Annotated in this window: 44 protein-coding genes; 29 read left to right on the top strand and 15 right to left on the bottom strand. The window is 66.7% G+C overall.

Annotation, left to right across the window (positions count from 1 at the left end; translation table 11 throughout):
* Positions 1-366 precede the first annotated feature (366 nt).
* The 5 genes from lpxC (at position 367) to AAC997_RS02580 (ending at position 7,597) form a co-directional block, all read left to right on the top strand.
* On the top strand, positions 367-1,260 hold the full coding sequence (gene lpxC / locus AAC997_RS02600) for a UDP-3-O-acyl-N-acetylglucosamine deacetylase (RefSeq protein ID WP_340644143.1): 894 nt from the start codon (positions 367-369) through the stop codon (positions 1,258-1,260).
* A 159-nt stretch (positions 1,261-1,419) separates the two neighbouring features.
* Complete coding sequence (locus tag AAC997_RS02595; protein WP_340644142.1) at positions 1,420-2,325, top strand: outer membrane protein assembly factor BamD; 906 nt, start codon at positions 1,420-1,422, stop codon at positions 2,323-2,325.
* Between the two features lie 40 nt (positions 2,326-2,365).
* Complete coding sequence (gene recN / locus AAC997_RS02590) at positions 2,366-4,063, top strand: DNA repair protein RecN (RefSeq protein WP_340644141.1); 1,698 nt, start codon at positions 2,366-2,368, stop codon at positions 4,061-4,063.
* A complete protein-coding gene (gene ligA, locus AAC997_RS02585) occupies positions 4,056-6,404 on the top strand; it encodes an NAD-dependent DNA ligase LigA (RefSeq protein ID WP_340644140.1) in 2,349 nt (782 codons plus the stop codon). The genes recN and ligA overlap by 8 nt, the downstream gene beginning before the upstream one ends.
* Positions 6,404-7,597, top strand: coding sequence for a class I SAM-dependent methyltransferase (locus AAC997_RS02580; protein WP_340644139.1), 1,194 nt, complete (start codon positions 6,404-6,406; stop codon positions 7,595-7,597). The genes ligA and AAC997_RS02580 overlap by 1 nt, the downstream gene beginning before the upstream one ends.
* A gap of 39 nt (positions 7,598-7,636) precedes the next feature.
* Here AAC997_RS02580 and AAC997_RS02575 read toward each other — a convergent pair whose 3' ends face one another.
* The 3 genes from AAC997_RS02575 to AAC997_RS02565 form a co-directional block, all read right to left on the bottom strand.
* Positions 7,637-8,356 (bottom strand): hypothetical protein, encoded by a 720-nt coding sequence (locus AAC997_RS02575; RefSeq protein ID WP_340644138.1) that lies wholly within the window; start codon positions 8,354-8,356, stop codon positions 7,637-7,639.
* The gene (locus tag AAC997_RS02570) at positions 8,353-8,658 is read right to left on the bottom strand and encodes a hypothetical protein (protein ID WP_340644137.1); all 306 of its coding nucleotides are present in this window, start codon (positions 8,656-8,658) and stop codon (positions 8,353-8,355) included. The genes AAC997_RS02575 and AAC997_RS02570 overlap by 4 nt, the downstream gene beginning before the upstream one ends.
* 168 nt (positions 8,659-8,826) lie before the next feature.
* Positions 8,827-10,641 carry an aminopeptidase P family protein gene (locus AAC997_RS02565; RefSeq protein WP_340644136.1) on the bottom strand — a complete coding sequence of 605 codons (1,815 nt, stop codon included), beginning with the start codon at positions 10,639-10,641 and terminating at the stop codon, positions 8,827-8,829.
* A 252-nt stretch (positions 10,642-10,893) separates the two neighbouring features.
* On the opposite strand from AAC997_RS02565, the gene AAC997_RS02560 reads away from it, so the two are divergent.
* The 3 genes from AAC997_RS02560 (at position 10,894) to AAC997_RS02550 (ending at position 12,469) form a co-directional block, all read left to right on the top strand.
* Positions 10,894-11,463, top strand: a complete 570-nt coding sequence (locus tag AAC997_RS02560) for a GNAT family N-acetyltransferase (protein WP_340644135.1) — start codon at positions 10,894-10,896, stop codon at positions 11,461-11,463.
* Between the two features lie 55 nt (positions 11,464-11,518).
* On the top strand, positions 11,519-11,860 hold the full coding sequence (locus AAC997_RS02555; protein ID WP_340644134.1) for a GIY-YIG nuclease family protein: 342 nt from the start codon (positions 11,519-11,521) through the stop codon (positions 11,858-11,860).
* Between the two features lie 69 nt (positions 11,861-11,929).
* Entirely contained in the window at positions 11,930-12,469 is a 540-nt protein-coding gene (locus tag AAC997_RS02550; RefSeq protein ID WP_340644133.1) for a carbonic anhydrase, read from the top strand.
* 15 nt (positions 12,470-12,484) lie between these two features.
* Here the strand turns inward: AAC997_RS02550 and AAC997_RS02545 are convergent, their stop codons facing one another.
* The 3 genes from AAC997_RS02545 to AAC997_RS02535 form a co-directional block, all read right to left on the bottom strand.
* On the bottom strand, positions 12,485-12,922 hold the full coding sequence (locus tag AAC997_RS02545; protein ID WP_340644132.1) for a hypothetical protein: 438 nt from the start codon (positions 12,920-12,922) through the stop codon (positions 12,485-12,487).
* A gap of 71 nt (positions 12,923-12,993) precedes the next feature.
* Positions 12,994-13,860, bottom strand: coding sequence for a 50S ribosomal protein L11 methyltransferase (locus AAC997_RS02540; protein WP_340644131.1), 867 nt, complete (start codon positions 13,858-13,860; stop codon positions 12,994-12,996).
* 40 nt (positions 13,861-13,900) lie between these two features.
* Positions 13,901-14,362 (bottom strand): hypothetical protein, encoded by a 462-nt coding sequence (locus AAC997_RS02535; protein WP_340644130.1) that lies wholly within the window; start codon positions 14,360-14,362, stop codon positions 13,901-13,903.
* Between the two features lie 250 nt (positions 14,363-14,612).
* On the opposite strand from AAC997_RS02535, the gene AAC997_RS02530 reads away from it, so the two are divergent.
* Positions 14,613-14,783, top strand: coding sequence for a hypothetical protein (locus AAC997_RS02530; RefSeq protein WP_340644129.1), 171 nt, complete (start codon positions 14,613-14,615; stop codon positions 14,781-14,783).
* Here AAC997_RS02530 and AAC997_RS02525 read toward each other — a convergent pair.
* On the bottom strand, positions 14,780-15,682 hold the full coding sequence (locus AAC997_RS02525; protein ID WP_340644128.1) for an alpha/beta hydrolase: 903 nt from the start codon (positions 15,680-15,682) through the stop codon (positions 14,780-14,782). The genes AAC997_RS02530 and AAC997_RS02525 overlap by 4 nt on opposite strands.
* A gap of 225 nt (positions 15,683-15,907) precedes the next feature.
* On the opposite strand from AAC997_RS02525, the gene AAC997_RS02520 reads away from it, so the two are divergent.
* The 3 genes from AAC997_RS02520 (at position 15,908) to AAC997_RS02510 (ending at position 18,769) form a co-directional block, all read left to right on the top strand.
* Positions 15,908-17,767, top strand: a complete 1,860-nt coding sequence (locus AAC997_RS02520) for a hypothetical protein (RefSeq protein WP_340644127.1) — start codon at positions 15,908-15,910, stop codon at positions 17,765-17,767.
* Between the two features lie 145 nt (positions 17,768-17,912).
* Entirely contained in the window at positions 17,913-18,398 is a 486-nt protein-coding gene (locus AAC997_RS02515; RefSeq protein WP_340644126.1) for a hypothetical protein, read from the top strand.
* A complete protein-coding gene (locus AAC997_RS02510) occupies positions 18,395-18,769 on the top strand; it encodes a hypothetical protein (RefSeq protein WP_340644125.1) in 375 nt (124 codons plus the stop codon). The genes AAC997_RS02515 and AAC997_RS02510 overlap by 4 nt, the downstream gene beginning before the upstream one ends.
* Positions 18,770-18,803: 34 nt before the next feature.
* Here AAC997_RS02510 and AAC997_RS02505 read toward each other — a convergent pair whose 3' ends face one another.
* Complete coding sequence (locus tag AAC997_RS02505; RefSeq protein WP_340644124.1) at positions 18,804-21,146, bottom strand: DUF3553 domain-containing protein; 2,343 nt, start codon at positions 21,144-21,146, stop codon at positions 18,804-18,806.
* Between the two features lie 119 nt (positions 21,147-21,265).
* Here AAC997_RS02505 and AAC997_RS02500 point away from each other — a divergent pair, with 119 nt between their 5' ends.
* Together AAC997_RS02500 and AAC997_RS02495 are read left to right on the top strand one after the other, a co-directional pair.
* Complete coding sequence (locus AAC997_RS02500; RefSeq protein ID WP_340644123.1) at positions 21,266-21,448, top strand: hypothetical protein; 183 nt, start codon at positions 21,266-21,268, stop codon at positions 21,446-21,448.
* A 2-nt stretch (positions 21,449-21,450) separates the two neighbouring features.
* Positions 21,451-21,666 (top strand): hypothetical protein, encoded by a 216-nt coding sequence (locus tag AAC997_RS02495; protein ID WP_340644122.1) that lies wholly within the window; start codon positions 21,451-21,453, stop codon positions 21,664-21,666.
* 60 nt (positions 21,667-21,726) lie between these two features.
* On the opposite strand, the gene AAC997_RS02490 is transcribed toward AAC997_RS02495, so the two are convergent.
* The gene (locus tag AAC997_RS02490; RefSeq protein WP_340644121.1) at positions 21,727-21,936 is read right to left on the bottom strand and encodes a ribbon-helix-helix domain-containing protein; all 210 of its coding nucleotides are present in this window, start codon (positions 21,934-21,936) and stop codon (positions 21,727-21,729) included.
* Positions 21,937-22,071: 135 nt separating this feature from the next.
* On the opposite strand from AAC997_RS02490, the gene AAC997_RS02485 reads away from it, so the two are divergent.
* Positions 22,072-22,842, top strand: a complete 771-nt coding sequence (locus AAC997_RS02485) for a Coq4 family protein (RefSeq protein WP_340644120.1) — start codon at positions 22,072-22,074, stop codon at positions 22,840-22,842.
* Between the two features lie 58 nt (positions 22,843-22,900).
* On the top strand, positions 22,901-23,620 hold the full coding sequence (locus AAC997_RS02480; RefSeq protein WP_340644119.1) for a Coq4 family protein: 720 nt from the start codon (positions 22,901-22,903) through the stop codon (positions 23,618-23,620).
* On the opposite strand, the gene AAC997_RS02475 is transcribed toward AAC997_RS02480, so the two are convergent.
* Positions 23,617-23,793: a DUF4169 family protein gene (locus AAC997_RS02475; RefSeq protein ID WP_340644118.1), complete on the bottom strand. Its 177-nt coding sequence runs from the start codon at positions 23,791-23,793 to the stop codon at positions 23,617-23,619. The two genes, AAC997_RS02480 and AAC997_RS02475, sit on opposite strands and share 4 nt — an antisense overlap.
* Positions 23,790-24,677: a DUF6807 family protein gene (locus AAC997_RS02470; RefSeq protein WP_340644117.1), complete on the bottom strand. Its 888-nt coding sequence runs from the start codon at positions 24,675-24,677 to the stop codon at positions 23,790-23,792. Before AAC997_RS02470 ends, AAC997_RS02475 begins: the two co-directional genes overlap by 4 nt.
* A gap of 129 nt (positions 24,678-24,806) precedes the next feature.
* On the opposite strand from AAC997_RS02470, the gene AAC997_RS02465 reads away from it, so the two are divergent.
* Positions 24,807-25,043, top strand: coding sequence for a DUF2171 domain-containing protein (locus AAC997_RS02465; protein WP_340644116.1), 237 nt, complete (start codon positions 24,807-24,809; stop codon positions 25,041-25,043).
* Here AAC997_RS02465 and pyrE read toward each other — a convergent pair.
* Positions 25,040-25,567, bottom strand: coding sequence for an orotate phosphoribosyltransferase (pyrE, locus tag AAC997_RS02460; RefSeq protein ID WP_340644115.1), 528 nt, complete (start codon positions 25,565-25,567; stop codon positions 25,040-25,042). The two genes, AAC997_RS02465 and pyrE, sit on opposite strands and share 4 nt — an antisense overlap.
* Positions 25,568-25,569: 2 nt before the next feature.
* Positions 25,570-26,772 (bottom strand): pyridoxal phosphate-dependent aminotransferase, encoded by a 1,203-nt coding sequence (locus tag AAC997_RS02455; protein ID WP_340644114.1) that lies wholly within the window; start codon positions 26,770-26,772, stop codon positions 25,570-25,572.
* A gap of 136 nt (positions 26,773-26,908) precedes the next feature.
* On the opposite strand from AAC997_RS02455, the gene AAC997_RS02450 reads away from it, so the two are divergent.
* From AAC997_RS02450 to AAC997_RS02420, 7 genes are all read left to right on the top strand, one after another.
* On the top strand, positions 26,909-27,322 hold the full coding sequence (locus AAC997_RS02450) for a hypothetical protein (protein WP_340644113.1): 414 nt from the start codon (positions 26,909-26,911) through the stop codon (positions 27,320-27,322).
* A 41-nt stretch (positions 27,323-27,363) separates the two neighbouring features.
* Positions 27,364-28,071 (top strand): TVP38/TMEM64 family protein, encoded by a 708-nt coding sequence (locus AAC997_RS02445; RefSeq protein WP_340644112.1) that lies wholly within the window; start codon positions 27,364-27,366, stop codon positions 28,069-28,071.
* Positions 28,068-28,688, top strand: a complete 621-nt coding sequence (locus AAC997_RS02440) for a glutathione S-transferase family protein (RefSeq protein WP_340644111.1) — start codon at positions 28,068-28,070, stop codon at positions 28,686-28,688. The genes AAC997_RS02445 and AAC997_RS02440 overlap by 4 nt, the downstream gene beginning before the upstream one ends.
* Before the next feature lie 215 nt (positions 28,689-28,903).
* On the top strand, positions 28,904-30,502 hold the full coding sequence (locus AAC997_RS02435; protein WP_340644110.1) for a 2-isopropylmalate synthase: 1,599 nt from the start codon (positions 28,904-28,906) through the stop codon (positions 30,500-30,502).
* A gap of 179 nt (positions 30,503-30,681) precedes the next feature.
* Positions 30,682-31,566 (top strand): DMT family transporter, encoded by an 885-nt coding sequence (locus tag AAC997_RS02430; protein ID WP_340644109.1) that lies wholly within the window; start codon positions 30,682-30,684, stop codon positions 31,564-31,566.
* A 49-nt stretch (positions 31,567-31,615) separates the two neighbouring features.
* Positions 31,616-32,434, top strand: a complete 819-nt coding sequence (locus AAC997_RS02425; protein WP_340644108.1) for a phytanoyl-CoA dioxygenase family protein — start codon at positions 31,616-31,618, stop codon at positions 32,432-32,434.
* Between the two features lie 48 nt (positions 32,435-32,482).
* Positions 32,483-33,331 (top strand): hypothetical protein, encoded by an 849-nt coding sequence (locus AAC997_RS02420; RefSeq protein WP_340644107.1) that lies wholly within the window; start codon positions 32,483-32,485, stop codon positions 33,329-33,331.
* Here AAC997_RS02420 and AAC997_RS02415 read toward each other — a convergent pair.
* Positions 33,328-33,963 carry a TetR/AcrR family transcriptional regulator gene (locus AAC997_RS02415; RefSeq protein WP_340644106.1) on the bottom strand — a complete coding sequence of 212 codons (636 nt, stop codon included), beginning with the start codon at positions 33,961-33,963 and terminating at the stop codon, positions 33,328-33,330. The two genes, AAC997_RS02420 and AAC997_RS02415, sit on opposite strands and share 4 nt — an antisense overlap.
* Positions 33,964-34,029: 66 nt before the next feature.
* Here AAC997_RS02415 and AAC997_RS02410 point away from each other — a divergent pair, with 66 nt between their 5' ends.
* Genes AAC997_RS02410 through modA form a run of 3 tightly spaced genes read left to right on the top strand, consistent with a single transcriptional unit; the run spans position 34,030 to position 36,739 of the window.
* Complete coding sequence (locus AAC997_RS02410; protein WP_340644105.1) at positions 34,030-35,052, top strand: hypothetical protein; 1,023 nt, start codon at positions 34,030-34,032, stop codon at positions 35,050-35,052.
* A 60-nt stretch (positions 35,053-35,112) separates the two neighbouring features.
* Positions 35,113-35,913, top strand: a complete 801-nt coding sequence (locus tag AAC997_RS02405) for a TOBE domain-containing protein (protein WP_340644104.1) — start codon at positions 35,113-35,115, stop codon at positions 35,911-35,913.
* A gap of 52 nt (positions 35,914-35,965) precedes the next feature.
* Positions 35,966-36,739: a molybdate ABC transporter substrate-binding protein gene (gene modA / locus AAC997_RS02400; protein ID WP_340644103.1), complete on the top strand. Its 774-nt coding sequence runs from the start codon at positions 35,966-35,968 to the stop codon at positions 36,737-36,739.
* Here modA and AAC997_RS02395 read toward each other — a convergent pair whose 3' ends face one another.
* The gene (locus AAC997_RS02395) at positions 36,740-38,263 is read right to left on the bottom strand and encodes an ABC-F family ATP-binding cassette domain-containing protein (RefSeq protein ID WP_340644102.1); all 1,524 of its coding nucleotides are present in this window, start codon (positions 38,261-38,263) and stop codon (positions 36,740-36,742) included.
* A gap of 376 nt (positions 38,264-38,639) precedes the next feature.
* Here AAC997_RS02395 and AAC997_RS02390 point away from each other — a divergent pair, with 376 nt between their 5' ends.
* Both AAC997_RS02390 and mreC read left to right on the top strand, forming a co-directional pair.
* Complete coding sequence (locus tag AAC997_RS02390; RefSeq protein WP_340644101.1) at positions 38,640-39,683, top strand: rod shape-determining protein; 1,044 nt, start codon at positions 38,640-38,642, stop codon at positions 39,681-39,683.
* Positions 39,684-39,742: 59 nt separating this feature from the next.
* Positions 39,743-40,771: rod shape-determining protein MreC (gene mreC / locus AAC997_RS02385; RefSeq protein WP_340644100.1), on the top strand; the 1,029-nt coding region annotated here is incomplete at its 3' end.

Raw genomic sequence — 40,771 nt, 5'->3', positions numbered from 1 at the left:
CGCCCGCCCTGCCGCCCGTGGCGGCGCGCAGCCCGCGGAGGCTGCGGCCGCACAGGAACAGGTCGAGGGCCAGGAAGATCTGGAGATCCCCTCCTTCCTGCGCCGCCTCGCCAACTAGGCGAGATGTTGGACTGAAATTCGCGCAAGGCCGGGTGTCACGCCCGGCCTTGTTGCATTTCCGGGTGAGGGTTCTCCTGTGAGGCGAGGGGTCCTAAGCCTTGATTCCGCTAACAAATCCTGACGTTCCAAATCGAAACATTTGGAAACAGGACGTGTCTTGCGGCGCCGCAGCATAATCGTAAAAAGGCATCTGAGGCGGATCGTGGCCACTCCCGGCCTGCGCTCCGACTCAAGAGGGCTCTCGTCTTGGCCGCATCCGCGTTTCAACACACCCTGCGGGGCCCGGCGATCTTCGCCGGCGTCGGCGTGCACACCGGCGCCCACACCCGCGTCTCGGTCCGACCCGCGCCGGCCAACACCGGCATCGTCTTCGTCCGCACCGATGTGACCGATCGCGACAACCGTGTGCCTGTCAGCGCCGAGGCGGTCTGCAAGACCCAGTTGGGCACGGTGATCACCAATGCCGCCGACGTCACCGTCGCCACCATCGAGCACCTGATGGCGGCCCTGGTCATGCTGGACATCGACAACGCGGTCGTGGAGCTCGATGGTCCTGAGATGCCGATCATGGACGGTTCCTCGCAGCCCTTCGTCGAAATTCTCGACCGGGCCGGGCGCCGAGGGCAGGACGCCCCGCGCCGCTATATCGAGATCCTGGAGACCGTCGAGGTCGTGGACGGCGATAAGCGCGCCGCCCTGAGCCCGGCCGACGAATTTGAAGTGGCCTTCGAGATCGCCTTTGATTCCAAGGCTATCGGCCGTCAGCGGGTGGACCTGCTGATGCACGAGCGCGCCTTCCGCAGTGAACTGGCGAACTGCCGCACCTTTGGCTTCCTGCATGAGGTCGAGGCTCTTCGCGCCATGGGTCTGGCCCGTGGTGGCTCCATGGAAAACGCGGTGGTCATCGAGGGCGACCGGATCCTCAACCCGGAAGGCCTGCGTCGTCCCGACGAATTCGTGCGCCACAAGGCCCTGGACGCCATCGGTGACCTGTTCGTGCTGGGCGCGCCGATCCTTGGCCGTTTCGAGGGCGTGCTGGCCGGTCACGGCATCAACAACGCCGTGGTTCGCGCCCTGGTCGCCCAGCCCAACGCCTGGCGTTATCGCAGCCTTGTGGATAACCTGGCTCAGGCCGTCTGAACCTTTTCAGGCCCGCCTCTCTTTCGACAATCTAACGCTTTAGCTCGACCTTCGGCGGGCGGTTCCCTGCGTCCTCGCCTCCCTTCCGTTTGCGCCCCGCCGAGCGTGGTGTAGAAGCGAGGACTCGCAGCGCGGGGGCGCGCATTTTGTCTGTTTGAGGTGACGGTGTCCTTGCTTCGCAATTCCTGGAGTCGCCCGGCGCTCGTCGCCTGCATCGTCGCCATCGCCTTGGCCGGCTGCGCCGGCAAACCCAAGCGGCCCAAGCTGGCCTATGAGGAGCGGCCGGTTGAGCTGCTCTACGCCACCGGCGCCGACCGGCTGGACCGTGGTCTCTGGAACCAGGCCGTCGACTACTTCCAGGAGGTGGAGCGTCAGCACCCCTATTCGGAATGGTCACGCCGAGCGATCCTGATGACGGCCTACGCCCACTACCAGGCCAACAACTATTCCGAGGCGATCGGCGACGCCGATCGCTTCATCTCGCTGTATCCCGGCAACCCGGCGGCGACCTATGCTCACTACCTGAAGTCCATCTGCTATTTCGAGCAGATCGTTGATGTGGGGCGCGACCAGGCCGCCACCGGCCAGGCGCTTGCGAACCTGCGCGAGGTGGTCCAGCGCTATCCCAAGAGTGAGTACGCCGCCGATGCGCGTCTGAAGATCGACATGGTCAACGACCAGTTGGCCGGCAAGGAAATGACTATTGGTCGCTGGTATCTGCACCAAGGCGACACCATCGCCGCCCTGGGTCGTTTCCGGACGGTGATCGACCGCTATCAGACCACCAGCCACGCGCCGGAAGCCCTCTACCGTCTGGTGGAGAGCTACTTGACCCTGGGTCTGGTGGAGGAAGCCAAGCGCAATGGCGCGGTCCTGGGCTTCAACTATCCAGGGGACCGCTGGTACGCCGACGCCTACGCGCTGCTGGCCGACAAGGGCCTGCGCCCCTCGGTGGAGCCTGCCGGCAAAAAGGGGGGGATGCTGCGGCATCTGCCGTTCCGCAAGGACAAGACCGCGACCATCAAGCCGCCGTCGACGACGATTGAAGAACCTAAGGCGAACTGATCCCTTCCAGCGCGTCTGATTCCAGGCGATCTTCCCCGCCATGTTGATCGGGCTTTGGATCCGCGACGTCGTGCTTATCGAGGCCTTGGACCTGTCCATCGGCCCGGGCCTGACGGCGCTTACCGGTGAGACCGGCGCAGGCAAGTCGATCATCCTCGACGCCTTGGGCCTGGCGACCGGCGCGCGCGCCGACGCCGGCCTTGTGCGGCAGGGCGCGAGCCAGGCCATGGCTTCGGCCGTCTTCGCGCCGCCGCTGGACCATCCCGTCTGGGAGGTGCTGGAGGAGAAGGGCTTGGCCTATGCCCGCGACGAGGATCTGGTCCTGCGCCGCACCCTCTCCGTCGACGGCCGCAGCCGCGCCTTCGTCAATGACCAGGCCACCAGCGTCGGGGTCTTGAAGGAATTGGGCCAACATCTGCTGGAAGTTCACGGCCAGCACGAGACCGTCGGACTGCTGGACGCCCGCACCCACCGGCCGCTGCTGGACGCCTATGGTTCGCTACGCCCGCTGACCAGGGCCGTGAGCGACCACTGGACGGCTTGGCGTGACGCCCGCGCCAAGGCTGACGAGCTGCGCCAGGCTGTGGACCGCGCCGCCGCCGACGCGGAGGAACTGACTCTGCGGCTCTCCGAACTGGACCGCCTCGCCCCCCAGGAGGGGGAGGAGACGGCGCTGGCGGAGGAGCGCGCCATCCTGGGCGCCGCCGAGAAGGCCATCACCGACATCAACGACGCGCGCGGAGCCTTCGAGGGGCTGACCGGCAAGCTGGCCGCCGCGGTCAGGGCCGTGGAGCATGCGCGGGCTCGCGCGGTCCAGGCCGGCGCCGCCGAGGATGGGCCCGCCGTCAGCCGGCTGACGGTCGCCAGCGCCGCCATCGACCGGGTGTTCGGTGAGGCGCAGGAGGCTGAGGCCGCCGTGGACGCCGCCGCCGAGGCCTTCGATTTCCGGCCCGACCGCCTGGAGAAGGCCGAAGAGCGGCTGTTCGAACTACGCGGCATGGCCAGGAAGCTGCAGGTCTCGGTCGAGGAACTGCCGTCCCTGCGGGTGCGCTTCGCCGAGCGTCTGCGGGCCATGGAGTCCGGCGAGGACGACCTGAAGGCCGCCGACGCCGCGGTGGCGCAAGCCCGCGCTGCCTATATGGCCGCCGCCGAGAAGCTGTCGGCCTCCCGCCGCGCCGCAGGCGACCGCTTGGCCGCCGCCGTCATGGTCGAGCTGCCGCCGCTGAAACTGGACAAGGCCCGCTTCCGGGTCGCCGTCGAGACCCTGGCCGAGGACCGAGCGGGCCCTACGGGGATCGACCGTGTCGCCTTCGAGATCGCCACCAACCCCGGGGCGCCCTTCGGCGACCTTGGAGCCATCGCCTCGGGTGGAGAACTGGCGCGCTTCGCGCTCGCTCTGAAGGCCGCGTTGGCCGGCCGCGCCGAGGGCGTTCAGCCCTTGATGATCTTTGACGAGGTAGACCAGGGGGTGGGCGGCGCCGTGGCCGACGCCGTGGGCCTGCGCCTGCGCCGGTTGGCCTCTGACGCCCAGGTGCTGGTGGTGACGCACTCACCCCAGGTCGCCGCCCGCGCCGACGCCCACTGGCGGATCGCCAAGGCCGGGGACGGGGAGCGCCTGCGCACTGCCGTGGAGACCCTGTCGCCCGCCGACCGCGAGGAAGAAATCGCCCGCATGCTGGCCGGCGCCCATATCACCGACGCGGCCCGCGCCGCCGCCCGGGCTCTGATGCATGCCTGAAGCTGCCAGACCTGTCGCTGATCTGACCGAGGCCGATGCCGCCGAGGAACTGACCAAGCTCGCCGACGAACTGTCCGGCCATGACCTCGCCTATCACCAGCAGGACGCGCCCACGATCTCGGACGCCGACTATGACGCGCTCAAGCGCCGCAACCTGGAGATCGAGGCTCGCTTTCCGGAACTGATCCGCGAGAACTCGCCGTCGCGGCGGGTGGGGGCGGCGCGGGCTGAGCAGTTCTCGCCGGTGGAGCACGGCGTGCCGATGCTCAGCCTCGACAACGCCTTCTCCGACGCGGAGGCCGTGGAGTTCGACGCCCGGGTGCGGCGCTTCCTGCGGGCCGACGCCGCGCCCATCGCCTATACCGCCGAGCCCAAGATCGACGGCCTGTCGGCCTCGCTACGATACGAGAAAGGCGTCCTGGTCCAGGGCGCGACCCGGGGCGACGGCCGGGTGGGTGAGGACGTCACCCAGAACCTCAAGACGGTCTCCGATATTCCCCACCGGCTGGCTGGTTCCGGCTGGCCGGAGGTCATCGAGGTGCGCGGCGAAGTCTACCTCGGCCGTGACGGGTTCGCCGCGCTGAACGCCAACGCCGAAGCGGCGGGCCAGAAGACCTATGCGAACCCGCGCAACGCCGCGGCGGGATCGCTGCGGCAGATCGATCCGAAGATCACCGCCACGCGGCCCCTGCGGTTCTTCGCCTATGCCTGGGGCCTGATCAGCGACCCCTTCGCCCAGAGCCAGTGGGAGGCGCTCTCCAAGCTGAAGGCTTGGGGTTTCCAGACCACGCCGCAGTCGCAGCGGGTGGTGGGGCCACAGGGCCTGCTGGCCGCCTATCGCGACATGGAGGTCGCCCGCCCCAAGCTCGTCTTCGACATCGACGGGGTGGTCTACAAGGTCGACCGGCTGGACTGGCAGTCCCGGCTGGGCTTCATCACCCGGACGCCGCGCTGGGCCATCGCGCGCAAGTTTCCTGCTGAACGCGCACGCACCATTCTGGAGGCCATTGACCTGCAGGTGGGGCGCACCGGCGCCGTGACGCCAGTGGCCAGGCTGCATCCGGTGACTGTGGGCGGCGTGGTGGTGGTCAACGCCACCCTGCACAACGCCGACGAAATCGCCCGCAAGGACCTGCGGGTGGGTGACACGGTGATCATCCAGCGGGCCGGCGACGTGATCCCGCAGGTGGTGGAGGCGGTTCTCTCCGAGCGCCCCGAGGGCGCCGTCTCGTTCGAGTACCCGACCCACTGCCCCTGTCCGCTGCGCACGCCCCTGGCGCGGGAGACCACCGCCTCGGGCGCCGAGACCGTGGTGCGCCGCTGCACCGGCGAGTTCGCCTGTCCCTTCCAGCGCATCGAGCACCTGCGCCACTTCGTCGGCCGCCGCGCTTTTGACATCGAGGGCCTGGGGGAGAAACAGCTCACCGCCTTCTACGAGCGCGGCTGGATGCGCGAGCCTGCCGACATTTTCCGGTTGGCTCGCGACGAGGGACGCCTGGCCGAGCTCCGCGGTAGCGACGGCTATGGCGAGACCAGCATCACCAACCTGGTTGCCGGGATCGACGAGCGACGGAAGATTCCCCTGGACCGCTTCATCTTCGGTCTCGGCATCCGCCACATCGGCGAGACCACCTCGCTGGCCCTGGCCCGTCACTATGAGACCGTCGAGGCCTTCATCCAGGCGGGGCAGGCGGCCGCCGAGCAGCGACCTGGCGCAGACTACCTGGCGCTCTCCACGCTGGACGGCATCGGCCCGACGGCTCTGGAGGCGATCATCGCCTGGGGCCGAACGAGGCCGGACGTTCTGATCCCGGCCCAGGCCTCGATGGACGAGCGGCTGCGGCTCTCGATTCCCAAGATCAACAGCCGCGCACGGCAGGCGCTGGTGGAGCTGTTTGGCGACTGGGCCACCTTCGACGCCGCCGTCACCAAGGCTGCGAGCCAGGGCCCAGGCGACGACTTCCTGGAACTGGCTACGGTCGACGCCGTGGGCGTGGTGGCCGCCCGGATGATCGCCGAGTTCTTTGGCGAGCCGCACAATCGCGACATGGTGGCCAACCTCGCCGCCGAACTGCGCGAGGTTCAGGCCGTCGCCCGGCCCAAGACCGACACCGCCGTGGCCGGCAAGACCATTGTCTTCACAGGGGCGCTCGAAAAGATGACCCGTGACGAGGCCAAGGCCCAGGCTGAGGGGATGGGCGCCAAGGTGTCGGGTTCGGTCTCCAAGAAGACCGACCTGGTGGTGGCCGGACCCGGCGCGGGTTCCAAACTGAAGACCGCCTCGGAGCTGGGTATTGAGGTCATCACCGAAGACGAATGGCTCGCCCTGGTGGCCGGCTGATGTCCGAGGCGCCCCCGACCATCGAAGAGGAGCTGAGGATCGGCCTACAGCGGTTGCGCGAGCACATGCTGAACATAGCCGAACTGACCTTTGATCGGGTGGTGGTCAAGGCGCCCGAAAACCCCGTGGCGCTGCGCCTGGCCGGCGTGACCAAACATAAGTTGGGTGACAGCGCCACGGCTCTGCAACACCTTCGTGCCGCCACCGTCCTGGCGCCGGATGTCCAAATCGGCTGGTGGGACCTATCAATCGTGCTGCGCGACAGGGGGGAGGGCGAGGCGGCCGTTCAGGCTCATGCCCGGGCGGTGAGCCTGTTGGGCATCGACCCTGAGGCGGTGCCTCTGCCGCCGCTGGTCCAGCTCTCCCTCTCATCCGACCGCTTGGTCCACGGCTTCACCATGGTGGACTACCCCTATACGGCCACCGTTCGCTATGGCTCGGGCCGGCCGGCCCACCCTGAACTCGCGCTCCAGATCGGGGCGGGCAGGGATCGCTATGCGGCCTTCCTCACCGAGTTGGGAGAAATCCAGGGCGACTTCGCGCAGATCCCATTGGGCGGAAACTACGACGACTCCACGCCCTTCTGGCTGAACAGCTGGTTCCCGGCTCTGGACGCCATGGCGCTGACCCAGATGCTGCGGCGCTACAACCCGCAGCGGTTTGTGGAGATCGGATCGGGGCTGTCGACCAAGTTCGCGCGCCGCGCCGTGCAGACCTACGGCCTGCGCACCAAGCTGGCTTCCATCGATCCCGAGCCGCGCAGCGAGGTCGACAAGCTGTGTGACCGGGTGATCCGCCAACCGCTGGAGCGGGTCGATATCGCCATGTTCGCCGGCCTTGAGGCCGGCGACATCCTGTTCCTGGATTCATCGCACCGCAGCTTCCAGGGCTCGGACGTCACAGTCTTCTTCCTAGAGATTCTGCCGCGGCTGAAGTCCGGGGTTATTGTCCACATCCACGACATCTACCTGCCTGACGACTATCTCAGCGGCCACCTGTGGCGGCTGTGGAACGAGCAGTACCTGCTGGCCACGGCTCTGCTGTTCGGGGGCGCGAATTTCGAGATCCTGTTCCCCTGCTGGTACATCGGCCGCGATCCGGCGCTCTCACTCCAGGCGAAGGAGCTTCTCCGGAAGGGCCCGCTGAGCGGGGTCGATCTCTACGGCGCATCGTTCTGGATGGCGAAGACCTAGAGAGCCGGCCGGCGCCTTTGCCAGTGGCGCAGGAGCGCCTTACCTAGACATCCAAACTTCGAGCTCGCCGGGCTGGATGATGCTCACCTGTTTGGGCGTTAGCGGTCTAGCGGCGATGCCGCTTGCCGTGACGGCGTCGGCAAGCGCCTGCGCGGCCTGCCTGTCCTGTTCGTTGCGATAGCGTACCTCGTTCAGTCCCGCTGATTTCACGGTGCGTTCGCCGCTTCCTCCTTCGACGGTCCATCCAGAGGTCGTCAGGGCCCGATTGAGCCCCACCACATTCTCCCGCGCGATAGATCCGGCGAACTGGATGTAGACGCGCCGACGCAGCGCTGGGTCAATAGTTTCCAACTGATAGGTCGGCGGTTCCCCCGCAGGCTTGGGCCTTACGCTGGGAGCTGGTGGTGGCGCTACGACGACTTGAGAACCTTCTGCGGGCGCGGCCGCCTTTTGCGCGAGCGTCTCCGCCTGCACGATGGCCGCTCCGAGCTGCCGTCCGACCTCAGGCATGTCCTGGCGTGAGTAGGCCTGGCGAGCCTGTTCGAGCGTCCTGGCCACCTCGTTTGCGGTGCGCTCAAAGCGTTTCGCCCGTGCTTCAGCGTCGTTACGCTGATTGTGCACGATGATTAGGAAGGCCGCGAGGCAAGCCAGCACGCCTGCGAAGCCTATGGAGAGAAGCAGCACCCGGCGCCTCGAGGTGCGCTCCATCTCGGCGAACAAGGTCACCGCAGATGCGGCGTTGATGCTGCCGTCGGTCATCGATCCGCCTCCGGCGCACTCGCCGTGGCGCCGTGCAACTGCTCCAACAGCCTAAACGCTCGATTCAGGTACTGCGTCACCTGCACGCCAGCGATGGTAAACAAGCCCCCAGAACCGAAGAGCAGAGCAAATTGCTCCGGGCTGGTGTTTCCAGCCTTCACGAGGAGCCACGAGGCATAGGTCAGCAGCAGGAGGGAGATGGTCGCCCCCAACAGGTAGATAATCCGCTCCAGCAGAAACATTCGCATCAGGCGCTCTACGCCGTTCAGTGCGCGCTCGACGACCATAGCGTCATCAGACATGCGGTCCCTCACAATCTGCAGGCGAGTTATCTAGTCTCGCATCTGAGTGGAGAGTCAATATTGAGGTGGTTTGGGTCGCCGCAGAGCGCGAGACCCTGACGTCCACGAGTCGTTTACAACGGCGCTCCGAACACCTTCGGCACGAGCGCGCGATATTCGGGAGATGACCTAGAGTGGCGCGCAGGCCTCTTCCATCCAGGCTCGTACATCTACCGGAACGCGCGGCCCGACCACCGTCAGGACGCGGCCGTGGTAGGCGTCCATCTGAGCGCGCTCGTCGGGGGTAAGCAGGGAAACCTCGATCAGGCGGCGGTCGATGGGGGCCAGGGTCAGGGTTTCGAAGCCCAGCATCGGGCGCTCGCCGCCGGCGATGGGCGCAGCCTCCGTCACATACTGCAGGTTCTCGATCCGGATGCCGTAGGCGCCTGCCTTGTAGTAGCCGGGCTCGTTGGAGAGGATCATGCCGGGCTGCAGGGACACGAAACTGGGCAGCTTGGATATGCGCTGCGGGCCTTCGTGGACGCCGAGATAGGAGCCGACTCCGTGGCCGGTGCCGTGGTCGAAATCGAGACCCTTGGCCCAGAGCGGGGCGCGGGCCAGGACGTCCAGGGCCGAGCCGGTGGTGCCGGCCGGGAAGCGGATGGCGGCCAGCGCCAGGTGGCCCTTCAGCACCAGGGTGAAGCGCTCGCGCATTTCCGCGGTCGGCTCGCCAATGGCCACGGTCCGGGTGACGTCGGTGGTCCCGTCGAGGTACTGGGCGCCGGAGTCCACCAGCAGCAGGGATCCTGAGATGGTCTGCTTGTTCAGCCGTGTTGTGGGCCGGTAGTGAACGATGGCGCCGTTGGAGGCCGCGCCGGCGATGGTGTCGAAGGAGAGGTCCTTCATGGCGCCGGACTGGTCGCGGAAGCCCTCGAGCTTGGTGACCACCTCGATCTCGTCGGGCAGGCTGGTTTGAGCTTCGGTGGCCAGCCAGTGGAGGAAGCGGGCCAGGGCCACGCCATCGCGTGCGTGGGCCTCGGTGGTCCCGGCGATCTCGATCCTGTTCTTGGTGGCGCGGGGCAGGGCGCAGGGGTCTTCGCCGCGGACAACCTTGGCGCCGGCCTGGGCCAGGGCCTCGAAGTACCAGGAGGAGGAAAGGCCTGGGTCCACCAGGACGCGCTTGCCCTTCAGATCGGCCAGGGCGCGCGGCAGGTCGTCGGGGGTTTCCAGGGTGACTTGGTTGCCGAGCCAGGCGGGCAGATCGGCGGTGACCTTGGCCGGGTCAAGGAACAGCCGGGCCGTGCCGTCCTTGTTGAGGATCGCCTGGGAGAGCGGCAGGGGTGTGCGGATGACGTCGCCGCCGCGCACATTGAACAGCCATGCGATGGAGGAGGGGGCGGTCAGCACCGTGGCGTCGGCGTCGCGGGCGGCGAGCGCCCTACCGATGCGCAACCGCTTGTCTGCGGAGTCCTCGCCGGAATGTTCCAGGGGCTGGGCGACCACGGGCGCGGTGGGCTGGGCGGGACGCTGCGCGCCCCACGCCTGGTCCAGAGGATTGGCGACCACCGGCTTGAGTTGCGCTCCGGCGCGGGCGACGGCGGCCTTGAGGCGGTCCAGAGCGTCGGGGCTGTGCAGGCGGGGGTCATAGCCGACGACCTGGCCCGCGCCTGTAGCGGTTTCCAGATAGGCGGGAACGCCGCCCTCCACGAGATCGCGGATCTCGAAGGTGGCTTCGTCCACCTGGTCGCGAACTTGGAGCGTGTAGCGGCCATCGACGAAGACCGCGGCGCGGTCCTTCAGGATCACCGCGGCGCCGGCCGAGCCCGTAAAGCCGGTGGCCCAGGCCAGCCGGTCATTGGCATCGGGCAGATACTCGTTCTGGTGCTCGTCCTCGTGTGGCACGAGGAAGCCGTCCAGGCCCTGGGCGGTCATGGCCGCGCGGATCAGGGGGACGTGGCGGGGGCCAAAGGAACGGTCGGTGGTTTCTTCGAAGGTCTGGCGCATGGGTGGCATGTAAGCCGTTCGGGCGGGGCTCGCAAAGGGCTCAGGCTTGCAGTTTGCGGCGAAGCTCGGCTAGAAATCACCCATGGTTCGCAGCCTGGCCCTCGCTTGCTCCAATTCCAACGGTCCCACCGGGGTCGTTCGAACGCGCATGCCTTGAGCTAGAGCGACCTCGAACCAGACCCCGCCTACATCGGCCGGGGTCTGAAAGACCAAGAGAACCCGTCCGATCCTTTTCAAATCGGAGCGTTCCAAATGACCACCACCCCACCCTGGCTTCCCATCGAGACCGAGCGATTGCTGCTGCGCGATTTCCGCGAGGCGGATTTCGACGCCATCCACGCCTACGCCACTGATCCGGAGGTGGTGCGCTACATGACCTGGGGTCCCAACACCCTGGAGGTCACCCGCGAGGTCCTGGACCGCAACATGGGCCGACAGCAGACCTGGCCGCGGGAGCAACTTGACCTGGCGGTGGAGGTGAAGGCGACGGGCGAGATGATCGGGGTCGTCTCTCTGCATGACGCGGCCACCGAGAACAGTTCCTTCGGCTACTGCTACAGCCGCGAGGCCTGGGGGCGGGGCTATGGGACCGAGGCCGCCCGGGCCTTGGCCGAGGTCGCCTTCACCGAACTTGGCCACCACCGCATCTGGGCCACCTGCGACGCCCGCAACCACGGCTCCTACTTGATCATGGAGAAGATCGGGATGCGGCGTGAGGGCCATCTGTTGAAGGACACCAGGGCCCATGACGGCTGGCGCGACAGCTATCTCTACGCGCTGCTGGCCGACGAGTGGCTCAGCGATAATTACATCCGGGTATAATTGACGGAGGCGGGCTGCCGGGATACAAGGCCCGCCTCAAGTCGAGGATCAGACCGTGGACAAGCAAAGCCGCCGCGACATCGCCAGGGCCTACAAGGAAAGGAAGGTTCCGACCGGGATCTTCAGCCTGCGTTGCGAACCAACCGGGGAGACCTGGATCGGTCTGAGCCGCAACCTGGATGGCGCAGCCAATTCGGTCCTGCTCGGCCTGCGCATGGGCTCGCATCGAAACAAGACCATGCAGGCGGCCTGGACCGCGCACGGCGGCGACAGCTTCACCTACACGGTGGTCGAGAGCTTGGAGGAGGACTTGAGTCCGATCGGCAAGGAAGACTGGCTGAAGACGCGTCTGCGACACTGGATCGCGGCGCTGGAAGCCCGGTCCATCGTGGCGTAAAGCTTGACCAGAGGGTTTGGTTAAGCGGGTCACGGCATGCTCCCTCGCTCAAGCGTTCGGAGATCGCCCATGACCTGTTGTTCCAAGCACGCCAACTGGCCCCAGCTTTCCCGTCGCGGAGTGATGGGCGCCATGGCGCTGGGGGGCGGGGTGCTTCTCAGCAGCAGCCTGAAGCCGGGCGTGTCGCATGCCGCAGGCCACTGTGAGGCGCTGCTGCTGACCTGCATGGACTACCGCCTGAACAGCGAGGTCGACGCCTACATGACCGCCCGCGGTCTGAAGCACAAATACGATCACATGATCCTGGCGGGGGCCTCGCTCGGGGCTCTGAACGACAAGTATCCAGTGTGGAACGAGGTGTTCTGGAGCCATCTGGACCTGGCGGTGCAACTGCATCAAGTCCATCGCCTGATCGTCATCGATCACCGCGACTGCGGCGCCTACAAGCTGGTGCTTGGGGACGCGGCGGTGAAGGACGGCGAGACCGAGTTCAAGAGTCACGTGAAACAACTCTACGCCCTGCGTTCCCAGGTCACGACGAAACACCCCCATATGGAGGTGGAGCTAGGTCTCATGGGACTGGACGGGGCGGTCACCCAGGTGGTCTGACCGCCCCCGATCCCTCTACTGTTGCGGCGCGTTCGTGGCGTCCTGGGCGGCGTCGGTCGCGGCCGACGCCGAGTTCTGAGCCGCCTCGGCGGTGCGGTCGGCGGCGTTACGGGCGCTGTCGGCGGCGGCCTGGGTCGCTCCCGCCATGCTGGAAGCGGCGTTGGCCGAGGCTTCGCTGGCGGCCTGGGCCGCGGTCTGAGCCTGGGCGGTGGCGGTCTCCATCATCGCCTGGCTGCGCCCCGCGTCGCTGGCGGCCTGCAGGTCGGTGGAGGTGGTGTTGTTGTTGAACATGAAGACCAGGCCGACGATGGCGACCACGGCCACCAGGGCGGCGATCCACCAGCCGGCGTTGCTCGAACCGCCGGAGGCCGGGGCGGCGTTGTATTCCGTGCGGACGGTCGCCGGCTGTTCGACGACGGTCTTTTCCACATAGGGGTCGTTGGGATTGCTCATGGGGTGCGTCCTCAAAATCGGCGGTGAAGACCACCGTCGAGAGGCTGAACGCTGATCGTTGGGCGCGGTTCCTAGTTCCTGCGGATCACCAGGGTGGCCCAGGCGTCCCGGTGGATGCGGCGAACCAATGTGAATCCCTTGGAGCGATAGGCTGCCAGGACCCGGCGCTCCTGGGTGCGCAGCAGGCCCGACAGGATGGCGACGCCGCCCGGCTTGAGGGCCAGCTTGATGTCGTGGGAGAGGGCCACCAGGGGCGGGGCCAGGATGTTGGCGAACACCAGATCGTAGGGCGCCTTTTCCCGGACCGAGGCGTGGCCCAGGCCCGAGGCGTGGAGGAAACGCACCTTGGCCTTGTTGAGCACCGCGTTCTCGCCGGCGATGCGGACCGAGGGCGCGTCGATGTCGGTGCCGACGGCGATGGGGGTGCCGGTGCGGGCCGCGGCGATCGCCAGGACGCCGGTGCCGGCGCCGACGTCCAGGACGCGCTGATAGCGGTGGGCTTTGAGCAGGTCGTGATAGGCCTGCAGGCAGCCGACGGTGGTGCCGTGGTGGCCGGTGCCGAAGGCGGCGCCCGCCTCGATGCGAAGGTTGACGGCGTTGACCGGGGCGCGGCCCTTGTCATGGGCGCCGTAGACGAAGAAGCGGCCGGCCCGGACCGGGGGCAGGCCCGAGAGCGCCATGGCCAGCCAGTCGGCGTCCGCCAGCTTCTCCACCAGCACCTTGAGCTTGGGATAGCCGGCTAAGGCGCTCGCGAAGTCACGGGCCTCGTCGTCGGAGGTGGGAAAGGCGTCGATGCGCCAGACGTCGCGATCCTCGTCCTCCTCCAGGATGGAGTAGGTGACGCCCTCCAGCATAGGATCAGCGTCGATGGCCTCGGCGGCGGCTTCGGCCACGGCGCGGGGCCCCCGGGCGATGATCTGAACGGCGTCTGTCGTCATGCGCATCCGTCTAGAGGCGCGGACGCGGAAAGGCGAGGGTTTAGGCGGGCGGGGGCGCTTCGTCCGGCGACGTTTCCGGCGCGGCCGGAGTCATTGTCGCGGTCAGGCCCGCGAGGATGTCGCCGCCCATGGACGGATAGGAGAGGGGCGGGACGGGCTCAGACTCGTACTTCGCCGGGGCGAGGCGAACCGGCGGCTGTTGGTACGCAACGCGAGCGGGTTCGGGCTCAGGCTCGAGGTCTGCCTCGGCCATCTCGACCGGATGGGCGGGCTGGGTCCAGTCGGTCCCGATCACGTAGTCGGGGACCTGGCCGGAATAGCTGGTCCAACTTGCCGTCTGCCGCAGGCCAGGGCCGAGCCGCTCACCCGCGTGGCCGGCGAGCAATTGGGGGCCGTCCAGATCGGTCATTTCGCGAATTTCAGGCTTCGAGGCCGCGCCAATGCTCAGGCCCGCCACGGTGGCGATGGCCATTCCGAAAAAGACATGTCGTAGATCGCGCATCTCGACTCCCTCGCTGTCGACTATAGCGCGCCAACGCGCATCTGGTTCAGCCGAGATGACCCTGTGCCAAATCGATACGGCGCCCGCCCGCCCCTTGGCCGCTCGAAGGCGGCACTCGCGCGACAGGGTATGTCGGGCTCCGGAAGTTTCATCCTACGGGGAATGTTCCAGTGGCGCGGCTGGCTCGGCTCTTGCGCTGGACTGCGGTGGACCTGCGTCCTTCACGCCGGTTCATCCGAAGGAGATGGCCATGACCCTTGAGGTCCTCGAGACAGAAACCCGCGACCCATTCTTCGATCATTGGGCGCCGATGCTGGTCGTCCACGCCGCCAACGTCGTGGCCCTGGCGCTTCTGGTGCTGTTCTGGCCGGTCTTCGCCCTGTTGGACCGACTGCCGGCCGCCAAGCCCAAGGCCGTCTAGGCGGCTTCCCGCGCCCTCTCCGTCGCCCGTTCGATCAGGTCGACGATGCGGGGAATAAGCTGGGTGGGCAGATCGTGGCCCATACCCGGGATGGTGTGCAACTCCGCGCCCGGGATGACGGCGGCGGTGTCGTGGCCGCCCTGGACCGGCACCAGCGGATCGGCCTCGCCGTGGATCACCACGGTGGGCGCGACGATGGTGGCCAGGGCCTCACGGCGGTCGCCGCTGGCGACAATGGCGGCCATCTGGCGGGCGCGGCCCACGGGATAGTAGGCGCGCAGGGCGTCCTGCTTGATGCGCTCGATCAGGATCTCGTCCGGCGTCGGATAGCCAGGGCTGCCGATCACCTTCTGGCTCTCCAGTCCGCTCCAGATGTGCTTGTCCAGGTTCTCGGCGGGATCGACGGCGGGCTTGGTGAGCGCCGCCATGGCCTCGGGATTGGCGGGGGGCAGGGCGGGATTGCCGGTGGTGGACATCACCGAGGTCAGCGACAGCACCTTTTCGCGGTGATTGGCGGCCACCATCTGAGCGATCATGCCGCCCATTGAGGCCCCGACGATGTGAGCCCGCTCGACGCCCAAGGCCGCCAGCAACCCGGCGCTGTCATCGGCCATGTCGTTCAGCAGATAGGGGACGTCCGGCTTCTGGCCGCTCATCAGGGCGGTGTAGACGGCTGTCATGTCCGGCTCGCCGTGTTCTTCCAGCCGGTGAGAGAGGCCGACATCGCGGTTGTCGTGGACGATAACCCGGTAGCCGCGGTTGGTGAGCTCGCGGATGAACTGCGGCGACCAGCGGGTCATCTGGGCCCCGAAGCCCATGATCAACAGAACAACCTCCCCCTTTTCCGGCCCGTAGACCGCGTATTCGAGGGGGATGCCGTTGGCGGTGATCTGGGGCATGGCGCCCTCCCGAGGCTCTGAGTGATTGGCGTTCACTCTGCTTGCGAAGGGCGCGGTCCGCAAGGCCGGGGAAGGATGCAACTCTTTGCCGCACGAGCCGGCAAAGAGTTTAGCTTTCCTGACGACTCAAAGGAGAGTCAAAGAGCGTTGACCGGCCTCCTCAGGTTGAGGATTCCGTCTCGTCGTCGCCCCGGCCCCGGTGAAGAGCGACCTGGAGAAGACACCATGCGATCGCCCGCCGACATGGACATCGTCCAGATCGACATCAGCACCAAGTGCCACCTGAAGTGCTCCAACTGCACCCGGCTGATCCCGCACCAGACCCAGCGCGCCGACATGGAGCTGGAGACCTTCGAGCGCGCCGTGCAGAGCATGGAAGGCTGGAACGCCCCCAACAAGCTGATCGGCATCATCGCGGGCGAACCGACGCTGCACGCCAATTTCGAGCAGATCTCGCTGCGCTTCGCCGAGCTGTGGGGCGGGGACAACACCAACAACGGCAAGTTCCCGATCAAGGACTTCAACGATTTCGCCAACCAGCGCCTGTTCGACCGTTCGAACGGTCGCGGGCTGTGGACCAGTCTCGGCGCGGGGTTCTACCGCAATTACGAGACCATCATGTCGGTCTACAGCCACTTCAACACCAACACCCACGAGTCGGCCGGCCAGCACCAGGCGCTGTTGATCACGCGGGCCGACTACATCGCGGCCACCGGGATTTCCGAGCTGCAGTGGGAAGAGAACCGCGACAACTGCTGGGTCCAGAAGCTCTGGTCGGCGACCATCAACGACAAGGGCGCCTATTTCTGCGAGGTCGCCGGGGCCATCGATCGGCTCTACTTCAACGGCAAGCACGCATGGCCCGTCGAGCACGGCTGGTGGCAGCGCCAGCCTGGGGACTTCGGCGACCAGATCGAGCTCTGCAACTACTGCGCGCTCGCCCAACCCGGCCCGTCGCAACTCGATATCCTTGAGCGCGACATCATCAGTCCGCAGCACCGCGACATCCTGCGCAAGCTGGGCAGCCCGGCGATCAAGAAGCACAACTACGAGATCTTCGACCGTGAGCTGCACAAGCAGAAGCGCGAGGTCGAAAGCCGCGACAATTATGTGGGCGAGGGCGGCGCCGGGCGCCGGGTCGGCATCGGTCACAACTCCACCAAGCCCAAGAAACTGTCCTGCGTCCTGGTCTCGGTGGGCTACGGCGACATGCTGGCCCAGACCCTGCCGCGCAACATCGACCAGTTCGACGACATGATCGTGGTCACCACCTCCACCGACCTGCGCACCCAGGAAGTGGCCGCCGAGCACGGCGCGACGGTGGTGATCTCCGACCGCTGCTTCGACGACGACCACGCCTTCAACAAGGGCCGCATGCTCAATGACGGGCTGGCGGTGATCAAGGAGCCGGACTGGATCGTGTTCACCGATGCCGACATCGCAGTGAACCACCAGCTGCGCGACGTGGTGTTCGGCCACTCCTGGAACCCGGGCTGTCTGTATTTCACCGCACGGCGCGACAACGCCCCGGTGGAAGGCCAATTCGACAAGGTGAACCTGGAGCCCAACGGCTACTTCCAGATGTTCAACGCCAAGGCCAAGGCGATCCGCGCCACCTGGCCCAAGATCGTCAGCGAGGACTTCTGCTCGGCCGGCAGCGTCGACACCTGGTTCTTCCAGCAGTGGGACACCGCCAACCTGATCGGCATCACCGACATCGAGGTGGACCACATCGCCTCGACGTCGCTTGGCCTCAACTGGAACGGCGTCGATCCGCAGCCGGGCAAGTGGCGCCAGCTGGGAATCCTGACCACCAACGGCTTCTCGTCGTTCCTGGGCCTGGAGACCATGCCGGAGGTGATCAAGCTGACCGACACCAAGTTCGGCCAGACCATCGTCATCGAAACCAAGGACCTGGAGAGCTACGCCCGGATCATCCCGAGCGGCCTGGAATTCCTCGGCAAGGACCTGGGCAAGAGCCACGTCCACGTGGCCTTCAAGGACGGCGGCGAGCCCCCGGAGATCTCGACCCTGCCGCCGACGGTGGTGCAGCAGGTGGCTGTGGCGGAGGCGGTGCCGGCCTAATTCAGCTGCTCATGGACAAGGGGCAAGTTGATTTCCCTATTCAGCACGCTTGAAAGGGGATGCGAGTACGGTCAAATTCTCTGCAACACTGCGCGAGTTAAATAGCATTCTAAGCTGGCCACTTGATCAAACAAACGCGCCCCTCATGGACTTCATAGGTCTATGCGTGCGGGTGGTGGGAACCGTCGTTACGATCGTCGGCTTTGTGATAGCAGTTCAGCAACTCCGAAAGACTCGATCCGCTGCCGAGGCAGGAAACAAAGCGATTTCTGAACTAAAGGCTAAGCTGACTACATACAGCGCAGTTTCGGAAATAGCCCGTGCGATGGCCGCACTTAAAGAAACAGACCGCCATCTGAAACACGGAGGTTGGGCTGATGCCGTGGATAGTTATACCGAAGTGCGCCAGGCGATGAATCGCTTGGCTGAGCTCCCGTCGTCAATAGACGAACCAAAGAGAGAGCAACTTCGAGACGCCATCGAGCAAGTGGCAGAGTTATGTAAAAAATTGGATGTTGCTACCCTTAGCCAAAAGAAGCCGGGTGGTATAGCTGGCGCCATACACCTAAACCGTCAACATGGTGATTTCTTGGCAAGAATTAGTATTCATATTGAACAGGGTGCGTCATGACTGACGAGCTGGACCAGAGATATATAAGAATGGTTGAGGCCCTTCACCGAAAAACGGTGAAGAAGGAGCTGAAGTGGGGCCATTATTCGAGCAAAGAGGATGCTTATTTTGTTCCGTTCGGGAGCAATTTTGTCGTTATTGGCATCAACTACGGCGCTGAGGGTGATGAGGACGTCATTATTACCATTAGAAATTCCGATCAGATCGTGGTGGATAGATTTACAGATGTAGGGTTGTCCGATTACACGCCAACCATAGAAGGTTTTCAGTACTACTTTTCGCTGATGAAAGATTTGCATCGAATGGCTGCGCGGCAATCGAGCGGAGCAGATGGCATAATCGATGATATCCTGAATGATTTAGGCGCATAGTATTCGACTTGTAACGTCGTTATTCGCAGGCCCATCACCCCTTCTCCACGAAGCTGTCGATCACCTTCTTCTCGCCGGCCTTGTCGAAGGCGACGGTGAGCTTGTTGCCGTCGACGCTCTTGACCTGGCCGTAGCCGAACTTCTGGTGGAAGACGCGGTCGCCGCGCTTGAAGTCGCTGGCCGCCGAGCTTTCGGCCACCAGGCGGCCTTCGCCCTCGATCACCTGTTGCCGGCCCGGATGGCTGCCCTGATAACCGCGGGCCTGTGCGCGCTGCCAGCCGGGGGATGAGTAGCCGGAGCCGAAGGCGGGCGTGGAATCCCAAGTGCTGCCGTGCTGCTGCTGCATGCCGGGGCCGCCGCCGTAATAACCGGTCTCTGAGGACGCCTCGACATTGGCCAGGGGGAGTTCATCGACGAAGCGGCTGGGGAGCTGGCTGGTCCAGCGGCCATAGACCATGCGGTTGGCGACGAAGGAGATGCGCGCCTCCTCCCTGGCCCTCGTGATGCCGACGTAGCCCAGGCGGCGTTCCTCCTCGAGGCCCTTCTCGCCACTCTCGTCCATGCTGCGCTGAGATGGGAAGACGCCTTCCTCCCAGCCGGGCAGGAAGACCAGGGGGAATTCCAGGCCCTTGGCGGCGTGCAGGGTCATGATCTGCACCGCGTCCGCCTGGGGCCCGCGGTCCATGTCCATCACCAGGGAGACGTGTTCGAGATAGGCCTGGAGGGTGTCGAAGTTGCCCATCGACTGGACAAGCTCCTTCAGGTTCTCCAGCCGGGTCTGGGCGGTCGGCGTCTTGTCCAGGCGGAGCGCATCGGTATAGCCGCTCTCCTCCAGCACCTGCTCGGTCAGCCGGGCGTGGTGCAGGGTCTCGGCCTGGCCCCGCCAGCGGTCGAGGTCGCGGATGAAGTTGGAGAGCGCGGTGCGGGTGCGGGCGGCCAGCTCGTCGGTCAGGACCACCTCGCGGGCCGCCGTCATCACCGGCACACCGTTCAGCCGGGCGATCTGCAGCAGCTTCTGGACCGTGGTGTCGCCGATCCCGCGCTTGGGGGTGTTGACGATGCGCTCGAAGGCCAGGTCGTCGTCCGGCGACTGGATCAGCCGCAGATAGGCGTGGGCGTCGCGGATCTCGGCGCGCTCGAAGAACCGGGGGCCGCCCACCACCGTGTAGGGGATGGAGAGCAGGACGAAGCGCTCCTCGAAGGCGCGCATCTGGAAGGAGGCGCGGACCAGGATGGCCATGTCGCGGTACTTGCGCGGGTCCTTGTCCGTGGAGCCCTTCTTGGCGCGCTCGATCTCGTCGGCGATCAGCCGGCTCTCGGCCTCGCCGTCCCAGACGCCCCGGACGATGACCTTTTCGCCGCCGTTCTGCTGCGTCCACAGGGTCTTGCCCAGGCGGCCCTTGTTGGCGCTGATCAGACCGGAGGCGGCCGCCAGGATATGGCTGGTGGAGCGGTAGTTGCGCTCAAGCCGGACCACCGTCGCGCCTGGGAAGTCGCGCTCGAAGCGCAGGATGTTGTCCACCTCGGCCCCGCGCCAGCCATAGATCGACTGGTCGTCGTCCCCCACGCAGCAGACGTTCTGGCTGGCCTGGCCCAGCAGCCGCAGCCACAGGTACTGGGCGACGTTGGTGTCCTGGTACTCGTCCACCAGGATGTAGCGGAACCGGCGGTGGAACTCGGCCAGCACCTCGGGCTGCGTCATGAAGATGGTCAGGTTGTGCAGCAGCAGGTCGCCGAAGTCGCAGGCGTTCAGCACCCGCATCCGCTCCTGGTAGAGGCGGTAGAGGGCCTGTCCCTTGCCGTTCGCGAACTCCTTGCCCTCGGTGGCGGGCAGGCGGTCGGGCGTCCAACCGCGGTTCTTCCAGTGGTCGATCAGGCCGGCGAGGGTCTTGGGCGTCCAGCGCTTGGCGTCGACGTTCTCGGCCTCCAGCACCTGCTTGATCAGGCGTTCCTGGTCGTCGGTGTCGAGGATGGTGAAGTTCGACTTCAGCCCCACCAGCTCGGCGTGGCGGCGCAGCACCTGGGCGGCCACCGAGTGGAAGGTGCCCAGCCAGCGCAGGCCCTCGGCCTGGGGGCCGATGATGGCGGTGATCCGCTCGCGCATCTCGCGGGCCGCCTTGTTGGTGAAGGTCACCACCAGCAGTTCCCACGGCTTGGCCCGGCCCGTGGCCAGGATGTGGGCCAGCCGCGTGGTCAGGACGCGGGTCTTGCCGGTGCCGGCGCCTGCCAGCACCAGGACCGGGCCCTCGGTGGCCTCGACGGCCGCCCGCTGCTCGGGGTTCAGCCCCTCCAGATAGTCAGGCCCGCGCACCCGCGCGAGATCGCTGATCCGCGGGGCGGGGAGGGGGGTGTCTTCAAACGAGTCATAGGACGACATTGGAACATATGTAGCACATCGGTCCGCCGACTTAAGGGGCGAGGCGCCGCAATTGCGCCCAGCGGAACCGCGCCGAACCGGGTTCGTTGTCTTCCCGACTTCAATCCTGGGAGGCCGATATGGCTGAGAATTCTGGAAATGGCTCGACACCCGTCCTGGCCTTCATCGTCGGAGGCCTGTTGGTGGTCGTCGCGGTGATCGCCTTCATGATGTATTCGGGCGGCGGCCTGGGTCAGTCCAAGAGCCTGGACGTCAACATCAAGGCGCCGGACATCTCGGCGCCGGCTAAGCCGGCCGGCTAGTCGTGGCGCAGAGTTCAAACGGCAGCGGCCCTTGGCTGGCCTTCCTGGTGGGCGGCCTCATCGTGGCCGTCGCCGTGATCGGCTATTTTGTCTATGCGGGGCGGCAGGCCGCGCCGGACCTTGGCAGCAGCGTGGACATCAATCTCAGTGTCCCCAAGCCGCCGCCGATGCCGGAGGGGCCTAAGCTGCCTGACGCGCCGATCCCGGTTCCGAAATAAGTTGGCGTGTCACCGGTTTCCGCCAGGCGGAGACCGGGGGCCGCGACACATTGGGGCGCTTCAGCCCTTCGCGAAGATGAGCGCCGCCACGCGGCAGGCCGAGGCCAGCGGGCTTTCGCCCCGCGTCTCGTCCAGGCGGGCGATCAGGCCGGCCAGGCTCAAGCCTTGGCTCTGGGCCATCTCCTCCAGCACCGCCCAAAACTCCGGCTCCAGAGCCATCGAGGTGGCGTGTCCGGCGAGCAGGATCGAGCGTTTACGCAATCTCGGCATTTGTCCCCATAGTCTCAGGTGACGCGGCGGCGACGCAACAGTCTTGGCCTAATGCGCGGCGATGAAAAAGGGGACTTGTCAAAAAATGACGCTGGCGTCATCTTCAATCCGAACATGGTTCGAAAGGTCCCGCCCATGACCACCGCCGTCGTCGATGTGCGCTACTCCACCCAGCCGATGCCCAAGCCCGCCCTGCAGTGGCGTGCGGCGTTCCGGGCGCTGAAGCGCCTGTTGAACGACAAGGAGGCCACCGACCAGGTGTTTGAGATCATGCGGGCGTTGAACGGCACCTCCACCCGCGACTGTTATCTCAAGCTGCTCACCACCCCGCAGGGCGGGCGGATCGCCTATGAGCGGCCCGAGCTGGAAGAAAAGCTGATGGACGACGCCTGGCTGGACGCCTTCGCGCCGGGCACTGTCGGCGCGGCCTATCGCGACTTCATCCGCACCGAGCAGCTTTCGGCCGAAGGTCTCGCGGAGATCAGCCGCGAGGGCGCGCAGGGCGGCGTCGACCTGCAACACCCCTATGCCTGGATGGGCCGCCGCACCCGCGACGTGCACGACATCTGGCACATCCTGTCGGGCTATCACCGCGACGGCCTGGGTGAGGCCTGCCTGGTGGCCTTCTCCTACGCCCAGACCGGCGGCCTGGGCTGGGCCCTGATCGGGGTTGGCGCGGCGATCCGCACCCGCAAGGGCGATCAGCCCTACGCCAAGGCGATCTGGCAGGGCTATAAGCGCGGCAAGGCCGCCGCTTTCCTGCTGGGCGAGGACTATGAACGCCTGCTCAATGAGTCGCTGGAAGCCGCCCGCGAGCGCCTGAACATCACGCCCGCCACCCGCTATATCGCCATCCCGGCTGAAGCCCGCGACTGGAGCCCCGAGCAGATGCCGATGGCCGCCTAGGACCTTGCGACAGGGGCCGCTTCGGGCGCATCCTTTTCGAAACCAAGGGATGGACGCCATGGAAGAGCCCAAGCGCGGACTTGGCGAAGCGATACGGGCGCTCGGTCGCCTGCGCGCCACCGGCGACACCAAGCATGTCTTCGAGATCACCCGCGCGCTGGGCTCGAACAAGCCGCCGTCCGGGTACGCCCGGCTGCTGACCACGCCCCAGGGCGGGCGTCTGGCCTATGAGCGGGTGGAGCTGTGCCAGCGGTTCGGCGACGACGCCTGGTTGGCCAGCTTCGCGCCGGGCACGGTGGGGGCGGCCTATCGTGACTTCATCACCCGCAACAACATCTCCGCCGCGGGCCTGGCCGAGGCCAGCGAGCGCGCCGCCGTGGGCCAGCCGCAGTATAAGCATCCTCACGCCTGGTACGGCCGCCGCAGCCGCGACATCCACGATGTCTGGCATGTGCTGACCGGCTACGGGACCGACGGGCTGGGGGAGGGGTGCGTCGTGGCCTTCTCCTATGCCCAGACCGGCAGCCTGGGTCTGGCCTTCATCGCCCTGCACGTGGCGCGGATCGGCAAGAAGACCCGCCCTGACCTGCCGTTCTTCGCCGCTGTCTGGCGCGCCTACCTGGCGGGTCGCCGCGCGTCGTGGCTGCCAGGTGAGGACTATGAGCGGCTGTTCGCCGAACCGTTGGAGGCCGCACGCCAGCGCCTGGGCATCAGCCCGCCCGACACCTATCGGCAGATCCTGCGGGCCTTCGCGCCGCAGATGGCGGCGGCGGCCTAGTCTTCGCGCTTCGCGCCGTCCAGCAGTCGCACGACCTTCGCGGCGTCGGCCTTTTCCACCGCCTTCTCGCCCTTGGTGCGGCCGAACTTGGCGCGGTTGGCGACGGCTTGCGACTTGGCGTCCAGCTTGGCGCGGGCCTTCCTGGCCTTGTTGAAATTGACGATGTCATTCATCGCGCCGCCGACTCCCGAGGCTGGATGACCACGGTCGATTCCAGGTGCAGCGGACGCTCGATGGGAACGGCGTAGGGCGCGCGGCCTGGGAAGACGCAGTTCTGCATGGAGAGCTCGCGGCGCAGGATCCAGCGGGTGATCGGTTGGTCTTGGGCCTTGCAGGCCAGGCCCACGGCCCAGGCCGGATAGGCGGCGCCGACGGGCCAGGCAAAGCCCATGGCGGGGCCGGCGGCCACGGCCTCGACGGCGGGCTTTACCGCCTCGCCGCGCGACGCGAAGCTCAGCCGATCAGGCTGAACCAGCCGCATGGAGAAACCGCCATAACCCTTGGCGTCACCGCTGCCGCCCAGGCTCAGGCCCGGCACGCGGGCGGTGATCGTGGTGTCGAACTCGATGCGCTGGCCGGTGGTGGTGGCGGGCCGCAGGGTCACCTTGGTCACCTCCCGGGCCACATAGACCAGCTCGGGCTTGGAATTGACGATCCAGTCGACCTCGAGAGTGAGCACGCCGGAGCCGTCCGGCTGGCCCTGGAACTTCGTGCCCCGCACGAAGAAGGTCAGGCCCTTCATGAACCAGCCGTCGGCCACCACCTCGTCGCCGAGGCGGACCTGATGCCAGCTCCAGAACAGCCCGCGCTGGTGCAGGTGGTCGGCGGGGCGGTCCTCGGTCAGCACCGCGCCATCCGGGGCGTAGAGCGGATGGACATAGTTGAGGCGACCGGGGTCGGCCGGGTCGTTGGTCTGCGTCCGATAGACCAGCACCGTGCGTCCGTTATCGGTGAGGGTGACGCTGTCGGGCGCAAGCTTGGCGTCGATGGCCGCCTGGGCGGTTCCGGCGGCGCCGACGAGGAGCAGGGCCGAAAAGGCTGCGGCGAGCTTGATCATGGACGCAGCCTAGCTTTCCCCGCGTCGTCGCGCACCTTTCCAGACATGAAACTTTGGAAAGCCGAAACCGATGAAACTTGACCATGACCTCAGGGGTTTGAGCCTCACCCCATCCACGAGGAGACGGACATGATCCAGACGTCAGGCATTCGCGAACACATGGAAGTTGTCGGCTCCGACGGCGGCCACGTCGGCAAGGTCGATCACATCCTTGGCACGGATATCGAACTATCCAAGATGGACTTCGGCTCGGGCCTGAAGCACCACCTGATCCCGCTGACCTGGGTCGAGCAGATCGCAGACGACAAGGTCCGGCTCAGCCTGACCAAGGACGCCGCCAAGGCGGCCTGGCGCGAGAAGCACTAACGGCTTTCGAGGTCTTCCTTCCGGAAGGCCGCGAACAGCGGCGCGGCCAGCCCCTCGATGCGGGGCTCGCCGTCGCCCCGCCACAGGGTGCAGACCACGGCGGTCAGAACCGCCCCGGCGTCCGCCAGATGGACGGCCGCGTCGCGCACCGCGCCGCCTGTGGAAATCACGTCCTCGATCATCACAACCCGCCGGCCTTTGACCTCCGAGCCCTCGACGGCGAGGCAGGTTCCATAGGTCTTGGCTTGCTTGCGGACGAAGGCGGCGGGGATACCGCTCAGCAGCGACATAGCCGTGGCAATAGGGACGCCGCCTAGCTCCACGCCGGCCAGCAACTCGGTGTCGGCCGGCAACAGCGGGATCATCGCCTCGGCGACCCGGCGCAGTAGGGAGGGGTCGGCTTCGAAGCGGTACTTGTCGAAATACTCAGTGGCCACCGTGCCCGACCGCAGGACGAAGGATCCCTGCAGCCGGGCGACGGCGTCGATGTCGGTCGCGAGCGCGCGCTTGGCGTCCGCGTCCATGCCTATTTCAGCGAGGCGCAGAAGCGCTGAATCCGCCCGCAGGCGTCCTCCAGCACGTCGTTGCCGGTGGCGTAGCTGATGCGGAAGTAGGGCGAGAGGCCGAAGGCCGCGCCGAACACCACCGAGACGCCCTCCTGCTCCAGCAGTTCGACCGCGAAGTCGGCGTCGCTGGTGATCACCTTGCCGCTAGCCGCCGTCTTGCCGATCAGCTTCTCCACCGACGGATAGACGTAGAAGGCGCCCTCCGGGGTGGGGCAGAGCAGGCCGGTGGCCTGGTTCAGCATGGAGACCACCAGGTCGCGGCGCTGTTCGAACAGCTTGGCGTTGGGCTTGATGAAGTCCTGCGGGCCGTTCAGCGCCTCGACCGCCGCCCATTGCGAGATGGAGGAGGGGTTGGAGGTGGTCTGGCTCATGACCTTGGCCATGGACTTGATCAGGGCCTCGGGGCCGGCGGCGTAGCCGATCCGCCAGCCGGTCATGGCGTAGGCCTTGGAGACCCCGTTCATGGTGAGCGTGCGGTCATAGAGCGCCGGCTCCACCTGGGCGATGGTCCAGAACTGGAAGTCGCCGAACACCAGGTGCTCGTACATGTCGTCGGTCAGGATCCAAACGTGCGGATGGCGCAGCAGGACGTCGGCGATCGCCCGCAGCTCAGCCTTTGTGTAGGCCGCACCCGACGGGTTGGACGGTGAGTTCAGGAAGACCCACTTGGTCTTCGGCGTGATCGCCGCCTCCAGGTCGGCGGGCTGCAGCTTGAAGCCGGTGGCGTCGGAGGTGGCCACGGCTTTGGGCGTGCCGCCGGCCAGCAGGACGATGTCCCAGTAGCTGACCCAGTACGGCGTCGGGATGACCACCTCGTCCCCGGGGTTCAGGGTCGAGATCATGGCGTTCCAGATCACCGGCTTGCCGCCTGGCGAGACGTTTACCTGGGAGGTCTTGTAGGTCAGGCCGTTCTCGCGCTGGAACTTGGCGACGATGGCTTCCTTCAGCTCAACGATGCCGTCCACGGCGGTGTACTTGGTCTTGCCGTCGCGGATCGCCTTGATGGCGGCTTCCTTGATGTTTTCCGGTGTGTCGAAGTCGGGCTCGCCCGCGGCCAAGGAAATCACATTCCGGCCCTGGGCTTTGAGTTCGCGGGCTTTCGCGTCCGCCGCCAGGGTGGCGGAGGGACTAACGCGGGACAGCGCGGCGGATTCAAGCGACATGGCGGGGAAACTCCCGGTCGGAGGGTTTAAGAGGAACGGGGCGGGGTGTAGCCGAAGGGGGCGCCCAGGCAAAGCCGCGAACCGCCTGGAACAGCCATTCCTTGAGCCCGTTTGCCCAAAGGTCACAGGAGCCGCCATGAAACCCGCCCTGATCGCCCTCCTATCGGTGCTGTCCCTCGCCGCCTGCCAGCGCAAGGCCGAGGGGCCGCCGCCGCCGCCGCCGATCGGAGGGCCGCCCCCCGCGCCGCCGGCGCCGGCTCCGACTCAGGCCTCCTTCATCGGCCGCTGGGCCGCCACCGCCGATCTCTGCGCCAAGGGCGCCTGGATGTTCGAGGCCGACAGGCTCTCCACCGCCGGGGAGGTTGGTTGCGTTTTCAAGACCGTGACCAGCGTCGGCTCCGGCTATCGCATCGAAGCTCTTTGCACGGCCCAGGCGCCGCCGGAGCCCCAGACCTTCACCCTGACCATGCTGCCGGCCAACCCGCCGGCGATGACGGTGATGGGCGGCCCGTGGCGAGCGCCCATAACTCTGCACCTCTGCGCGGGCTGAACCCGTCTTGACCCACAAGCGGCGATAGGCGAGGGCAAGCCATGCGCCGCCTCTTCCGCTTCCTGACCGAGATGGACGCCCAGGCGTGGCGGACCGTCGCGGTGTCCTTCGTGCTGTTCGGCGGGGTGGGGATCGTCTTTCTGTTTGGGGCCCAGGTGCTGGGCTTCAATGGCGAGGCCACGGTCGAGCAGTGGCTGGGCGCCGCCAGCGGGCCCTGGGCCCTGCCCACGGCGGTGGCCGCCTTCGCGCTCCTGGCCTTTATCGGCGTGCCGCAGTTCATGCTGATCGCCGCCGCGGTGGTGGCCTTCGGGCCCTGGACCGGCTTCGCCTACAGCTGGATCGGCACCATGGTGTCGTCGCTGGTGGGCTTCTATCTGGGCCGGTTCGCGGGGGCCAGGGCGCTGGCGACCCTGTCGGGCGAGAGCATGCAGCGGTTCATGGGGCTGGTGGGACGCAACGGCTTCCTGGCCAGCCTGATCGTGCGGCTGGTGCCCTCGGCGCCCTTCATCGTTGTCAACATGGCCGCCGGCGTGACGCCGATGCGCGTGATCCAGTTCGCCGGGGGCACCGCCATCGGCATCATCCCGAAGATTGCGCTGACCGCCTTCGCCGGCAATTCCATCGTCCAGGCGATGAAGGGCGGCGACGCCAAGCACATCGTCTGGCTGGTGGCCGTCGCCGCCCTCTGGATCGCCATCGGCTGGTTCGCCCGCCGCTGGCTGAAGTCGCGGGAAGCTGACAAGGCATGATCAAGCTCTATTCCTTCCCCGGCACCATCAGCCTGGCGGTTCACATCGCCCTTGAGGAGGCCGGCGCCGACTACGAGCTGGTGAAGGTCGACTTCCTGACGAACGCGCAGCGCGACCCCGCATATCTCGCCATCAATCCCAAGAGTCGGGTCCCGGCCCTGGCGACCGAGCGGGGGGTGCTGACCGAGGCGCCCGCCCTGATGACCTATGTGGCGCAGGCCTTCCCGCAGGCCAAGCTCGCACCGCTGGACGACCCCTTCGCCATGGCCCAGGTCCAGGCCTTCAACACCTATCTCTGTAGCGCGGTCCACGTTTCGGCCGCCCACCGCCATCGCGGCTATCGCTGGGCCGACGACCCCGTCGCCATCGCGGACATGCGCCGCAAGGCGCCCCTGGCGGTGGCCGAGCACTTCAAGCTGATCGAGACGGAATACCTGGTCGGACCGTGGGTGATGGGGCCCGACTACACGATCTGCGACCCCTATCTCTTCACGCTCACCGGCTGGCTGCCGCGCGACGGGGTCGACATGGCGGCCTTCCCGAAGGTGGCCGAGCACTTCGCGCGAATGGGCGAGCGGCCCGCCGTGAGGAAGGTTCTTGCGCAACTGGCCGCCTGAGGCCCCTAAGGCGCAAGACTCTTGCGGTGAAGCCGCAGATTCTATAGATCATCTACCCATGCAATCGCATCTGCACAGCCAGCTTCTTCTTACGCTGGGGCTTAGCCGCCCCTGGGCGCCCCTGTAGGCTGCGCATCTTCGCGGCCGGGCGCTTCAGGGGATGACCCCGACGCTCGAGCCTTCTAAAACACCCCCGCGAAGAATGAAGTGATCCCATGACTGTATCCCCCGCCGACCAGGCCCCGTCCGCCAATGACACCGTTCGCAAGGAAAGCGACCGCGTCATCGTCTTCGACACCACCATGCGCGACGGCGAACAGTCGCCCGGTGCGTCCATGTCGCTGGATGAGAAGCTGGAACTGGCCAAGATCCTCGAAGAGATGAAGGTCGACGTCATCGAAGCCGGGTTCCCCATCGCTTCCAACGGCGACTTCGAGGCCGTCCGCAAGATCTCCGAGATCGTCACTGAGAGCACCATCTGTGGCCTGGCCCGCGCCGGCATGGCCGACATCGAGCGCGCCGCCGAGGCGATCCGTCCGGCCAAGCGCGGCCGCATCCACACCTTCCTGTCCACCAGCCCCAGCCACCGCGACCACATCCTGCGCGCCAGCCAGGAAGACATCCTGGAGATGATCACCAAGTCGGTGACCCATGCCCGCAACCTGTGCGGCGACGTGGAATGGTCGGCCCAGGACGCCACCCGTACCGAGCAGGACTTCCTGCGCCGCTGCGTGGACGCCGCCATCAAGGCCGGCGCCGGCACGGTGAACCTGCCCGACACGGTGGGCTATTCGTATCCCAGCGAGTACGCCGACATCTTCCGCGACATCCTGGAAAACGTGGACGGGGCCGATCGGATCATCCTGTCGACCCACTGCCACAACGACCTGGGCCTGGCCGTCGCCAACAGCCTGGCCGGGGTGCAGGGCGGGGCGCGTCAGATCGAAGTCGCCGTGAACGGCATCGGCGAACGCGCCGGCAATGCGGCCCTGGAGGAGGTCGTCATGGCCTTGAAGGTGCGCGGCGACCGGCTGCCCTACTTCACCAATATCGAGACCCAGCACATTACCCGGGCCAGCCGATACACCTCGGCGATCACGGGCTTCCCTGTGCAGTTCAACAAGGCGATCGTCGGCAAGAACGCCTTCGCCCACGAGAGCGGCATCCACCAGGACGGGATGCTGAAGGACCGCGGCACCTACGAGATCATGAGCCCTGAGACCGTCGGTCAGGGCGCGTCGAACCTGGTGATGGGCAAGCATGCCGGCCGGGCGGGCTTCCGCGAGAAGCTGAAGGAGCTGGGCTACGAGCTGGGTCAGAACGCCTTGAACGAGGCCTTCCAGCGCTTCAAGGATCTGGCCGACAAGAAGAAGCACGTCTTCGACGATGACATCATCGCCCTCGTGGACGACGCCCTGGCCAGCGGTACGGACCGCATCCAGGTAAAGTCCCTGCGCGTCATCGCCGGCACGGAAGGCCCGCAACAGGCCGAACTGACCGTGACGGTCGACGGAGTCGAGAAGTCGGGCTCCGCCACCGGCGACGGTCCGGTGGACGCGGTGTTCAACGCCATCCACGAGGTCGTGCCCCACACCGCCACCCTGCGCCTGTTCCAGGTGCACGCGGTCACCGAAGGGACCGACGCCCAGGCCCAGGTCTCGGTGCGCCTGGAGGAAGACGGCCGGATCGCCACCGGCCAGGCCGCTGACACCGACACCTTAACGGCCTCGGCCAAGGCCTATGTCAACGCGCTCAACAACCTCTTCGCCCGCAAGGAAAAGAGCGCGCCAGACGCCATCGCGTCAGGGTTCTAGGCCCGTAAGAGCGGTCATCCCGGTTTTCGCGTCGCGGAAGACCGGGACCCATAAGCAACGATTTTTCCTGAAGACCCCGCGTGTCTGGGTCCCGGACGAGCGCCGCGCGCCTTGGCTGCGTCGCGCCGCCGCTTTGCGGTCAGGGATGACACTTGGGGTGGGCGAGGAGCCCTGTTGTCATGCTCTGGATCATTCTGACCGTGGCGGCGGCGCCGCTGCAGGTCGCGCGCAATGCGCTGCAGCGCGGGCTGGTGGGGGACGCCGGGCCCTGGGGCGCGACACTGGTGCGCTTCCTGTTCGGCCTGCCGTTCTCGCTGCTGATCTTCGCCGTGGTGGCGTTTCTGACGCCGAGCGCCGCGCCGCATCTGTCGGCCCGGTTCATGATCGCCGTGACCGCCGGCGCCGTCGCGCAGGTCAGCGCCACGGCGGCGCTGCTGGTGGCCATGCGCCACTCCGGCTTCGCGGTGGCGACCTTCATGCAGCAGGCGTCCCTGCCGATCGCCGCCATCATGGGTTTCATGTTGTTCGGCGACCATATGAGCGCGGTGCAGTGGACGGGACTGGCGGCCACCACAGGGGGTCTGCTGGTGCTGTCGTGGCCGAGGGGAGAGACCGCCGTCGCCGGGGCGCTGAACGGCTCGCTGTTCGGCCTGGCGTCCGGCGTCGCCTTCGCCGTCGCGTTGAACGGCTATCGGCAGGCCGGGATGGCGCTGGAGCCCAGCCACCCGATCTATTCGGCGACGGCGGCCCTGTGCGTCGCCCAGACCCTGCAGTCGATCGTGCTGAGCGCGATCCTGGCGGTCACCCGGCCCCAGGCCCTGCGTTCGGTGGCGGGGGCATGGAAGCAGTCCCTGGCGGCCGGGTTCTTCGGCACGGCCGCCTCGGCCTTCTGGTTCTCGGCCTTGGCGCTGGCGCCCGCCGGTCAGGTGCGGGCCATCGGGGTGATCGAGGGGCCGATCGCCGCGGCGGCGGGCCGCAGGCTTTTCAAGGAAAAGCTGACCCTGGCGCAGATCGCCGGAGGTACGGCGACGGCCGTCGGTGTGGTGATGACAGCCCTGGGGTAAGCCGCGCTATGCTGCATCATCCGCCGTCAGAGCGGGGAGGAAACAGACCATGACCTTTGACGCCGACGCCCACACCGAGACGCTGCACCGCGACGGCTATACGGTGATCGAGGACTTCTGTGACGCCGCCACCCTGGCGGCGATCCGCCGGGGCCTGGCGCCGCATATGGAACAGCACCGGGGCCGCAATGACTTCGAGGGGTTCGCCACCGAGCGGGTCTACACCCTGGTGGCGCGCGGCAAGGTGTTCGAGCGCGTGACCGAGGACGCCCGCCTGCTGGCCCTGCTCGACCGGTTCCTGCAGCCCGGTTACCTGCTCTCGGCCAGCCAGGCGATCTGCATCTATCCCGGCGAGAGCGCCCAGGCGGTCCATACCGACGACGGCTTCTACCGGCTGAAGCGGCCGCGGCCTCCGGCTTCCATGAGCCTGATCGCGGCGGTGGACGATTTCACCACGCAGAACGGCTGCACCGAGGTGATCCCCGGCAGCCATCTATGGAGCGACGACGAGGTGGCGGCCCTGAAGCCGTCGGATCTGCCGGGGCTGCTGAAACCCATGGTGATGCCGGCCGGCGCGGCTATCGTCTTCCAGGCCACCCTGCTGCATCGAGGCGGGGCCAATCGCAGCAAGGCGCCGCGCCAAGCCTTCACCAGCCAGTATTGCGAACCCTGGGGCCGGACCCAGGAGAACTTCTTCCTGGGTGTGCCGCGAGAATTGGTGACGACCATGTCGCCCCGGCTGCAGCGCCTGTTGGGCTACGATATCTGGCCGCCCTTCATGGGGCATGTGACGGCGTCTCACCCGCTCAAGACCCTGGAAGACGGCTATGTGCCGCCGGTTCTGGTGGATCGGGTCATCGAGGGCTAACCTTGCGTCGGGAGCCGCCGCAGAGCGGCCCATCCTCGGGAGCGAAACATGAGCCAGACTGCAGAATCCGTTGAAATCTCCGGGGAATTCCGCCGTCCGCGAAACCTTGCCCAGGAGATCAAGGGCTCGATCCACGACGACGCCACAGCCTCGAAGCTGGGCTTCCGCGGCGGGACGGTGGCCGGATCGGTGCATATGGATCAGTTCGTCCCGGCGCTGTTGGAGCTCTACGGCCCAGACTGGTTCCGTCGCGGGACCCTGTCCTTGACCTTCAAGCACGCCACCGTCGACAACGAGGCGGTCCGCGTGTTCGCCAGGCCCGGCGAGGCCCGCGCCCGCCTGTGGATGGAGAACCAAGCCGGCGACATCGTAGGTGAGGGGAGCGGGTCCTGCGGCGAGCCCGACCAGCAGAGCGAGGTCCGGCGCCGGCTGGCGGGGCAGGGGATCGTCGGCGCTGAAACCCTGCGCATCCTCGGCAAGCTGAAGCTGGCGCCGATGGGCGAGGACGTCATCGTCTCGGCGGCGGCCCCAAGGCGCCTCGAGACGATCACCGAGTCCCTGCCGGCCTATGAGGGCAAGGACGACGGGTTCGCCGGGGCGCTGCTGCCGCCCTCGGCCTGCGTGCAACTGTTTTGTAGCGTGCAGCGGCAAAGGCTGGACCTGGATGGCCCAGCGGTGGGGCTCTATGGCGCCATCGAGATCGAGCACATCGACGGGCCGCTGCTGGCCGACACCGAGTATAGCTCCCACGCCCACATCCTGGCGCTCAGCGAGAGCCCCAAGACCGAGAACCTCTGGTGGGAAGTGGTGCTGAGCGACCCTGCGACCGGCAAGCCCGTCGCCCGGATGCTGCAGTACCTGCGCTTTCTGAAAGGCTCGTCGAAGCTCTACGGCTAAGGCGGCGGTGGAGTGTCCAGGGGCGCGGTCATCTCCAGCACGATCCGTCGGATTTGCGCCCAGCCCTCGTCAGACCGCAGGTCCATGCCGTTGAACCACCGGATTTTTCGTCGCCGCAGGGCCAGGTAGGTCACTGCGGCCCCCAGCAGGGCCGAGATGGCGTTGATCCGCTCCGGCTCGCCCGCGTCGCCGAACAGTTCGCGGGCCACGCGCAGTCCCATGGTCTCCCGCGCAGTCTCCATGATCGCGGTCAGGGCGTTGCGTTCCACCATCTCCCAGACCATCAGCTCCAAGACCACCGGCCGCGCCATCAGCAGGCGGGCGTAGTTGTCCACCACCGTCGCCGCCCGCTGTGAGGGGGGCAGGGCACGCAGGGCGTCGGCGTCACCGCCGCATACCTCGTCGAAGCTGGGAAAGAAGTCAGGGCCGCTGGCCACCGCCTCCACGAGGCCGGGAAGCCCGCCGAAATAGCGATAGATCAGCATCTTGTCCGTCCCGGCCTCGCGGGCCACGGCGCTGGGGGTGAGGGCGCCAAACCCTCCCTTGACCAGCAGGGTGCCCACCGCCTCCCGCAGTCGGGCTTCCGTCAACGCGCGGTTACGGGGCGGCTTAGCCTTGGAGTCCTCGTTCATCACCAAGTCTCTGGACGGAGATGTTCGTCCGTGCAAGTCTCTGATTAGAGACTTTAGGGGGCCGCAATGTCCGAACCAACGCCGCAGCGCTTCCTGGCCCGGGTGGCCCGAGCGACCTTCCTGCATCCGGCCGGCCTCGTCGCCCTGGGCCTCTGGATCGCAGCTCATGTCGCGGTCCTGGCCCTCGCGGGCGGTTACCTGCCGTTCGATCGTCCGGCCGTTGCGCAATTGCCCTTCGCCGTCCAGGTGGCCGTCCCGACCATCGGCATGGTGGAGGTCCTGCTCCTGATGCTGGTGGTCTACGGCCTGACCCGCCGGCGCGTCGTCGACATCGCCGCCCGGGCGCCGGACCGGCGGCGGGCGGGATGGGAGGTGGGCCTACTACTGACCTACGCCATGCTGGCCCAGGTTGGCGGCTGGCTGCTGGGGCCAGCGCTCGGATATCGCCCCTTCAGTTTCCATGTGGCGGGAACCCTGTTCGGCTGTTCGGTCCCGGCGACGCCCGGCGAGATTTGGACCTGGATGACCTACAACTTCGTAGCCTTCGCTCTCCTTCCCTATCTCTGGTTCCGTCGGCGCTATTCCCGCGAAAGCCTCAACCTGACCTCGTCGGCTCCTCGCAACGATCTCCTGGTGATCCTCGTGGTCCTCGCGATCGAGACCGCCTTCGAGTTGTCGGCGTTCCCGGGCATCCTGTCATTGTCGCCGCGCGAACTGGCCGCTGCCGCGCCCTTGGCCTTCGTCATCTTCTTCCTGGGCACGGTGCTGCCAACCATGGTGCTGATCTACGCCATCCTGCTGCCCCGCTATCTGAAGCTGACGGGCTCGCCGACCGTGACGGTCCTCTTGGGCGGTTTGACCTACGCCGCCATGCACCTGGTGGAGGGATGGTCGCTGTTCGACACGGCTCGGGACACCGCACTCTCACTGCTGTTCGTGGCGCTCGGCTATGTGGGTCCCGGCATGATCAAGAGCTTCATCACCCTGAGGACCGGCAACGCCTGGGTCCATGCCTTGGGATACCATGCCGTGGCTCCTCACGTGGTCGCCGACGCACCGATGATCGGGAAGGTCTTCGGCGTGCTCTAAGACTTGCCAAGCCGGGATGCGGTAGCGTTATGTAGTGTGACTACATAACGTGAGTCCGCTGTGGCCGCCCTCAATGCCCTGACCGCCGCCCTGTCCCTGCGCCGCGATGGCGCGCGGGTGGGGGGTGAGCGCATCGCCCTGCTGGAGGCCATCGGGTCGGTGGGGTCCATCAGCAAGGCGGCGGCCCAGCTCAGCCTCTCCTACAAGGGCGCCTGGGACGCGGTTCAAGCCCTGAACAACCTCTTCGAAGCGCCGCTTGTTTCGACCCAGGCCGGGGGCAAGGCGGGCGGTGTGGCCGCTCTGACCCCCCGCGGCCGGGCGGTGATCGCCGCCTTCCATCGGGTGGAGGCCGAACTGGGCGCGGCCCTGTCACGGCTTGAGGCCGGCCTGGCGGACGCCCCGGACAACGATCTCGGCAGCCTCTTCTGGAGTCTCGGCATGAAGACCAGTGCGCGCAACGCCCTACGGGGCGTGGTCAGCCATGTCAGCGACGGGGCGGTCAGTTCCGAAGTCTCGCTGAAGATCGCCGAGGGCCTGGAGATCGTGGCGGTGATCACTCGCCAGAGCGTCGCCGATTTGGCGCTGGTTCCGGGCAAGCCGGCCATAGCGCTGATAAAGTCCAGCTTCGTCACCCTGGCGGTGGGGGAGGGCCTGCGCACCTCGGCCCGCAACCAGCTCCGTGGCCAGGTCCTGGTCCGCGACGACGGGGGGGTGAACAGCGAGATCACGCTCAGCCTTGCCGCCGGAAAGAGTCTTACCGCCACCATCACCAGGGAGAGCGCGAACGCCCTGGATCTCAAACCGGGCGATCGGGTCACGGCCTTGGTGAAGGCGCCGCACGTCATCCTGGCGGTGGAGTAGGGGCGATCTTCACTCGCGCCGACAAGGTGAGATAATCGTTGAGGAATTTATTGTGAGACTTGTTCTTCGGATCGCACTGGTCGCTGCGGCTTGGACGCTGGCCGCCGCGCCGGTGCGGGCCGCCGACAAGCCGGTGACGGTGTTCGCCGCGGCCTCGCTGAAGAACGCCCTGGATGAGGTGGGCGCGGTCTACGCCGGCAGGACCGGGGGCGAGGCGCGGTTTTCCTATGCCGGCTCTCCCGCCATCGCCCGCCAGATCGAGCAGGGGGCGCCCGCCGACATCTATATCTCGGCCGACAGCGAGTGGATGGACTACCTGGCCGGCAAGGCGTTGATCGTGCCGGCCACCCGGCGCGACCTGCTCACCAATCACCTGGCTCTGATCGCCCCCGCCGACGCCAAGGTCAGTCTGAAAGTCACAAGGGGCATGGCCCTGGCCAAGGCCCTGGGCCGAGGGCGTCTGGCTGTGGCTGGTCCCGACGTGCCGGCCGGCAGATACGCCAAGGCATCGCTCACCAGGCTCGGCGTCTGGGACAGCGTCTCCGGCAAACTCGCTCAAGCCGAGAATGTCCGCGCGGCCCTACAGTTCGTGGCGCGCGGTGAGAGCCCCTACGGCATCGTCTACGACACCGACGCCAAGGTGGAGCCAAGGGTGAAGATCGTCGGTCTGTTCCCCGCCGCGAGTCACCCGGCCATCGTCTATCCGGCCGCCCTGGTGGCGGGAGCCAGAAACCCGGAGGCGGCCGCCTTCCTGAGGTTCCTCAGTGGGCCGGAGGCTGGGGTGGTGTTCAGGAAGTACGGATTCGTACCGATCGCCCGCCGCTGACTACTGCGCCTCGAAGAACTCGTCGGGTCCCTCGACCTCGATCAGCTTCCCACGCCGGATCTCCACGAACCGCGTCGCGGCCGCCCGGGTGAAATATCGGTCGTGAGAGACGAACAGGCAGGCCACGTCTGACCCCTCGAGCTGAGCCTCCAAGGCTTCCTGGCCCTCGATGTCCAGGTGGTTGGTGGGCTCGTCCAGCAGGTAGAGGTTGGGCTTGGCCAGCTGCATTTTCAGGAAGGTCAGGCGCGCGCGTTCGCCGTGGCTGAGGTCGGCGATCGGTCCCTTGATGCGGTGATAGGGGAACCCCGCCTTGGCCAGCAGGGCGTTGGCGTCCTTGGTGGTCGCGCCGTCCGCCGCCGTCAGGTAGTCCAGCAGGCTGGTCTTCAGTGGCAGCTCGGCCATCCTCTGATCGAAATAGACCAGCCGCGCCTGCGGGTTGAAGCGCACCGGCGCCTGGCCGTCATAGTGCTCCCGGTCCGGGTCGTAGGCGTGGGCCAGGGCGTTGAGCAGCATCGACTTGCCGGCCCCGTTGACTCCGAGGATGGCGATCCGGTCTCCGGCCGCCACGTTCAACCGGTCGATGGTGAAAAGCTTGCGGCTGCCGTCGGGCACGGTGACCGTGTGGCCGTGGACGCGCAGGGCGACCTTGGCGTCGATTTCGCCGTCGTGCAGCTCAAGTCGCCGTTCGCGGGCGGTATAACTCTCGGTGCGTTCGGTCTCGATGCGGTCGATGCGCTTCTCGGTGGCCTTGGCTCGCTTGTGAAACTTGTCGTTCTTCACGCCCCAGATCCGGTAGCGGGTGGCCATCTTCTCCAGCCGCTCGATCTCCTTGCCCTCCAACTGGCGGCGCACAGCGTCTGCGGCGTCGCGGTGCAGCAGCTGCTCGCGGGCCCGGCTGAAGGGCACGCTGAAGGAGTGGGCGCCGTCCGAGCGCAGGAAGATCGTCCGCGTCGTGGTCCGCTCCAGGAACTCGCGGTCATGGCTGACGATCAGCATGGGCAGGCGGTCGTCGTCGGCCAGCCAGCTCTCCAAGGTGTTGATATTGGAGAGGTCGAGGTGGTTGGTGGGCTCGTCGAGGATCAGCAGGTCGGGTTCGGCGAGCTTGGCCGCCGCGGCGATCAGCATCAACCGCTGCCAGCCGCCGCTGAGCGAGCCGAAGGTCTGCTGCGCGGTCTCGTAGCTGACCCCGATCTCGTCCAGCAGGACGTCGACCTTCCAGTCCTCGCTGCCGTCCGTGACGGGCAGGGCGCTTTCCAACACCTCGCGGACGGTCCTGTCGCCGAGGCCCGGCGGCACGTCCTGCGGCACATAGCCGATCTTCAGGCCGCGCGACTTGATGATCTGGCCTTCGTCCAGCTCCAGCTCGCCCAGCAGGCATTTCAGCAGGGTGGACTTGCCCGCGCCGTTCTCCCCCACCAGCGCGGTGCGCGCGGCGTCGAGCTGTAGACTGACCCCCTCGAAGACCTTGCTGGTCCCGTAGAGGAAGAGGGCCTTCTCGACCCCGAGGACGGCCTGGCCAGACATGTGAGCGCCCTCCGGCCGCAAGCTTCAGTGGACAAGCTTTCTAGTCCGCGCGAGCCCGCGAAGCTGTCACTCCGAAGCGACACAGGCCATCCATCTTGGTCCGTGACTTGGCCGATCCGTCCGAGGCGCCCGATCAGCGTTCGGATCGCCAGCGCCGATCTGGGAGCTTCACCAGAACGTGTGCAGGTGACGTGACGACGCGGTTTAGCTGCGACTGTCATTAAGCCTTGAAATCAACCCATTGGCAGGGCACACGCATGGGGTCCTGTAAGCGGAGGCTGAAGCGCCGGGCGGCTTGATTCTTCAAGGCGCTAGGTGAGGCGGCTCAAGTCTTCGCAGACCAGCTGTAACCGTCTCCCACCCACCAGGGCTCTGCATGATCTCGTCCCTCTTCGGCGCTATCTCCAACGACATCGCCATCGACCTCGGCACCGCCAACACCCTCATCTACATGAAGGGCAAGGGGATCGTGCTGAACGAGCCTTCGGTGGTGGCGTTGCGCAATGTCGGCGGCCGCAAGATCGTCCATGCCGTGGGCATAGAGGCCAAGCAGATGCTGGGCCGCACGCCGGGTCACATGGAGGCCATCCGCCCCATGCGCGACGGGGTGATCGCCGACTTCGAAGTCGCCGAGGAGATGATCAAGTACTTCATCCGCAAGGTTCACAACCGCAAGGGCTTCGTGAACCCCAAGGTCATCGTCTGCGTGCCGTCCGGCGCCACCGCTGTGGAACGCCGCGCCATCAATGACTCGTGCCTCAATGCCGGCGGTCGCCGCGTGGGCCTGATCGACGAACCCATGGCTGCGGCCATCGGCGCGGGCCTGCCCATCCACGAGCCCACCGGCTCGATGGTCGTCGACATCGGCGGCGGCACCACCGAGGTGGCCGTCCTCTCCCTGTCGGGCATCGTCTATTCGCGTTCGGTCCGGGTGGGTGGCGACAAGATGGACGAGGCGATCATCAGCTACATGCGCCGCAACCATAACCTGCTGATCGGCGAGACCACCGCCGAGCGCATCAAGAAGGAAATCGGCACCGCCCGGGCTCCGGCCGACGGCGAGGGGCTGTCCATCGAGGTCAAGGGCCGCGATCTCATGCAGGGCGTGCCGCGCGAAGTGCGCATCAGCGAGAAGCAGGCCTCGGATGCGCTGGCTGAGCCCGTCGGTCAAATTGTCGAAGCGGTGAAGATGGCCCTGGAAGCCACGCCGCCGGAACTGGCCTCCGACATCGCCGACAAAGGTATCATGCTCACCGGGGGCGGGGCTCTGCTGCGCGGCCTGGACGCCGAGATCCGTGACCACACCGGCCTGCCGGTGACTGTGGCCGATGACCCGCTTTCCTGCGTGGCGCTCGGCTGCGGCAAGGTGCTGGAACATCCCAAGTGGATGAAGGGCGTGCTCGAATCAACGCTGGCGTAATTCTTGCAAATCGGCGTGGGGAAACGGGGCGTCCCGTTTCCCTGAGGGCGGGCGGCTAGGTGGCTTTTCGAGAAAGTCCGTTTGGCGAACTGAAGGTGCCGTTGGCGTGGACCGCCGCGGTGGCCCTGATCGTGGCCGTCGTCGTGGCCGTCGCCCTGCTGATGTCCGACCGCCGCGAGACCTTCCAATCCGAAGCCTATGGCGTCACCCGCCAGGTGGGAGACGCGGTCGCCGCCCCGGTCAGCGGCGCGCTGGCCGCGCCTGGCCGCTGGACGGGCCTGGGGATGGAAAACATCCGTGACTATCTGTTCGCGGTCTCTGAGAACCGTCGCCTGAAGGCCGAACTCAAGGAGGCGCGCCAGTGGCGCGATGTCGCCATTGCCCTGCGCGACACCAATGACCGTTACAAGTCCCTGCTGGGGCTGAAGACCGAGCCGCCGATCCCGATGGTCGCCGCCCGCACGGTGAGCGACAGCCGCGGCCCCTTCGCCAACACCCGCCTGGCCAACGCCGGAGCGGAAAGGAATATCCAACCGGGCAACCCCGTCATGAGCGAGACCGGTCTCGTCGGTCGGGTGATCGGGGTGACCCGGGGGGCCAGCCGCATTCTACTGCTTACCGACATCGCCTCTCGCACCCCGGTGATGATTGATCGTACGAACGCGCGCGCCATCCTGACCGGCGACGGTGGTCCCAATCCGAAGCTTGAGTATCTGCGCGGGAAGGAACCGGTGAGACAGGGTGACCGGGTGTTGACCTCCGGCGATGGCGGCGTGCTGCCGCGCGGCCTGCCGGTAGGGGTGGCGGTCAAGGGGCTCGACGGCCGCTGGAGGGTGATCCTGGCCTCGGATTCCGCGCCCATCGACTTCGTGCGCGTCCTGTTGTTCCAGGACTTCTCTCAGTTGGCCAAGGCCCAGAAGGACGAGCTGGACAAGATGCCGGCGCCGCCGCCGTCGGGGCCGGTTGAAGGCGTGACTCCAGTTCCCGGCGCCCGCCCCGCCAAGCCGCCGCCGACCATCACGGCGACGACTGTCGTCCCACCCAAGCCCGCCGCGCCCATGCCCGCGGCTCCGAGGCCCGCGGTTCAG

The sequence above is a fragment of the Phenylobacterium sp. genome (assembly GCF_037968635.1).
Lineage (GTDB): Bacteria > Pseudomonadota > Alphaproteobacteria > Caulobacterales > Caulobacteraceae > Phenylobacterium.
Note: the sequence above shows the minus strand (reverse complement) of the source record. Positions and strands in the feature narration are given on the sequence as shown.

Bases quoted from the DNA above. Each gene is read 5' to 3' on its own strand.
- recN (WP_340644141.1), top strand. From the start codon at position 2,366: ATGTTGATCGGGCTTTGGATCCGCGACGTCGTGCTTATCGAGGCCTTG.
- ligA (WP_340644140.1), top strand. From the start codon at position 4,056: ATGCCTGAAGCTGCCAGACCTGTCGCTGATCTGACCGAGGCCGATGCC.
- AAC997_RS02580 (WP_340644139.1), top strand. From the start codon at position 6,404: ATGTCCGAGGCGCCCCCGACCATCGAAGAGGAGCTGAGGATCGGCCTA.
- AAC997_RS02575 (WP_340644138.1), bottom strand. From the start codon at position 8,356: ATGACCGACGGCAGCATCAACGCCGCATCTGCGGTGACCTTGTTCGCC.
- AAC997_RS02570 (WP_340644137.1), bottom strand. From the start codon at position 8,658: ATGTCTGATGACGCTATGGTCGTCGAGCGCGCACTGAACGGCGTAGAG.
- AAC997_RS02565 (WP_340644136.1), bottom strand. From the start codon at position 10,641: ATGCGCCAGACCTTCGAAGAAACCACCGACCGTTCCTTTGGCCCCCGC.
- AAC997_RS02560 (WP_340644135.1), top strand. From the start codon at position 10,894: ATGACCACCACCCCACCCTGGCTTCCCATCGAGACCGAGCGATTGCTG.
- AAC997_RS02550 (WP_340644133.1), top strand. From the start codon at position 11,930: ATGACCTGTTGTTCCAAGCACGCCAACTGGCCCCAGCTTTCCCGTCGC.
- AAC997_RS02545 (WP_340644132.1), bottom strand. From the start codon at position 12,922: ATGAGCAATCCCAACGACCCCTATGTGGAAAAGACCGTCGTCGAACAG.
- AAC997_RS02540 (WP_340644131.1), bottom strand. From the start codon at position 13,860: ATGACGACAGACGCCGTTCAGATCATCGCCCGGGGGCCCCGCGCCGTG.
- AAC997_RS02535 (WP_340644130.1), bottom strand. From the start codon at position 14,362: ATGCGCGATCTACGACATGTCTTTTTCGGAATGGCCATCGCCACCGTG.
- AAC997_RS02530 (WP_340644129.1), top strand. From the start codon at position 14,613: ATGACCCTTGAGGTCCTCGAGACAGAAACCCGCGACCCATTCTTCGAT.
- AAC997_RS02525 (WP_340644128.1), bottom strand. From the start codon at position 15,682: ATGCCCCAGATCACCGCCAACGGCATCCCCCTCGAATACGCGGTCTAC.
- AAC997_RS02520 (WP_340644127.1), top strand. From the start codon at position 15,908: ATGCGATCGCCCGCCGACATGGACATCGTCCAGATCGACATCAGCACC.
- AAC997_RS02515 (WP_340644126.1), top strand. From the start codon at position 17,913: ATGGACTTCATAGGTCTATGCGTGCGGGTGGTGGGAACCGTCGTTACG.
- AAC997_RS02510 (WP_340644125.1), top strand. From the start codon at position 18,395: ATGACTGACGAGCTGGACCAGAGATATATAAGAATGGTTGAGGCCCTT.
- AAC997_RS02505 (WP_340644124.1), bottom strand. From the start codon at position 21,146: ATGTCGTCCTATGACTCGTTTGAAGACACCCCCCTCCCCGCCCCGCGG.
- AAC997_RS02500 (WP_340644123.1), top strand. From the start codon at position 21,266: ATGGCTGAGAATTCTGGAAATGGCTCGACACCCGTCCTGGCCTTCATC.
- AAC997_RS02490 (WP_340644121.1), bottom strand. From the start codon at position 21,936: ATGCCGAGATTGCGTAAACGCTCGATCCTGCTCGCCGGACACGCCACC.
- AAC997_RS02485 (WP_340644120.1), top strand. From the start codon at position 22,072: ATGACCACCGCCGTCGTCGATGTGCGCTACTCCACCCAGCCGATGCCC.
- AAC997_RS02480 (WP_340644119.1), top strand. From the start codon at position 22,901: ATGGAAGAGCCCAAGCGCGGACTTGGCGAAGCGATACGGGCGCTCGGT.
- AAC997_RS02475 (WP_340644118.1), bottom strand. From the start codon at position 23,793: ATGAATGACATCGTCAATTTCAACAAGGCCAGGAAGGCCCGCGCCAAG.
- AAC997_RS02470 (WP_340644117.1), bottom strand. From the start codon at position 24,677: ATGATCAAGCTCGCCGCAGCCTTTTCGGCCCTGCTCCTCGTCGGCGCC.
- AAC997_RS02465 (WP_340644116.1), top strand. From the start codon at position 24,807: ATGATCCAGACGTCAGGCATTCGCGAACACATGGAAGTTGTCGGCTCC.
- pyrE (WP_340644115.1), bottom strand. From the start codon at position 25,567: ATGGACGCGGACGCCAAGCGCGCGCTCGCGACCGACATCGACGCCGTC.
- AAC997_RS02455 (WP_340644114.1), bottom strand. From the start codon at position 26,772: ATGTCGCTTGAATCCGCCGCGCTGTCCCGCGTTAGTCCCTCCGCCACC.
- AAC997_RS02450 (WP_340644113.1), top strand. From the start codon at position 26,909: ATGAAACCCGCCCTGATCGCCCTCCTATCGGTGCTGTCCCTCGCCGCC.
- AAC997_RS02445 (WP_340644112.1), top strand. From the start codon at position 27,364: ATGCGCCGCCTCTTCCGCTTCCTGACCGAGATGGACGCCCAGGCGTGG.
- AAC997_RS02440 (WP_340644111.1), top strand. From the start codon at position 28,068: ATGATCAAGCTCTATTCCTTCCCCGGCACCATCAGCCTGGCGGTTCAC.
- AAC997_RS02435 (WP_340644110.1), top strand. From the start codon at position 28,904: ATGACTGTATCCCCCGCCGACCAGGCCCCGTCCGCCAATGACACCGTT.
- AAC997_RS02430 (WP_340644109.1), top strand. From the start codon at position 30,682: ATGCTCTGGATCATTCTGACCGTGGCGGCGGCGCCGCTGCAGGTCGCG.
- AAC997_RS02425 (WP_340644108.1), top strand. From the start codon at position 31,616: ATGACCTTTGACGCCGACGCCCACACCGAGACGCTGCACCGCGACGGC.
- AAC997_RS02420 (WP_340644107.1), top strand. From the start codon at position 32,483: ATGAGCCAGACTGCAGAATCCGTTGAAATCTCCGGGGAATTCCGCCGT.
- AAC997_RS02415 (WP_340644106.1), bottom strand. From the start codon at position 33,963: ATGAACGAGGACTCCAAGGCTAAGCCGCCCCGTAACCGCGCGTTGACG.
- AAC997_RS02410 (WP_340644105.1), top strand. From the start codon at position 34,030: ATGTCCGAACCAACGCCGCAGCGCTTCCTGGCCCGGGTGGCCCGAGCG.
- AAC997_RS02395 (WP_340644102.1), bottom strand. From the start codon at position 38,263: ATGTCTGGCCAGGCCGTCCTCGGGGTCGAGAAGGCCCTCTTCCTCTAC.
- AAC997_RS02390 (WP_340644101.1), top strand. From the start codon at position 38,640: ATGATCTCGTCCCTCTTCGGCGCTATCTCCAACGACATCGCCATCGAC.